Genomic DNA, 53,396 nt, shown 5'->3' on the forward strand with positions numbered 1-53,396 from the left:
TTCGGCAGAACGGACCAGCAGCCGCGGGTTGTCCAGCCGCACCGTGCTCGCACCGACCATGATGGCGTCACAGCTCGCCCGTACGTCGTCCACCCGGTCGAAGTCGGCGTCGTTGGAGAGCAGCAGCCGCTTTCCGCCCGCGTTGTCCAGATAGCCGTCGATGGACATGCCGCAGCTGAGCAGGATGTACGGCCGCTCACCCACTGGTCGAGCCCCCTCGCGGTTGGGTCCACAGATATACACGGACGGGAAAGAAAACCCGATCACGAACTTACCTGTGGACTCACCACGACGCCGCCGGCCCAGACCGGCCGGGGTGGCACTCCGCACACCCGAAGGCGGGCACACGGCCCGAGCGACCACCAAAGCAAGCGCCGCACGCCCGAAGCCGCGCACGCACGGCCCGAGCGACCACCAAAGCAAGCGCCGCACGCCCGAAGCCGCGCACGCACAGCCCGAGCGACCACCAAAGCAAGCGCCGCACGCCCGAAGCCGCGCACGCACGGCCCGAGCGACCACCAAAGCAAGCGCCGCACGCCCGAAGCCGCGCACGCACAGCCCAAGCGACCACCAAGGAACGCGCCCCAGGGCCACGGCCCGGCCGGCCCACACGGCCCGAGCGACCACCGCACCACGAAGGCGCACCGCGCCACCAAGGCGCCACGCCACGAAGGCCGCGCCACGCCACGAAGGCCGCGCCACGAAGGCGTGGTCGGGGCGTCCAGCACGGTTCCCAGTGCCGTGCGGGGCGCCCCGACCACCAAGGGAAGCTCCGCGGGGCCGCGACCCGGCCGGTGGTGGGCTGCGCCAGGGAGGCGGTGCCGCCGGAGGGCGCTACAGGCCCCGGCCCGGCACCAGGCGACCGCTCACCACGAGCGGGTTGTGTAAAGATCCCCCACGGTCTTCCCACGACCCCAACGGCTTTCCCGCCGTGCCAACGAATGTACCGGCGTTCCTATCCGCCCGCCCGACAGATATCTGACAGGGATTCACGTTGCTCGTGGGCAACCACCCCCGTCGATCCTGAGGACGCCGCCAAATTAGGCGACATGCATGGGTCACGCCAGACCGGGTACGCGAAGGCATGCGCGCACTCATCGTCAACTGCACCCTCAAGCCCAGCCCGGCGGCCTCCAACACCGAGGCCCTCGCCCGCGTGGTCGCCGAGGAGATGGAGAAACGCGAGGTGGAGGTCGACTGGGTGCGTGCCGTGGACCGCAACATCCTGCCCGGTGTCAGCGCGGACATGGGCGCCGGCGACCAGTGGCCCGACATCCACGACCAGCTCCTGCGCTCGCAGATCCTCATCATCGCGACCCCTACCTGGCTGGGCCATCCGTCGTCCGTGGCGCAGCGCGTGCTGGAGCGGATGGACGCCATGCTGTCCGAGACCGACGACGAAGGGCGGCCGGTCGCGTACAACCGGGTGGCCGGCGTGGTCAACACCGGCAACGAGGACGGCGCCCACCATGTGATCAGCGAGATCTGCGGCGGCCTTGTGGACATCGGCTACACGGTTCCCGGCCAGGCGTGGACGTACTGGCACCTGGGCCCTGGCGCCGGACCCGACTACCTCGACGACGAGCGTGGCCACGACTGGGCGGGCAAGACCGGGCGGGCGATGGCCGCCAACCTGGTCACCGTCGCGCGCGCCCTCCAGGCCAACCCGATGGGCCCGCCACCGCAGTGAGGTCCACTCAGGACACGGCGCACACGCAGAACTCGTTGCCCTCCGGGTCGGTGAGCACCACGTAGTCGTCGTCCGGGTCGTCGTGGTGGCGCACGAACGTGGCACCGAGCTCACGCAGCCGCCGCACCTCGCCCGCCTGGTCGTCCGTGTACAGGTCGAAGTGCATCTGGTCGCGCGCGCTCACCCGCGTCAGCGCCACCTGGAGCGAGACGTTGACGGCGGTGCCGCGCAGCACGCGAAAGCGGTCACCCGGCGCCGGGTCCAGGTGCAGCGCCGCCGCCCAGAACGCGGTCATCCGCTCCAGGTCCGCACAGTTGATCACAACGCTCCCGAGCCTGATCATGCCGCTCATCCTCCCACCTGGCGGCCGGCGGGCGACGTGTGAAGAGCGGCGGGCCGGGTAGCCCGACAGGCATGGATACCACGCTGGAGCCGGCGTCCCCCCTCACCGACACCGAGCTCGCGCGGCTCGACGCGTACTGGCGGGCGGCCAACTACCTCACGGTCGGCCAGATCTACCTCATGGACAACCCGTTGCTGCGCGAGCCGCTGCGCCGCGAGCACGTCAAGCCCCGCCTGCTCGGCCACTGGGGCACCAGCCCCGGCCTCAACCTGCTCTACGCCCACCTGGACCGGGCCATCGTCGGGCGCGACCTGAACGCCATCTACGTCACCGGGCCCGGCCACGGCGGCCCGGCCATCGTCGCGAACACCTGGCTGGAGGGCACGTACAGCGAGCTGTACCCCTCGGTGTCCCGGGACGAGGCGGGCATGGCGCGGCTGTTCCGCCAGTTCTCGTTTCCCGGCGGTATCCCCAGCCACGTCGCGGCCGAGGTGCCCGGCTCGATCCACGAGGGTGGCGAGTTGGGGTACTCGCTGATGCACGCATATGGCGCCGCGTTCGACAACCCGGACCTGCTGGTCGCCTGCGTGATCGGCGACGGCGAGGCGGAGACCGGGCCGCTTCAGGGCAGCTGGCTGTCGAACGTGTTCAACAATCCGGCCCGCGACGGTGCGGTGCTGCCGATCCTCCACCTCAACGGGTACAAGATCGCGAACCCGACGGTGCTCGACCGCATCCCCCGCGACGACCTGCTCACCCTCCTGCGCGGCTACGGCTACCGGCCGTACCTGGTGGAAGGCGACCGGGTCGAGGCCGTCCACCAGGGGTTGGCGGCCGCGTTCGACCGGGCGCTGGACGACATCGCCGGCATCCAGCGGCACGCCCGCACCACCGGCGACACCAGCCGCCCCCGCTGGCCGGTGATCGTCATGCGCACGCCGAAAGGCTGGACCGGCCCCCACGAGGGCACCTTCCACTCGCACCAGGTGCCCCTCACCGGGATCCGCGAGAACGACGAGCAGCTGCGCCTGCTGGAGGAGTGGCTGCGCTCGTACCGGCCGGAGGAGCTCTTCGACGCGACCGGCGCGCCGGTCGGCGAGGTGGCCGCGCTGCCGCCGCGCGGCGACCGGCGGATGAGCGCCAACCCGCACGCCAACGGCGGCTCGGTCCTGCGCGACCTCGTGCTGCCCGACTACCGGACGTACGGCGTCCGGGTGCCCCGGCCGGGCGAGCCGCCCTCGGAGGCCACCCGCGTGCTCGGCGGCTGGCTCCGCGACGTCATCCGGGCCAACCCCGACCGGTTTCGCCTGTTCGGCCCGGACGAGGTGGCCTCCAACCGGCTGGACGCGGTGTTCGAGGCGACCGACCGGACGTTCCTCGCGGCACGTCAGGAGGGCGACGAGCACCTCGGCGCCGACGGCCAGGTCGTCGAGGTGCTGTCCGAGCACCTGTGCGAGGGCTGGCTGGAGGGCTACCTGCTCACCGGGCGGCACGGCGTCTTCACCAGCTACGAGGCGTTCATCCACGTCGTCGACTCGATGGTCAACCAGCACGCGAAGTGGCTCAAGGTAACCCGCGGCATCCCGTGGCGGCGCCCGATCGCCTCGCTCAACTACCTGCTCTCCTCGCACGTGTGGCGCCAGGACCACAACGGCTTCTCGCACCAGGACCCCGGCTTCATCGACCACGTCGTCAACAAGAAGGCCGAGGTCGTCCGCGTCTACCTGCCACCGGACGCCAACACGCTGCTGTCCACGATGGACCACTGCCTGCGCAGCCGGCACTACGTCAACGTCGTCATCGCCGGCAAGCAGCCCGGCCCGAGCTGGCTGACGATGGAGGAGGCCGACCTGCACTGCCGGCGCGGCCTCGGCATCTGGCACTGGGCCAGCACCGACGAGGGCACCGCGCCGGACGTGGTGCTCGCCTGCGCCGGCGACGTGCCGACGATGGAGACGCTCGCCGCCGCCGACCTGCTCCGCCGCCACCTGCCCGAGCTCAAGGTGCGCGTGGTCAACGTCGTCGACCTGATGCGGCTCCAGCCGGAGAGCGAGCACCCGCACGGGCTGCCGGACACCCAGTTCGACACCATCTTCACCACGGACCGGCCGGTCATCTTCGCCTACCACGGCTACCCGGCGCTGATCCACCGCCTCACCTACCGGCGCACCAACCACAAGAACCTTCATGTGCGCGGATACAAGGAGGAAGGCACCACGACCACGCCGTTCGACATGGTGATGCTCAACGACCTCGACCGGTACCACCTGGTGATCGACGTGATCGACCGCGTGCCGGACCTGCGGACCCGGGCCGCCCACCTGCGTCAGTCCATGGTGGACGCCCGCCAGCGGTGCCGCGACCACACGCGCGAGCACGGCGAGGACGCGCCCGAGATCACCGAATGGCGGTGGGACCAGGAACGCCCGTAACCCACACTTCGCCCGCACGTCAACGAACCGGGAGGTACGGGTTCCATCCGGTGGCGACGATCGCCACCATGATCTACAAATTCCGTACCGGAGTCCTGGCCGCCGCGACGGCGGTCGCGCTGGCCGTCGGGCTCGCGCCCGGCGCACCCGCGCTCGGCGCGAGCCCCCTGCCCCTCGGCGACGCGGATCTTGTCGAGGCGCGGACGACCCAGACGCTCGCCCGGGGCGTCACGCTCACCCGCATCACCCGCGGCACCGAGCCGGCGCCCGCCGACCAGATCAACACCACCACGCGCGGCCCGTGGGTGGTCAACGTGCTGACCATCGACCCGCGCCGGGCTCGTGGCCACCTCGCCGCCACCTACGGCCCGAACCTGGGCCAGGTCGAACCGACCACCGAGCTGGTCCGCTCCGCCGGCGCGCTCGCCGGGGTGAACGCCTCGTTCTTCACCTTCACCGCGAACCCGCAGTATCCGGGCGACCCGGTCGGTCTCGGGATCTTCGGCGGCAGGCTGCTCAGCGAGCCGACCACCGATCCCGCCGAGGTCAACCTCGTCGTGGACGCGGCCAGCGACAAGGTACTCATGGGGCGGCTGTCCTGGACCGGGACGGTCCGCAACCGGCGGACCGGCGCGACACTCCCGCTGGAGTTCCTCAACCACCCGCCGGTGGTACCGGCCGCCTGCGCGACCCTCGCCGACCAGACGCGGTGCGGCGTGAGCGGTGACGTCGTGGAGTTCACACCGGAGTTCGGCCCGGCCACTCCGGCCGGCGCCGGCGTGGAGGTCGTGCTGGACCGGCACGGGTGTGCGGTACGCACCGCGACCACCCGGGGCACCTCGCTGGCCGCCGGCCAGAAGTCCCTGCAAGCGACCGGGCAGGAGGCCGCCGCGGTGCTGGCCATCACGGCGTCCGGCTGCCTGACCCGGACGGTCACCCTGCGCGACGCCGAGGGCGACCGGGTCGACCTGCGGCCGGGCCTGTTCGGCGTCAACGGCCGGTACCCGCTCACGGCGGACGGTCGCATCGTCGTGCCGGCCGGCACGGGCAGCTTCTTCGCCCGCAACCCGCGCACGATCGCCGGCGTCACCGGCGACGGGCGGATCGTCCTGGCCACCATCGACGGCCGGCAGACCACCAGCGTCGGTACCACGATGGACGAGACGGCGGCCGTGGCCCACGCGCTCGGCCTGCGCGACGCGGTCAACCTCGACGGTGGCGGCTCGACCGCGATGTCGGTGGGTGGCGCGCTCGTCAACAGGCCGAGCGGCGGCACCGAGCGGGCGGTCGGCGACGCGCTCGTCTACATCGACAGCCCGTGGCGCGGCGGTCACCACTAGACACTGTGGGTGCCGGGGCGGGCGGCGCGCGTGCCGCCCGCCCCCGAGCTGTAGCCAGACTGACAGCAATACGGGCAGGTGAGGGGCGCGCGGCCCTGCTAGTGTCCGGCCGTGACTCAGCCCCCTCCGTACGGATCTCCGCAGTCCTACCCCACGTCAGGCGCACCGCAGCAGCCCTATCCCACGTCCGGAGCGCCGCAGCAGCCCGACCCGTGGGGCCAGCAGCAGCCGGCCTCCTGGGGCCAGCAGCCGCAGCAGCCCGGCGTCTACGGGCAGCCGCAGTCCGGCGTGTACGGCCAGGCCCAGCAGCAGCCCGGCGTCTACGGCCAGCCCCAGCCGGGTGTCTACGGCCAGCCGCAACAGGACCAGTGGAGCCAGCAGCCGCAGGCTGACCAGTGGGGCCAGCAGCCGCCGCGACAGGACCAGTGGGGCCAGCAGCCACAGGCCGACCAGTGGGGCCAGCAGCCACCGCCCGGCCAGTGGGGGCAGCAGCAGCCGCCACCACCGCCGCGCCAGGGCGGCACCAACGGGTTCGCGATCGCGTCGCTCGTCTTCGGCCTGCTCGGCGGCATCCTGCTCAGCGTCATCTTCGGCTTCGTGGCGCTGTCCCAGATCAAGAAGCGCGGCCAGGGCGGCCGGGGCCTGGCCATCGCCGGCCTCTCGCTGTCCGGCGTCTGGGTGCTCGGCATCGTGGCCCTGGTGATCGTCGGCATCGTCGCCGGCGGCACCGGCAACACGAACGACCCGACCACGTCCCTGGCCGACAGCGGCGACGTCAACGTGCAGCGGCTCACACCCGGCCAGTGCCTCAACGGCCTCAAGGAGGGCAGCGCGATCCGCGACCTGCCGGCGGTGCCCTGCACCCAGCCGCACGAGGGCGAGGTGTTCGCGACCTTCGACCTGGCCGACGGCGACTTCCCGGGCGACACCGAGGTGGGCAAGCTCGCCGAGGACGGCTGCGTCGACCGGCTGAAGACCTACTCGGCCAAGGCCGCCGACGACCCCAACGTCGAGATCTACTTCCTGCACCCGACGCAGACCTCGTGGCGGCTCGGCGACCAGGGCGTCGCCTGCGTCGCGATGTCCAGCACCGGCAAGGTGACCGGCTCCATCAAGGACTGACCGGTGGGCGGCCGGCCGCCCACCGTCAGCGCCGCTTCAGGGCGAAGACACCCCAACCGAGGAACCGCCGCTGGTACCTGACGTAGGCCAGCGGCGCCCGGTCCAGCTCGGCGCGCATCTCGCCGGCGAGCGCGTGGCCGGGATTCGCGTCCAGCCACTCCCGGACGTTGAGCCACTGCGCGGCCACGTAACGGTCCCAGCTGTCCTCGTCGGCGAGCACCATCTCGACCAGGTCCCAGCCCAGCTCGCCGAAGCCCGCGACCAGGCCGGGCAGGTCGGCGAACTCGTCCTTGCCGGTGGCGTGGCAACCCTCCACCGTGGCCTGGTCGGGCGGCTCCTCGCGCCAGAACGGTTCGCCGATCAGCACCAGGCCGCCCGGACGCAGGCTGCGTTCCAGCAACGCGATCGTGCCGGCGACGCCGCCGCCGATCCAGGTGGCGCCCACGCACGCGGCCACGTCGACCGGCGCGGGCGCGACGTGGCCGGCGGCGTCCCCGTGCACGAACGTGACCCGGTCCGCGACGCCCAGCTCGGCCGCCCGGTCGCGCGCCGAGGCGAGGAACGCCGTGCTGATGTCCACGCCGGTGCCGGTGACGCCGTGGTCGCGTGCCCAGGTGCAGAGCATCTCGCCGCTGCCGCAGGCGAGGTCGAGCACGCTCGCACCGGCCCGCAGCCGGAGCGCCCGGCCGAGCACGGCCAGCTTCTCCTCCGTGAACGGGTCGTGGATGCGGTGGTGGCGCTCGCGGATGACGAACGGTTGCGGCAGGTCTTCGGTCACGGACCGGCAACCTAGCGGGTGTGCCGCGGCGCGTCGACCTCATTCCCGCGGCCGAGCACGGACAGCATGTACTCCAGGGCACCCCGGTCGTCCAGCTCGGCCGCGCCGCCGGGGTCGGGCAGGCCCGGCACCGGGTCGAGCTGGGCCCGCCACACCGGCGTGTCGAGCAGGCCACTCCCCCGCAGGTACGCCAGCACGGGCTCGGCCTCCGCCGGGCGCCCGGAACGCGCCAGCATCGACACGAACTCGACCGACGCCACGCAGGCGCCCTGCATGTTGTCGCTGTCGAGCAGCTCCTCGACGTGCGCGCGCAGCGCCCGGAACGCGCGCGGCCGGTCGCCGCGCCGGAACGCCACCCGCGCCTCCACGGTGCGGTTGGGCGAATGGGTGCGCGGCGGCACCTCGACGTCGACCGCCGCGTCGAAGAGCCGCTCCGCCTCCTCGTGCCGGCCCTGCCCGGCGGCGGAGTAGCCGAGCAGCATGAGCGCCCAGTTGTACAGCGTGGGCGGCCCCTGCACCCGGTAGCGCTCGGCCAGCCCGCGCATGACCGCGTCGTGCTCGGCGAAGCGGCCGCGGAACAGCAGCGCGGCGCCGATGTCCACCTCGACGTGCTCGGCCAGGTCGTGGTCGCCGTGCGCGCGCAGGTCGGCGAGGGCGTCCGGCGCGCAGGCGGCCAGCGCCTCCCAGTCGCCGTACACGCAGGCCCGCGCCCACCCCGCCGCCGGGTGGTCCGGCTCGCCGTGCTCGGCCAACAGCCGCTCGTAGGCCGCTGAGTCGTGGCTCAGCTTGTACCGCTGGGCCGCCACGGCGAGCGCGAAGGGCGCGCGGTCGGGCAGGAGGCGCTCAGCCCAGTCGCCGACCTCGGCCCGGCTGCGCGACGACACCTCCGTGGCCACCGTCCGGACCAGCGCGTAGGCCAGGTCGCGGTCGCCGCTCGCACAGGCCCACTCGAACGCCGCCCGCTGGTGGGGCCAGTGCTCGTCGAGCCGGGCCACACCCTCCACTTCGGACGGACCGGCGAGCAGCCGGCCGATCGCGGCGGCGCGGTCGCGGCACCAGCGGGCGTGCGCGGCGGCCGCCCGGTCGCTCTCCCCCGCTGCGGCCAGCCGCTCGGCCGCGAACTGCCGCACCGTCTCCAGTAGACGGAAGCGCCGCCCGAACGGGCCGGGCTCGGCGAGCACCATCGACCGCGCCACGAGATGGCCGAGCGCCGCCTCCGCCCCGGTGCCGCCGACCGCCTCGGCGGCGGCCAGGTCGAACGGGCCGGCGAACACGGCGAGCCGGCACAGCAGCGCGCGTTCCGCCGCGCCGAGCAGGTCGTACGACCACTGGATCGTGGCCCGCATCGTGCGGTGCCGCTCGGCGCCGGTCCGCCGGCCGCCGACGAGCACACCGAGATGGTCGTCGAGGCGGGCGAGGAGGTCGGCCGGGGCCAGGCTCGTGGTGCGGGCGGCGGCGAGCTCGATGGCGAGCGGCACGCCGTCCAGGCGCCGGCAGATCTCCTCGACGTCGCGCCGGCCGGCGACCGGGTCGTAGCCGGGGAAGGCGGCCGCGGCCCGCTCGTCGAACAGCTCCACGGCCGCGCCGGCCGGCTCCAGCGGCGGCACCGCGACGAGCATCTCGTGCCCGTCTCCGACGTCGAGGCCCTCCCGCGACGTGGCCAGCACCCGCACGCCCGGACTGCCCTCGGCGACGGCGCGGGCCAGCCCGGCGGCGCCGTCGACGACATGCTCGCAGTTGTCCAGCACCAGCAACGCGTCCCGGGAGCGCAGAGTAGCCACAATGGACTCGCGCAGGCTCCGCCCGGCGCTCTCCCGCACGCCCAGCGCGCCGGCGACCGCGCGCGGCACGTCACCGGGCGCGGTCACCTCGGTGAGGTCGACGAGCCACGCGCCGTCGGCGGCCACCACCTCGCGGGCGGCGGCCAGCGCGAGCCGGGTCTTGCCGATCCCGCCCGGCCCGACGAGCGTCACCACCGGGTAGGCGGCCAGCGCGGCCCGCACGGCGAGCAGCTCGCGCGCCCGGCCGATCAGCCGGCCGGGCCGCAGCGGGAGGTTGCCCGCGTGCGGCGGCGGCTCCAGACGCTGGTCGAGGATCTCCGCCTCCAGCTTGCGCAGCTCGGGGCCGGGCTCGACGCCGAGGCCGTCGACCAGGTGCCGCCGCGCGGTGCGGTACGCGGCGAGCGCGTCCGCCTGCCGCCCGGCCCGGTACAGCGCGGTCATCAGCAGCGCCCACAGCCGTTCCCGGTACGGGTGGCCGGCGGTCAGCTCGGTCAGCCGTCCGACGGCGGCGCCCGGGTCGGCCTCCACCCGCGCGCCGAGGTCGGCCTCGACCGCGCCGAGCCACCGCTCGACGAGCCCGTCGACGGCGGCCGCCAGCCCAGGCGCGGTGAGGCCGGCGAGCGGGTGACCGGTCCACTCGGCGATGGCACCGGTCACATCGCCGGCGTCGAGGCATCGCTGGAAGCGGGCGGCGTCGACCGCGGTGTCCGGCACGTCGAGCCGGTACGCGGCGCCGGCCCGCGCGATGGTGCCGGGGCCGAGGCTGGCCCGCAGCCGCGTCACGTACGACTGGAGGGTGCGCTCGGCCGTCCGCGGCGGGTCGCTGCCCCACACCAGCTCGACCAGCCGCCAGGTCGGGACGGCCGTGCCGGGGGCGAGGGCGAGCGCGGCGAGCAGCGCGCGGCACTTCGCCGGCCCCACGTCGACCGGCTCACCGAGGTCGGTCGCCGCGGCGACGCCGCCGAGGAGCTGGATGCGTACCCCTGCGCCCACGCTCAACAGTCTCTCAACACCCGCACAACGCCCGCCGCCGACAGTGGGCCGATGAGACTCGTGAGCGCCCGCCTCGCCGGGCTGCTGTACCTCGTGATCATCGTTTTCGGCCTCTTCGCCGAGGTCGCGGTCCGCGGCCGGCTCACCACCGCGGACGACATCCTGCGGTCGGAGGGCCTCTACCGGGCCGGCATCGCCGTCAACCTTGTGTTCCTGCTCGCCGAGACGCTCCTGGTGGTCATCCTGTACCGGCTCTTCGAGCCCGTCGACCGGGACGTCTCGCTGGTCGCCGCCATCTTCCGGTTCGCCGCCGTGGTGGTCCAGGCGGCCAACCTGACCACGATGTTCGCGGCGCTGCTCGCCGCGCGCGGCGGCGACCCGGGCGTCCCCCTGCTGCTCGACCTCTTCCGGTACGGGTACGGGATCGCGCTCGCGTTCTTCGCGGTCTGCTGCGCCGCGACCGGCTACCTGCTGGCACGCACGGCGCTGGGCTACATGTTCGCCGTCGCCGGGGTGGTGTACCTGGCCAACAGCTTCCTGCTCTTCCTCGTCCCCGGCTACGACGCGTCCGTGACGGCGTTGCTGCTGGCGCCGGCGGCGGTCGCCGAGATCTGGTTTACCGTGCTGCTCCTGCGTCGCGGCGACGTCCCGTTCACCGCCGGCGGTACGCTGTCGGTCCATGAGCGTGGGACCGCCGTCGGGCGATGAGGCGCCACCCGGCATCGACACCAGCGTGCCGCACTCCGCCCGGATCTGGAACTACTGGTTGGGCGGCACCGACAACTTCCCGGTCGACCGGGCGGCCGGCGACGAGTACCGGCGGGTCTTTCCGGGCGTGGTGGACGTGGCGCGGGCGTCCCGCGGCTTCCTGGTCCGCTCGGTCCGTTACCTGGCCGGCGAGGCCGGCGTCCGCCAGTTCCTCGACGTCGGCACCGGCCTGCCGACCGCCGACAACACCCACCAGGTCGCCCAGGCCGTGGCGCCCGACTCCCGGGTGGTCTATGTGGACAGCGACCCGCTGGTGCTCGCCCACGCGCGGGCCCTGCTCGCCGGCACGCCGGAGGGCGCCACCGCGTTCCTCGACGCCGACCTGCGCGACCCCGACCGGATCGTGTCCGGGGCCCGGCGGACCCTCGACTTCGGACGGCCGGTGGCCCTGATCCTCAGCGGCGTCCTCGGCCACGTCGCGGACACCGGCGAGGCCCGCGCGATCGTCCGCGGGCTGCTCGCCGCGCTGCCGTCCGGTAGCTACCTGTCGCTCAACGACGGCACCGCCGTGTTCAGCGATCGGATCGGCGCGGCGCAGGAGGAGTACAACGACACCGGCGCCGTGCCGTACACGCTGCGCACCCCCGCCGAGATCGCCTCTTTCTTCGACGGCCTCGAACTCGTCGAGCCGGGCGTGGTCGCCTGCCCGCGGTGGCGGCCGGATCCGGGGGCCGGGGGCGCGGCCGACGTCGACGCGTTCGGCGGCGTGGGGCGCAAGCCGTGAGCCGCCCGTTCCCTTCGCCGACCGTCCCGGCCGGCGGGCGGGCCGAGGTCTTCCTTCGGTACCTCGACTACTTCCGCGAGTCCACAGTGGAGAAGGCTGCGGCGTTGCCGGAGGCCGAGCTCCGCCGCAGCCGCCTGCCCAGCGGCTGGACGCCCATGGAGCTGCTCAAGCACCTGCGGTACGTGGAGCTGCGCTGGATCGAGTGGGGCTTCGAGGGCAAGGACGTGGGCGACCCGTGGGGCGACCGCCGCGACGACCGCTGGCACGTGTCACCCGGCGAGACCCTCGACGACCTGGTCGCCGCGCTGCGCGCGCAGGGTGCCCACACCCGCGCGGTGGTCGAGGGCGCCGACCTGGCGGCCGCCGGGCCACCCGGGCCGCGCTGGCCCGACGCCGAGCCGCCGACACTGGAGCGGGTGCTGTTCCACCTTGTGCAGGAGTACGCCCGCCACCTCGGCCACCTCGACATCGTGGCCGAGATGGCCGGCGGCCCGGTCGGCGAGTGAACGGCCGCTACGCCGCCGTGGACGTGCACTACCCCGCGTCCGGTGGCGCCGGCGCGGCGGCCGTCGTCGCCGCCGACGAGCGATTCGCGTCCATCGTGGACGTACGCCGGCCCGGCCTCGGCGCCCACCTGCACGCCGAGATCCGGGTGCCGGTGGTGGGCGTGGCGAAGACCGAGTTCCGCGGCGCCGGCCACGCGATCCCCGTCCACCGCGGCGGCGCGGCGCGACCGCTGTACGTGACCGCGGCCGGCCTGAGCGCCGAACGGGCCGCCGCGCTGGTCGCCGCGATGGCCGGTCCACATCGGATGCCCGACGCCCTGCGCCGCGTCGACTCCCTCGCCCGCCGTCGATGAGGCGCTCGAGACCTTCGGAGATGTGAGCTACCGCGATGTCCGTCGTGGTCCGGACCGCTGCTCCCGCGGCCTCACCCGTCCGCTTTGGTCGCGGTCACCCTTGCGGGGGTGAGAATTTGTCCACAATGTCGCTGGCCCGGGTCGGTGGCGAGGCGGAAAGCGGTGCTGCGTCGCCTACAGTGACCGCCGCGAGGTGCGCGAACAGCGCGCGGGTTGAGATCTAGGAGAGTTGGGGCGCTATATCAACCCTAAGTCTCCTAGATCTCGAAGTCCCGGCCCCGCGGGTTGGTGACGCTCTGTCAGGGCGGCGGAGGGTAGGGGTCTGCGACCGCCCGCGAAGATCTTCAGGGCTTGTCCCGCGGACCTGGCAGTGGACGGCCAGGGGTTTCGGCTCGGCCCACGAGCCGCCGGCCGGGAGCGGTGCCCGCGGGAGCATACGGTCCGCCGCTGACGCGGAGGCGGGAAAATCTGTTTCGAAGAGCGGCGACCCGCTCGCTAGACCAAGGTGGAGGCCGCCGCGGAGAAGGCGTGGTACGTGGGCGTGCCGGGGGCCCGGTCGAGCACCGCGAACACCACGTGGTCGAAGGCGTCCACCCGGTCGAGGGCCGCGGTGAAGGCGCTGGCCACCAGGGCCGGGTCGTTGCCGAAGACGCCGCAGCCCCACGCGCCTAGGACCAGCCGCCGGTGCCCGTGCGCGGCGGCGACCTCGACCACCCGCAGGGCGCGGGCGCGCAGCACGTCGGGCACGGTGGCGGCGAAGTGCGGCTGGTTGCTCCGCAGCGCCCGAAGGTTTGGCGCGGCCGCGGTGATGAAGGCCGTCCGGTGTGGACGGTCCAGCAGGCGCAGGCTCTCGTCGCGGAAGACCGGCACGCCGGGCGAGTAGATCACTCGGTCGCTGTAGCGCAGGTCGGTGTTGGCGCGGTGGTGGAGGTAGAACGCGGGCACCGCGCTGAGGCAGGAATGCAGCGCGGTGGACCGGACGATGTCCTCCTCCTGCGCCCGGGCACCGGTGAGGAAGCCGCCGCCGGGGTTGCGGGCCGAGGCGAACACCAGCGCGGCCGCGCCGTCGCCGAGCCGCCACGCGGCGGACAGCGTCGACTCGTTGCTGACCTCCACCAGCCCGCTGCCCGCGCGGGCGAAGCCGACCGGCAGACGCTCGCCGGGCAGGTACAGCCGGGTGCGCGCCACGGCCGCCCGGATCGACTCGCGGATGTCGACCCATCCACTGGACGGCGTGCGGTAGCCGCCGACTTGCGAGATTGTGACGGTCTCCGCCGCGACCGCCCGTAACCGTTGGTTGTTCATAGCCGCTCCCGTACGTCCATGAGCGCGAAGCCGAGCAGGTTGAGCCCGCGCCATTTCAGGGGATGCGCCACGTCGGGGTTGTTGGGCCCCATCCCGATGCCCCAGACCGGGTCGTAAGGGCTGGCCTCCACGAGCACCCGGTCGCCAGTCGCGAGGAGGAACTCGCGCAGGCCTTCGTGCTGGCTGAACTTGGCCAGGTTGCCGGTTACCACGATGTCGTACCGCGCGTCGACCCACTTCTGCTGGTGGAAGTCGCGCACCTTGCGGCCGGCCGCCTTCGCCGCGACGGGACTCCGGGCGGCCAGCACCGCGGCGAGGCCCTCGTCGTCGCCGAACAGGCGCGCCTTGGCGGCCATCATCCAGTGCTCGGCGGTCGGGTAGGTGACGCCGTCCACTGTGAACTCGGCCAGCCACCACTGGCTCAGGCAGCTGGGCCCGACCATGCCGCTCGCGGTCGGCCGGTGGCCCCAGAACGGAGCTATCTTCATGGGCTTGCCGTCCAACTCGGCATCGCGCAGGGCGGTGAGGCGTTCCTTCGGTGTCATGACGCTCCCTTCCCGAGCGCGGCGGCGGTCCCCCACTCGCTGCCCGTTCGCCAGAACATACACAGCATCATGACTCACTTTGAGTCTCTACACAACTCATCATGAGTACAATGCTGTGTGTGACCGTCGACAACCACCTCACCGACGAGGACCGCGGCTTTCTCGCCACCTACGACCCGCGGGCCTTCCCGCCCGTCGCCGTCACCGTCGACCTGGTGATCCTCACCGTGCGCGAGGGCGAGCTGTGCGTGCTGCTGATCCGCCGTGGCGAGCCGCCGCAGCGCGGGCGGTGGGCGCTGCCGGGCGGCTTCGTCGGCCCGGACGAGACGCTCGACGCGGCCGCCGGGCGGGAGCTGGTGGAGGAGACCGGCATCCGGGCCGGCGCGCACCTGGAGCAGCTGGCGACGTTCGGCGACCCGCGGCGCGACCCCCGGATGCGGGTGGTCTCGGTGGCCTACCTGGCGCTGGTGCCCGACCTGCCGACGCCGGTGGCCGGCACCGACGCGAGCGAGGCCCGCTACCAGCCGGTGGCCGAGCTGGCCGGCGCCTCCGGCGCGCTCGCCTTCGACCACGACCGCATCCTCGCCGAGGGGGTCGAGCGGGCCCGGGCCAGGCTGGAGTACACCGGGCTGGCCACCACGTTCCTCGACGAGCCGTTCACGATCGCGGACCTGCGCCGGGTGTACGAAACGGTGTGGGGGGTGCCGCTGCACGCGGCCAACTTCCGGCGCAAGGTGCTCTCGACGCCCGGTTTCGTGGAGCCGACCGGCGAGAAGCTGGCGACCGGACGCGGCTGGGCCGAGCTCTACCGGCGCGGCACCACCGCCCACCTGCACCCGGCGATCCCCCGGCCGTCAGCTAGTTGAGGTGTGTTGGCCTTCCTCCCCTGCCTGAGGGTGTGTTGGCCCTCCTCCTCGCCGCCCCCACGTCCAGCGGCGAGGAGGAGGGCCGGGCCGGCCGGTGGGGGTGTCCCGGTCAGCCCTCCTCGGTGAGCACCGGCAGCAGGCCGGTCACCTCGAGGAGTCGGCGCACCTGCGGCTGCGGATCGGCCACCCTGAAGTGGATGCCCTCGTCGCCGGCCCGCTGGTGGGCGTAGACGAGCGCGCTGAGGCCGGTCGAGTCCAGAAACGTGACGCCGCCGAGGTCGACGGTGAGCGAGGCGGGGCGCAGGTCGAGCGCGCCGGACAGGTACTGCCGGAACTGACCGGCGGAGACGACGTCCACCTCGCCGGCGACCACCAGCCGGACGCCGTCGCCGAGGTGCACCGCGGACACCAGCAGCCCGGACGGTGCGCCGCCGAGGTCGTCGATCATCGTGAGCCCTTCCGCCGATTCGGAGTACCGCGGGAAAGAGCGTCCGGCCGCGGCCGCGCGTTACCCGCGGCAGGTTTTGCGGCGAACCGCGCCGGGCATCACTCACCTCACCGAGAGTGAGGAGTGACCGATCATGTCCGATGCGGGTACCGGCGAACTGGTCCGCCAGGCGGCCGACCAGATCACTCGCCTGGTCCGCGACGAGCTCGCCCTGGCCCGCGCGGAGATGGTGGAGAAGGGCAAGCGGGTGGGCACCGGCGCCGGGCTGCTCGGCGGCGGCGGGGTCGTCGCGCTGTACGGCGTGGCGGCGCTGCTCGCGGCCATCGTGCTCGGCCTCGCCGAGGCGATGCCCGCCTGGCTCTCCGCGCTGATCGTGGCCGCGGCCCTCTTCGCCGTCGCCGGCGTGCTGGCGGTCATCGGCCGCCGCCAGGTCGCTCAGGGTGTGCCGCCGGTGCCGCGGGAAGCGGTCCAGAGCGTACAGGCCGACATCGAAGAGGTACGAGGGAGGGCCCAACGATGACCACCAAGAAGAGCACCGAACCCACACCGGCACCGCCGCCCGGTGACACCGACGCCATCCGCGCCGACATCGCGCACACCCGTGAGGACCTGGGCGACACCGTCGAGGCGCTCGCGGACAAGGCGGACGTCAAGTCCCGCGCCAAGGGGGCGGCCGCCGACGCCAAGGAACGGGTGCGGGACACCGCGCACGCCGCGACCGAGAAAGCCGGCGAGAAGGCCGGCGAGGTGACCGAGACGGTACGGCGCCGCCCCGGCCGGGTCGCCGCCGCGGCCGGCGGGGTCGTGGCCGCCCTGGGCACCGTCGTGGTGTTCCGCCGCCAGCGGGCCAAGGCCCGCGCCCGCCGGCCGTGGTGGCGCCGCGTCCGGTAAGCGTTCGGCGAGCCGGCTGTCCCGGGCTGATTGTGGCCCAGGAGAGCCGGCTTCCGTCTGTTCAGCCGTCGACTCCGCCGGCGGAGTCGTGCCAGGCGGTTTCGCCGTCCGCGACCAGCCCGGCCCGCAGACCATCGGCGAGCCGCGGCTCGTCCTCGACGACCAACACCCGCATCGTCCCCATCCTCGCCCACCGCGGCTGAAGGCCCGCTGAAAAGCGCAGGCCCATTGACAAATTCCCATCCGGTACGCGACGGTGCGGTCGCACGCCGGGCCGAACGATTTTGACGGGGGAATCGCCATGCGGGTGTGGAAAAGTCTTGTCCTGCGGGCCGCGCTGGGTGCCGCTGTCGTCGCCGGAGCGGTGGGGATAGCCGCGGCGCCTGCCCAGGCGGCCGGGTGCTCGCCGACGTCCAACCACGCGGGGTACGCCACCTACAACTGCTACATGTACCGCTCGTCGGTGCACCTGTGGAACCGCTGGACCACCTCGAGCACCTACTCGGTCGCCGACAACACGACCGGCGTGCTGTACCAGGGCACGAGCTGGTTCGTGTGCCAGCGCACGTTCCCGGCGGGGGTCCACTACGGCAGCGCGGCCAACAACTGGTGGGCGTACACGCTGAGCGACAACGGGGTGTGGGGCTGGGTCAACGCGGTCTACATCTCCGGCGGCGTCAACTGGGGCCCGATTCCCGGGCTGGCGGGGTGCGCGGCCGGTTTCGGCGGCAGCACGTCGTACCCGGGTGACTTCGCCGCGTGCAGCAGTGTCGTGGCCTGGCCCGACGGCGCCTCACATGTCGACCTCACCGCCGCCGTCACGCGCTTCGGTGGCGTCTGCTGAAACCGCCGACAGCGAAAGCCACCGGCACCAGGCCCCGTCGCGGACCGGCGAAGCGGCCACGGAGGGCCAACCGCAAAGGCCCGACGGGCACCGCACCCTTCACCGACCGGCGAAGCGGCCGCGGACGGGCAGCGAAAGGGCCCGGCGCCACCGGCGCCGGGCCCTTCGCGATCCGCTGGTTCAGGCGGTCGGCTTCTCGTCGTCCGGGACGGCGAGCACGACGCGCCGCCGGCGGGACATGAGCAGCATCGCGCCGCCGCCGGCCACGACGACCAGGCCGACGCCGCCGATCAGGCCGGCCTGCACGCCGGTGACGGGCAGCTCGCCGCCGCCACCGCCGCCGCCGGCCTTCGCCAGGTGCACGGAGAACTCGTCGGTGTTGTCGCTCTCGTCGATGTCCTTGGCCGACACGCCCTTGACACCCTCGGGCAGGGCGGCGCTCGCCAGGCGGGCCACCTCGGGCGTCTCGACGGTCTTGATGCCCTCGGCGCTCACCACGCCACCGTCGAGCACCGCCGGGGCGGGCGCGTCGTCGGCGACCTTGAGGACGTGGACGTCGATCTGGATCGCCGAGTACGGCGCGCCCTCACCGGTGTCCTCGTCGGCCGGGATCAGCCCGACGTCGAAGGTGCAGACGGCGCTGCGGTTGTCCGCCGCGTACTCGCAGTCCTTCCGCTTCTCCACGAACGTGACGTGCTCGGGGAGGTTGAGCTTGACCTTGAGGCCCTGCACCGCCTCGTCGCCGAAGTTGATCACGTAGTAGAAGAGCTCGGTCTCCTCGCCCGGCGCCACGGTGCCGGTCAGGCCCTCTTCGTTCAGCGGCACGTCCGGCGCGACCGTGGTGAGGTCCGGGCCGGTGCTCTCGCTGACGGTCACCGTCGCGGTGGCGCTGTCGTTGGTGGAGACCGCGTCGTCGGCGCCGTGCGACACCGTCGCGGTCAGCTTGCCCGGGGTGCCGTCGCCCTTGCGCACCAGGGCGAACACCAGGTCGAGGTTTTCGCCCGGCTTGACCGGGATCACGCCACAAGCGATCTTGGAGCCGGTCTGCTCGCACGCGTCGGCGTCCGGCAGCGGCACCTCGACGACACTCGTGTCGAGCCCGCTCAGGTCGAAGGTGATGACGACCTCGTCCGCGGTCTCGGCACCCTTGTTGGTGACGGTCGCGGTGGCCACCTTGCCCGACGTGGTCGCGGCCAGCGTGGTGCCACTCAGGGTGAGCGCGAGGTCGGTCGGGCCCGCTGCGAGCGCCGGCGCGGCGAAGGCGCCCGTGGCCACGAGGCCGACGGCCGCGGCGCCGGCGAAGGCCAGGGCGCGGGTACGAACGTTCATCAAATGACTCCCGTGGGAGAGGTGTTAAGGAAAACGAAAGGTGAGACGCGGGGACGCTAGCGGTACCGATGGTGCGTACGCCACCCCGAACCCTCAACCTCAACGTGAGCTGCACTCGGGCCGTGCGGAGGGAATGTCTGGTTTGGCCGGCGATATCCGCCCGACACACCCCCTGGCCAGGCACAAAGATCATCCTGCGGTACCAGAAGAGTCGGCCGTTCGGCGGACCGATGCCGCGAAGAACGCGCACCCTGAGTAGCCGCGCCGTGCCGTAGGCGAATCGCAATGTACTGGCTGTTGACCGGCGTCGATGGGGTCGGAACGATCGTTCACACGTCCACCTTGGAGGTGCCGCTGTGCCCCGAACCCCGCGTGTCCTCGCCGCCCTCCTCTCCCTCGCCGTCGCGCTGCCGGCGACCCCGGCCGCCGCCGCTCCGCACGGTCCGCCGGCGCCCGGCGAGCGCGCCACCCGCGAGCCGGGCAACGGGCCCGAGCGCCACGAGGTCGCCGCCACCGACCCCCTCGTGGCGGCGGCGGCCGACGCCCGCGCACAGGGGCACAACCAGCCCACGAAGACGGCCGGCTACCCGCGGCAGACAAGGCTCCGGGTGTACCCGGTGGATCCCACCGACCGGGCCGTCAAGCTCGGCCTCGTGCCGTACCACGGGATCGCCCCCCTGCTCAACGACCTCCAGGCCCGCAGCGACCGGGTCTCGGTCGAGGTGGTGGGTCAGTCCACATTGGGCCGTGACCTCTACCTCGTCACAGTGACCGCACCGGAGCACGCGAGCCAGACGCGGCGGCAGGACCGGTGGCGGCGGCTCATCGAGGACGACCCGCGGGCGGCGGCGCGCGACCGGGGGCTGCGGGCCGGATACAAGACGCCGGTGTGGTTCAACGGAAACATCCACGGCGACGAGTGGGAGGGCACCGACGGCGCGCTCCGCGTGATCGGCCAGCTCGCGACCGCCACGGACCCCGCGACGCGGCGGCTGCTGGAGCGTACCCGGCTGTACTTCACGGTCACCAACAACCCCGACGGGCGGGTGGCCGGCACCCGGGTCAACGGCGCCGGCTTCGACGTCAACCGCGACCACGTCACGTCCAGCCAGCCGGAGTCGCGGGCGGTGCGCGACGTGGTGATCGCGACCCAGCCGGTGCTGATGCTCGACGAGCACGGCTACACCGGCACGACGCTCATCGAGCCGAGCACCGCGCCGCACGGGCAGAACTACGACTACGACCTCTACATCCGGCACGCCTACCCGAACGCGCTCGGCATGGAGGCCGCGATCGCCGCGCTCGGTCACCCGGAGACGGCGCGGGCGGACATCCCGTTCCGCGACTACGCCCCCGGCGACTGGGACGACTGGCCGCCCATCTTCACCCCGATGTACGCCATCTACCACGGCGCGGTCGGCCACACCGTCGAGGTGCCGCTCCAGGTCAACCGGGGCGCGTACGACGGCCTGCCGGTCGAGGAGCTGCGCCGCCGCTCAGCCGTCAACACCGACGTGGCGGCGGCGACGATCCGGGCCGCCATCGGGTACGCGGACACCCACCGCGCGGCGCTTGTCGCCGACCAGATCGAGCTCTTCCGCCGCGGCTGGGCGGGCGAGCCGCAGCGGCACATCCCGGACGGGTACGTGCCGGGCTTCGGGCCGGAAGACCGGTACACGACCGAGTTCCCGCGCGCGTACGTGATCCCGGCCGGGTCCGGCCAGCGCTCGCCGGCCGCCGCCGCCCGCCTCGTCGACCTGCTCGTCGCGCACGACGTGCGGGTGCGGCGGGCGAAGGCACCGTTCGCGCTGGCCGGCACGTGGCATCCGGCTGGGTCCTATGTGGTCGACATGCGCCAGCCCAAGCGCGGCCTCGCCAACGCGATCCTCGAGGCCGGGCGCGACATCTCCGCGCTGGTGCCGCAGATGTACGACATCTCCGGCTGGAGCCACGGCCTGCTCTGGGGTGCCACCGTCCACACCAGCCGGTGGGCGGCGCCGCGCGTGCCGACCTCGCCGGTCGCCGTGGCCGGTCCGACCGGTGGCGTGCTCGCCCCGCCCGGACGCGACCTGGCGCTCACCGTCACCGACGGCAAGGACGTCCAGGCCGTCAACGCGCTGCTCGACGCGGGCGTCCGGCTCCGCCGCCAGGACGACGGCACGATCCTGGTACCGGCCGCCGCGCGGCGTACCGCGGCCGGCCTCGCCGACCGGCTGGGTGTGCGCTTCACCGCCGCCCGGCCGCACGCCGGTGGCCGGGTGCTGACCAAGCCGGTGCTGGCGGTCGCGGTATCCGCCGACGAGCTGTTCGTGCTCCGCCAGTTGGGCTTCGACGTGCGGCCGGTATCCACGGCGGCACTCAACGCCGGCTACGACTTGTCCGAGGTGGACACTCTCGTCGTCTCCTCCGGACTGTCCTATCAGGCCCTCAACGCCGCGGCGAAGTCCCAAGTGGACGCGCTGCTCGCCCGGGGCGGCGTCGTCACCCGCGGGGCGACCGGCGCTAGGTTCAACTCCGACGCCGGTGTGCTCCCGGCGCGCGCGGTCGCCGGCCGCACGGACGCCAACGGCGTGGTCTCCGTCCGCAATGGACCCGGCCCGGTCGGCGCGGGAGCGCTGCCGCACTCGTTCGTGTACGCGCCGCTGTGGTTCACCGACCTGGGCGCGGGTGTGACCGTCGACCAGCGGTACGCCGCGACGCCGCTCGTCGCCGGCCACTGGATCGCCGACCCCGACGACGGCACCGGTGGCCCTGCGGAGGCGGCCGGGCAGGCGGCGGTGGTGTCCGGTGTCGGGCCGCGCGGCACGGCGGCGGTCCTCTTCGGCACCGAGCCGCTCTTCCGGGCCCACCCGAAGGGCCTCTTCGCGCAGGTGGGCCGGGCGATCTACTGGACCGCGACGGCCTCAGCGGACACCGGAGCGGCGGTACGCGCCGGGTGACACCCCGAACTCGCGCTTGAACGCGGCGGCGAAGGCCACATCGGAGGTGTAGCCCACCTGGGCCGCCACCGCCGCCACCGTGACCCGCTGGTCGCCGAGCAGGGCGCGGGCCCGGCGCAGCCGCAGCGCCTGTAGGTAGCGCATGGCCGGCTCACCCACCCGGCCGGTGAACCGCGCCGCGAACGCGGCCCGGGACAGCCCCGCCGTGCGAGCCAGACCGGCGAGGGTCCACGGGTGGGCGGGGTCGGCGTGCAGGGCGGCGAGGGCGGCGGCCACGTACGGGTCGGCGAGTCCGGCGAGCCAGCCCGGCCGGTCGACGGCCGCGCTGTGGTGGCGCAGCGCCCGCACCAGCATGGCGTCGGAGAGCCGGGCCATCACCAGGTCGCTGCCCGGGCCGCCGTCGGCCGCCTCGGCGGTCAGCGCCTCGATCAGCGGGGCCAGCCACGCGGCGGGGCGGCCTCCGGCTCCGGGCAGCCGGATCGTGCGGGGCAGCCCGGACAGCGCGGGGTGGTCGGCCTCCCCGACGAGGAACGCGCCGCACACCACCTCGGTGTCCACTGTGGGCCCACCGGCGCGCAGCCGGTTTCCGGCGGTACGCATGGCGAGCGCGAAGCCGGAGGTCGCGGAGGCGGAGGCGGCGCCGGGCGAGCGGATCTCGTGGGCGTCGCCGCGGGGCAGGATCACCAGGTCGCCCGGCTCCACGCGCTCGGTCGTGCCGTCGTCGAACACCAGGTCGCAGGCGCCGCGCGTGACGAGGTGCACGCCGCGCAGGTCGGGGTGGTCGAAACGGACGCGGAACGGCGCGCCGAGCTCCAGCCACCGGTACGCGGCGCTTTCGAACCGTGCCTCCCGCAGTACGCTGCTCAGCAGGTCGTGCGAGACGGACACTGTGGTTTGCCGGACGCTCACCCATAGAGTGTCTCGCTTGGCCGCCCTAGCGTCGACCTCGTGAGAGACAGACGAACCGCCGTCGTGACCGGCGGCACGGGTGGGATAGGCGCCGCGGTCGCGGCGGAGCTGGCCCGGCGGGAGCACCGGGTGCTCATCGTCGGGCGGGACGCGGAGCGGGGTCGGGCGGTGCTGGGCGGCCTGGTGGGGACCGGTCACACGTTCATCCGGGCGGACCTCGCCCTGATGAGCGACACTGCCAGGGTCGCCCATGAGGTGACCGGTCACACCGACCGGTTGGACGCGCTGGTGCTGTGCGCCGGCGTACTGTCCACTGTGGCCGAGTGGACCGCCGAGGGCCTGGAGCGCACCCTGGCGCTCAACTACCTGTCCCGCTACCTGCTGGCCCGCCGGCTGCTACCGCCGCTCACCGGGTCGCCGTCGGGACGGGTGGTGCTGGTCGCCAACGCCGGCCGCTACCGCGACACCCTCGACCTCGCCGACCTCCAGCTGCGGCACGGCGGGCGCGGCCTGCGGGTGTCCGGGCGCAGCCAGTTCGCCAACGACCTCCTCGCCGTGGAGCTCGCCGAGCGGGTAGAGGCGACCCGGATCGCCGTGACGTGCGTCTACCCCGGGCTCGTCGCGACCGATGTGTTCGCCAACGCGCACGGCCCGTCCCGCCCGCTGCGGGCCGTGGCCGCCGCGCTGCAACGCCGGTTCGGCGCGCCGCCGGCGAAGGCAGCGACGGTCCCCGCCCGCCTGGCCGCCGACCCCGACGCGGCCGGCTTCGGTGGCGCCTTCGTCGGACCGGGGATGCGACGTATCCGCATCCCCGACCGGGCCCGGCGCGCCGATCGGCGGGCCGCGCTCTGGGCCGCCAGCGAGGCGCTCGTCGCCGCCTGGCTGACCGACGCCGACCGCCGGCTCCGTTGACGGCGGATTCCTTCGCGAGCACCCCGCCCGGCTTGACGCTCACGCCCTCGCCACCGCGGTCAGCTCGGCCGCGACCGCCGGACCACGAAGACCACGGTCGCCAGCGCGAGCACCGCCGAGGAGGCCGCGCCTACCGCCGCCGGACCAGCGGCGGACGGGGTGAGGCCGGGAGCAGCGGCCACGCGTCCGTCTACAGTGTCTGGACGAGCTGGACGGGATGGCCGTCCGGGTCGGTGACCCAGGCGATCAGCAGCCGGCCCAGCCACTCGTGCGGGCCCGTGAGGCCGGGCGTCCCGCCGTCGGTGAGGGTCGTGTAGGCCGCCGCCACGTCGTCGGTCCACAGGACGACCGCCGCGCGCTGGCCGTGCGCGACCGGGTCGAGGCCGTGGTCGTCCCGTGTGGACGCGACCGAGGCGAGGCCGATCCGGTATCCGTCGAGGGCGAGGTCGATGTGGATCGGCTCGCCCTCGCGTGGCGTCCGGAACGTCTCGGTGAACCCCAGGCCCTCGTAGAAGGCGGCGGCGCGGGGCAGGTCCCCGCTGAACAGGATGACCTGCGGGCTGCGGAATCGTGCCACCCGGCGACGTTACCAGCCGGCCTCACCGGCGCGGTGCCCTCGCCGGCCGGCGAGCACAATGCTCGGCGGGCGATGAGTTTTCGCGGGCCGGCCCGTCTGAGCCGGTGGACGCAAACGCCGATCGGGAGGACCGTCATGAGGTTTCGCGCGGAGCTGGAGGCCACCGGCGCCACGACCGCCGGTTTCGAGGTGCCGGAGGAACTGGTCGAGTCGCTCGGCGGCGGAAGGCATCCCAAGGTGGCCGTGACGGTCAACGGGTACCGCTTCCGCACGTCCATCGCCCGCATGGGCGGCCGCTTCCTGCTCGGCGTCAGTGGCGAGCGCCGCGCGGCCGCCGGGGTACGGGCCGGCGAGGTACTCGACGTGGACGTGGAGCTCGACACCGCGCCGCGCGAGGCGGAGGTGCCGGACGACCTGGCCGCGGCTTTGGCCGGTGACACGGCGGCCAAGGCGTTCTGGGACACGCTCACGCACAGCAAGCAGATGTGGCACGTCACGCAGGTCACGTCGGCGAAGAAGGCCGACACCCGGGCCGCCCGGGTGGCGAAGTCGGTCGCCATGCTCCGCGAGGGCCGGGCCCGCTAGCGCGGTGGCCCACGACGTTGGCCGGCTTCGCCGGCCCGGGTGAGCGGCGGCCGAAGGCCGCCACCGCACTGGCGCGCTGGCCGTCGACCCAGCCAGGTCGGCCCCGCTCAGAAGCGGTCGAGGCGGCAGCCCGCCAGCAGCGGCTCGACGGTGCCGTCGACCAGCTCCCGCGCGACAAGGCGGCCGACGGCCGGGGCGAGCGTGACCGCGGAATGCAGCACCGCCACGTAGAGGCCGGGCACCTCGGCGACCGGGCCGACGATCGGCTCGCCGTCGGCCGGCATGGGGCGTAGGCCGACCCGGGTGCCGAGCAGCTCGACGTCCGCGGTGCCGCGGAAGGTGGAACGGACGGCGGCGAGAGTCCTTTCGGGCGAGTCCGCGGCGGCGAGCAGCCGGTCCGGGGCGACCTGCCGGAGATCGAAGTCCGGTGTGTTGACCACGGTGCGGACCAGACCGGCCGGGGCGCGAAGCCGGAAGAGCGTCGCCGGCGACGGGTCGACCGGGATGTGCACGCCGAGCGGGGCGCCCAGCGCGGCCGTGGCCACCCCGGCCGCGAGCACCACCGTCGCGCCGGAGAGAGGCCCGGCGGCCGTCTCGACCCCGACGACCCGACCCGCCGCGTCCCGGCGGACCGCGGTGACCGGGGTGTCCGGATGGACCCGGGCGCCATGGGCGCGGGCACCCGCGACGAGCCGCTCGGTCACGCCCACCGGGTCGGCGGCGCCGTCGCCGGGTGCCCAGACCGCCCACGGCAGGGGCTGCCGCAGGGCGGGCTCGAGCGCCGCCGCGGCGGCCGCGTCCACGATCTCCTGCCCGGGCCCGGGCTCCGGCGCGCGGTCCGCCGCACCCCAGGACAGCGAGCCGGACCAGGTGACCGGGAGTCCGGGGAGTTCGGCCTCGAGCCGGCGGTACTCCCGGGTCGCGGTCGCCCGCGCCGCGGCGGCCGGACCGGTGCGGACGCCGGACGCTCCGATCCAGGCGAACGAGCCCGCCGTGACGCCGGCACCCGGCCGCCCGGCGTCGACCAGGGTCACGGCGGCACCGGCCCGGGCGGCGTGGTAGGCCACCGAGGCGCCGACGATGCCCGCGCCCACCACGAGGACCGTTTCGCCAGAGGTTGCGTCACCGCCGGACCGGGAGTGGGACATGGTGCGATCATTCCCGAGCATCCGGACGGGACGCGTCGCCTACGCTGAGCGCGAAATCGGCGCTCGGCGGTTCAGCCCCGCACGTATGGTGAGCGGATGTCGGACGTGGCGTACATCGGACCGGGCGGGCACCGCGACCAGCCGTTGTTGCGCACGCTCGTGGGTGACGTGCTGCGGCGCCGGCGGATCGCGCAGCGGCGCACGCTCGCCGACGTGGCCCGCGCGGCCCGCGTGTCCCTGCCCTATCTGTCCGAAGTGGAGCGGGGTCGCAAGGAGGCCAGCTCCGAGGTGCTGGCGGCGGTCTGCGAGGCGCTCGGGTTCGACCTCGCCGACTTCCTGACCGAGGTGCGGCTCCATCTCGTCACGCGGGTCGCGCCCATGCCGCGCCCGCAGCCGCAGGCACCGGTGCGGCGCCCCGGCGACGTGGTGCTGCTGGCCGCCTGACGCTGGCTGGCCCGCGTGACCCCGACGGTCAAAGGACTTCAGACGCCGGTCGGGTAGGTCTCGGGTTCGAAGACCGGCGAAGCCGGCACCGGCATCGGGGCCACCGCGCGGCTTTCGTCGAACCAGCAGAACGCGTCGTAGCGGTCGCCGAGGACGGTGGGCACGTAGTTGTTCCACCGGTCGCGTTCCGGGTGGTAGACCACGCCGATCGCGCGGTGGTCGAGAGCGTCGGTGAGCAGGTCGGGGCGGTCGTCGCGGGAGAAGACGAAGACCGCGCGGGCCGGCGCCGCCGCGTGCAGCACGCCTTCCAGCGCGGCCTCGCGGGCCGGCGGCACGACCATCTCCTCCATCGGCGCGCCCCACCCGTCGCCGGCGACGACCGTGCCGTGGTGGCTGCCGAAGCCGACCAGGACGACGCCGTCCGCGCCGTGGCGTTCGCGGGCCAGCTGGCCGATGTTCACCTCGCCGCGGCCGCCCATGTCGGTGGCGCGGGCGTCGCCGACGTGCGAGTTGTGCGCCCACACCACGGCCTTCGACTCCGGGCCGTAGTGGTCGAGCAGGCGGGCGAGGGTGGCGTCCATGTGGCGGTCGCGCACGTTCCAGGAGTCGCGGCCGCCGCGGACCATGGCGCGGTAGTAGCGTTCGGCGCCGGCGACCACCTCGGCGTTCTGCCACGCGCCGAAGCGTTCCGCGGCCGCCGAGGCCGATGCCGAAGGGCCACCGCCCTCCTGTGCCCGCGACCGCAGCCGCACGAGCAGGTCGACCACCTCGTTCTCGCACCCGGCCGCGACGAAGCGGGTGGCCAGCGCGTACAGCTGGGCGTCCTCCGCGTACGGCTCGAAGCACTGGTACGCGGCGAGCGCGGCGGGCACCTGCCCGGGATCGTGCTCGCGCAGGTAGACGAGGATCTCGCGGAGCGACTCCCACAGCGAGTACACGTCGAGGCCATGGAAGCCGGCGCGCACCTCTGGGTCGGCCTGCGCGTTGTGCCAGCGCAGCCACTGGCAGAAGTCGGCGACCTCGTCGTTGGCCCACATCCAGGTCGGCCACCGCTCGAACGTGGCGAGCGCCGCCCGCGGGTCCTCCGGCGCGCCCGCTTCGAGGCGGACGCTGCGGTTGACGCGGTCGCAGTCGGGCCAGTCGCCCTCCACCGCGACGAACGAGAACGCGGCTTCCTCGATCAGTCGCTGGGTGAGCTGGGCGCGCCAGTGGTAGTACTCGTGCGTGCCGTGGCTGGCCTCGCCCAGCATCACGACGCGGGCCGTGCCGACCCGGTCGAGCAGTACGTCGAGGTCGTCGGGGCCGCCGAGCGGCGCGGCCAGCGCGGCGACCTCGTCCCCGTACCGTGACATCGTTACCCTCCCGGCGGGTTCGGTTGTGCCGTCCCCGTCGGTTACCCGGTGCGGGATGGCTCAACCGAGCCGGGCGGACTGCTCCACGGTGGTGATGACGCCGAGCGCGTGGGCGGGCGTGAGGCCGAGGGTGCTGGCGAGCCAGCCGAGCGCCTCCCGCTCGGCGGGGTTGAGCGCGCCGTCGGCGACGCCGATCCGGGCCGCCTCCGCGAGGTAGCGTTCGCGCGCGTCCAGGGTCAGGTGCGCGGCCAGGGCGCGCAGCGGCTCGACGACCGCCTCGGCGGGCCGGCTGACGTCGGCCTGGAGGTGCGCCACGTCGTACCCCTCGGCGCCGGCCGAACGCACGGCGGCGAGCGCGGCGCCGACGGCGGCCTCGGAGGTGCCGCCGGCGCGCAGGATGACCGCGGCGGCGGCCCGCATCCCGGCCGGGAGCGCGCTGGCGAGCTGGGCGCTGGTGGGCGCGGCCAGCACGGCGGGGTCGAAGCGGACCCGGCAGGTCTGGCACCGCACGACCTCGCCGACCTTGTCGAGCGGGATCACCGGCACGAAGAACAGGGTGAAGAAGCGCCGGGCGGTGCGGTGCTCGTAGTCGCGGTCGCCACCGCAGTTGGGGCAGGCGAAGCGGCCCTTGCCGATCAGACCCATGAAGTAGAAGACGGACAAGCCGAAGATGATCACGCGCGGGAGGATACCAATGCGGCGCCACCTCGGCGGGGTCCACAATCTGCTCATGACCTCCACCGGCTCCTCGCGCCTGTCGCTGTGGTCCACCGATTCGGTGCTGTCGATCGGCTCACACGGTTCGATGCTGTCGATCGGCAGTGTCGGCTCGATCGCCTCCGTTGGCAGCATCGGCTCCGCCGGGTCGATCCTGTCCGTCGGCTCCGCGCTCTCGACCGGATCGGCCCTGTCCTGGCGGTCGCGCTGGTCGCTGCTGTCCGACCAGTCCTTCGGGACCGCGATGGCCTCGCGCGGCGGCGCCCGCGCGGTCGTCGGGCCGCCCGCGGTGTTGGCGGCGGTCGCGGTCGCCGCCTACGCCGGCTACCTGCTGACGCGCCGCCGCCAACCGGCCGCGGGCCGATCAGGTCATCGGTAGTCGGCACCCGTCGTTCCGCGGGTCGCGGCCGCGCGCGGCCGAGCCGGCGACTCCGCCGGAACCTCCAGCCGCAGCGCGACTCCCAGGGTGAGCCAGACCAGGCCGATGCCGGTGATCGCGGGCGTGTTCGGCATGCCGAAGACCGCGAAGGCGGGCAGCTCCACGGCGAACGGGTACAGGCCGCAGGCCAGTGGCGCGAAGCGGCGCCAGCCGTGCCAGCGGCCGGTGCGCAGGACCTCGACGCCGGTCAGGGTCATGCCCAGGCCGATCAGCGGGTCGCCGGCGCCGAACATAGCCTTGGCGACCGTGAAGTCCACCCCGACCGTCAGCTCCGCCGCCGCGATCAGCGCCCAGCCCAGGCCGGCGAGCGGCAGGCCGATCCGGGGCAGCCGGCCGGAGCCGGCGGCACCGGACGCGGCGAGCGCGAGTACTCCGGTGAGGACCAGCAGGTGCGAGGTGGTTGTCGCGATCGTGAACGCCAGGCCGGGGTGCTCCGGGTCCACGGGATTGACGAACTGGGCGACGCCCACGGCCAGGTGCAGCAACGCGCCGGCGATCAGGGTGGACGTGGCCGCGCGGCCGAGCCTCGTGATGTCCATGGCTTCTCTCCACTCAGTCGGTGATTGAGCCGACCGTAGGAACAGCAGGGGTTCGCCCGGAACGTGGCGGGGACACAGTGCCGACCCCGTGGCCAGCCTCGGGGTGGGACCGCGGAGCACCTCCTGGACCGGCGCGACGGCTCCGGGGCACGATCCATGGGTGGCGAGTCGGGTTCGGCGGACGGTGGCCGCCTTCGGCCTGTTCGGGCTGGCGGCGGTGTGCGCGGTCGCGGCCCTGGTGGGCGCGGTCGTCGCCGGCTACGACCTCGACGAGGCGATCCGGGTGTTCGTGCTCCCGCAGGCCGTCATCGGCGTGTCGTTCGCGGTCAGCGGTGTGCTCATCGCGTGGCAGCGTCCGGGCAACCCGGTGGGGTGGCTGGTGCTGTCCGCCGGGTGCGTGCAGACGGCCACCGCCGCCGCGGTGCCCTGGGTCGACATCGGCGTCCGCGACGGCTGGCCGGAGGTGGTGCTGCGCGGCCTCGCGACCGTCTACGCGTACGCCTGGCCGTGGGGGATCTCCCTGTGCGTCCCGCTGGCGCTGCTGCTGTTCCCGGACGGCACGTTGCCCGGCCGGCGATGGCGGCCGGTGGTCTGGCTGGTCGTGGCCGGCAGCGTGTTCTTCGTCGCCGCGCTCGGCGGTGAGGGTGCCCAGCTGAAGGCGCCGCTGGCGCGGGCCTGGTTCGTGGTGCCCGGATATGACGACCTCGACACGCTGTGGCTTGTGGCCAAGATCGCGAACGTGCTCGTCAACGCGGTGGTGCTGGCCAGCCTGGTGGTCCGGTACCGGGCCGGCGACGCGGTGCTGCGCCGGCAGGTTCGCTGGCTGCTGCTGGCGGCCCTGCTGTCCGCGGCCGCGCTGGTACCGCAGCCGTTGTTCGGCGTCGGGCCGGTGCTGTTGTTCCTGGCGCTGGCGTTCATCCCGGTGGCGATCATGTTCGCGGTGCTGCGGTACCGCCTCTTCGACATCGACCTCGTCGTGCGCCGCTCCCTCGTCTACGGCGTGCTGTCCCTCGGCATCACCGCGACCTACGCGGCCCTCGCCGCCGCGCCCGGCCTCACGTTGGGCAGCCGGATCCCGGTCGAGCTCGCCGTGGCGCTGACCATCGTCGCCGCGGTGGCGTTCCAGCCGGTCCGGCGCCGCCTGGACGCCCTGGCGGACCGCTGGGTGTTCGGACCCCGGGTAAACCGCTATCAGCTGCTCACCGCGTTCGGCGCCGGCCTGGAACAGACCCTCGACCTGCGCGAGCTGCTACCGGAGCTGGCCGCCACCGTGCGGCGCGGGCTCGCCGCGAGCTGGGTACGGGTGTCGCTGCCCGGCACCGCCGCGCTCGCGGGCGAGCCCGACGGCCGCACCGCGCTGGAGGTGCCGCTGGAGCGCAACGGCGAGAGCGTCGGGCGCATCGAGTGCGGCGCCAAGGACGGCGGCTACGACCCGGACGACGTGCAGCTGCTGACCACACTCGCAGGGCAGGCCGCCACCGCGATCGCCAACGTGCGGCTGACCGCCGAGCTCGCGCGGCGGCTGGAGGAGCTGTCCCGGTCGCGGGCCCGCATCGTGGCCGCGCAGGACAGCGAACGCCGCCGCATCGAGCGGGACCTGCACGACGGGGCCCAGCAGCATGTCGTCGCGCTGATCACGAAGCTGCGCCTGGTCCGCAACCAGCTGGCCCGTGGCGAACGCTCCGCCGACAAAGCACTCGACGAGCTACAGGCCGACGCCCGGGAGCTACTCGCCGACCTGCGCGACCTGGCACACGGCATCCACCCGCCGGTGCTGTCCGACCGCGGTCTCGTGGCCGCCGTCGAAGCCCGCGCCGACCGGCTCCCCCTCGACATCGTCGTACACGCCGAACCCGCCCTGTACGACCGCCGGTTCGGTGCCGCCGTCGAGGCGGCCGCCTACTTCACCGTCTGCGAGGCCTTGACCAACGTCGTGAAACACGCCCGCACCGACGCGGCACGGATCGCGCTGACCGTCACCGACGGCCACCTGGCGATCGTCGTACACGACGACGGCGTCGGCTTTCCCGGCACGGTCACCGCCGGCCGCGGCCTGACCAACCTGCGCGACCGCATCGAGACGCTCGACGGCACGATGCACATCGAGGGCCGGGCCGGCGCCGGCACCCGCCTGCGCGCCGAGATCCCCATCGGAGGTACCCCATGAGCGACCCGCTGCGCGTCGTCATCGCCGAGGACAACTACCTGGTCCGCGAAGGCACCCGCAGGCTGCTCGAGGACTCCGGCGAGATCGACGTCCTCGCCGCGGTGGGTGACGCCGACCAGCTGCGCCACGCGGTACGCCGTCTCACCCCCGACGCCGTCCTCACGGACATCCGCATGCCGCCCGGCCACCACATGGAGGGAATCGAGGCCGCGCACGCCATCCGCGCCGAGCACCCCGGCATCGGCGTGGCCGTGCTGTCACAGCACACCGACGAGAGCTACGCGTTCGCCCTGCTCCGCGACGGCACCACCGGGCTGGCGTACCTGCTCAAGGACCGCCTCGGCGATCTGGAAGAGCTGATCCGCGCACTCCGGGAGGTGGCCCGCGGCGGCTCGGTCATCGACCCCCAGGTGGTGGACGCCCTGGTCGCCCGCCGCACGCGCACCACGACGTCGGCACTGGCCGCCCTGACCCCGCGCGAGCTCGACGTCCTGCGCGAGATGGCCCAGGGCAAGACCAACGCCGGCATCGAACAGGCGCTGCACCTGTCAAGCTCGACGATCGAGAAACACGTCAACTCGATCTTCGGCAAGCTCGGCCTGGCGGACGAGCCGGTGCACCGCCGCGTGGCGGCCGTGCTGACCTTCCTCCGCCAGACACACGCCGCCTGACCGTGGTGTCGCGGGCGCTCAGTCGAGGCAGAACTCGTTGCCCTCGATGTCCTGCATCACGAGGCACGACTCGTTGACGCCGTCGGCTTTCAGCAGTCGCACGCGTACCGCGCCGAGCGGGAGCAGCCGTGCGCACTCGGCCTCGAGCGCGGCCAGGCGCTCTTCGCCCACCAGCCCGGTGCCGACCCGCACGTCGAGGTGCACCCGGTTCTTGACGACCTTGCCTTCGGGAACCCGCTGGAAGAACAGTCGCGGCCCGACGCCCGACGGATCGACGCACGCGAACGCCGAGCCCTGCTTCTCAGCCGGCAACGCGCGATCGAAGTCGTCCCAGGTGGCGAAACCGTCCGGCGGCGGCGGCACGACGTACCCCAACACCTCACACCAGAAACGGGCGACACGCTCGGGTGCCGCGCAATCGAAAGTGACCTGGAACTGCCTGACCGACGCCATCGGACCACCATAGAGCCGAGGTCTTTCGCCGTCGCCGCGGGCCCGCCCCGGCTCGATCGCGGGAGCGCCTCCGTGCGCGTGGACGGCTCAGGCCGGCGACGCCCGGCATCGCGTCGTCGCGAAGGTCAGCGAGGGGTGACGAAAGAATCGCCCACGACATAGCCGTCCAACCCTCGAGCCTCGCCATAGGCGATCAGGTCAGAGGTCCGGTTGATGAAGCCCTTGCCGGAGAAGTTCAAGGAGGTGTTACACAGCACGCTGTATCCGGTGAGCTCGCGGAAAGCGACAAGGAGCGAGCAGATCGCGGGGTTGTCCTCGAAGGTGACGGTTTGCACGCGCGCTGTGCCGTCGACGTGGGTAACGGCCGGTAGAGCGTCCGACTTGACCGTACTGAAGTACAGCATGTAGGGATCAGGCGAGGCACCGCTGAACCACATGCCCGCGTCCTCTTCCAGAACGATCGGCGCGATGGGGCGGTAGTCTTCCCGTTGCTTGATCGCATTTAGCCGGCGGGTGGTCTCGTTGCTGAACGGAGCGGCCAGGATAGACCTGTTTCCCAGCGCTCGCGGGCCGATCTCCCATCGCCCGCGGGCCCACCCGATGATGCCTCCGTCCAGCAGGAATCGTGCGACTTCGGCTGGGTCGAAGGGCTTTGTCAGGTACCTGGAACTGTCGAATGGGATATCGTCGACGAATTCGGAGCCGCCGTACACACTCCACGTGATGGAAGCAGAACCCGCATAGAAGTGTTGAGCGTCGATCGCCGTCCCCAGCGCCGATCCACTGTCGTTCGGGCAGGGAGGTACGAAAACATCGGCGAATAGACCGGATTCCCGCCAGCGTCGGTTCCATTCGCAGTTTAGTGCGCAGCCGCCGGACACCAGGAGCGGAAGCCCTTCGGTCAGGTTCTCGCGAGCGTAGTCGTAGAAGCGTTCGAAGATGGCGTCGGAGAGTCCAGCGGCGGCATTTCGGTAGACCGGGCTATGTAGTCCGACGTCGTGAAGGGGCGACTCTCGAAGCGCGGCCTTCAGTCGGCCGGTGATCACCTCGGTTTGCGCGAGGATGAAATCCACGACGGCCTGTTCGCCGGGATCATTTTGGCGATCATCGGCAAAACCGGCCAACGCCATTTGCTTTCCGGCATCCTCGAGGCGCATGAACTCTTGGCTCGCGGGAAACTTCGGGTCGGCGAGTGCGAATAGGAAACCGTACTTGTTTCCGGGGTAGGTCAGGACCTCGCGGAGATGACTGACCCGTCCCTCTTCGTCGATCCGGTAGAAGGAACCGATGTTTCCTTCCCAAACGAGGCAGTAGCAAGGCTGCCCGGCCTCGACGGACGACATGCCGTACGCGGCCATGATGTGCGACCGCTCGTGCGTCGACGAGAAGACCCGCACCGGCTTGCCGAAGAACCGTCCCGCCTCGTCCGAGACCGAGGCCGGCCCGACGCCGTAGTATCCGGTGCGCGAACTGGGATCCATCGCCTGATACCCTTTGATCCATCCGCCGAGCGCGATGACATCCGGCTCTCTGGGCAGCTTGGACGCGGCAAGGGCGAAGACTTCGGCGGTAAGGCTGGAATAGCGGAGGCGGGAGTCTTTCTCAGCCTCCAGTGAAAATAGTAGGGCGCCATTGTCGATTGCGGCGATGGTCCCGTCGTGTCCTTCTTTGAAGGAGAGAATAAGCATCGCGCGCGTCCTCCGTATTGGCGAAAATCGGGGTCGGCATCGTGGGATGTGGCGATAGGTCTATGGGATTCAGGAAGAAGGCTCGTGTGCCTCCACGGAACCGAGGCTGAGGACCATGGTGTCGGCATACTCGAAGGACTCCACCGTCTGGAACCTTTCGGATGCGTACAGTTGGGCGGCGACATTGGCACGCTCCACGCTGAGCGAGACTCTTTTGATCCCGGACTGCCGAGCCCTCTCCAAAAGCGCCCGCAATATGGCACGGCCGATGCCTTTTCGTCGATGTTCGCCGGCGACTCCCATCCCCAACTCGGGCACATCGTCACCGACATAGCCGTAACCCGGTCGATCTGCGGTGAAGTAGCGCAGCCACGCCGCACCCAACCGGGCACCGCGCTCGTCGACGGCTAGCACTCCCAGGTCCGTCGGCCGCATCCACCCCTCCACATATCTGGCAAAATCGGGGTTGGCCAACACCTGGTCCTTTGGCATATTGCGGTCCGACTGCCAGTTTACCGACTCGACCAGCATGTCGGCCATAAAATCGAAGTCCTCAGCAACCGCTGAACGTATAGTGAACGACACGAACCTGTTTTCCTGCCTCGCTCAGTCCGATGTACCTGGCTGTCACAAATCGCTCGTAGGCCGGCGCGACCCGTCGATATGAGGCCGATTTCAGGCCCGCGCCCACCGTATTACCACGAACTGATCGACGCCGTAACCGTCGACGGAACTGTCGACGACGAGGTCGGCGTGGTGTGCCGGATGCTGTGTGGCGATGTACTCGTCCTCGGCCGGCATCCACTCGTCCACCCACATCGACCGGGCCTCTTCGCCATCTCGCTCCAAGCCGCGACCCAATCGGGTGCGCGGATCGGCTTGGCAGAAGATCGTGTAGGTGTAACGATCCCGAAGCGTCTCCTCCAGGCAGTAGACGCCTTCGATGATGATCGGGCGGCCGGCGGGCACCTCGATCCACTCTGCCAACTCGTCCTCGTTCCAGTCGTAACGCTGATAGCGCACCGCCGCCCCGGTGCTCGCCGGCCGTATCACCTGCTCCGTCAACCGTGGCCAATCGAAGTGCGACGCGATCTCGCCGACGCGGCTGCCCTGATCCTTACTCGGCAGGTAAAAGTCGTCGACGTGGACGATTACCGCCCCGGGTATTGCCACCGCGAATGCCGCCGCCAGAGTGCTCTTGCCCGAGGCGCCCGGCCCGTCGATTCCGACCAGGATCCGGGGCCGCCCTTGCCCCCGACGGCGCACATCTTCGGCAAGCGCATTGATATCAAGTACCGCAGAATTCACCATGACGCCTCATCATGCCGTCGTCGCTGAATCAGCCGTGTTGGGCGGCCGGTGGACGTCTCCGAACGTGCTCGACCGCCCTTCGGCATGACGCAGTAGCCAGTCGTTGGTCCGTCGACCGTCGTCTTCCATGACGGCCCGCGGATGGTAGAGGTGTGGGAGGTCGAAAGTAAATTGAGCCACCTCTGTATGCGCCTCGACCCTGTCGAAGAACTCGTTGTCCTCGTCACCCCAGCCCTGATATCGCTCGTCGAATCCCCCGACAGCATAGAACAGGTCGGTCTCCACGAAGATGCAGCCGCCGCGATGTGTCATCAAACGGTAACCATTGCATTCGTCTTCGTCAGTGCGAGCATCATCGTCCAGCAACCGCCGCCGGATTGCCAGCTCGCTCGACTGTTCGTCCAGGTGGAGAAGGCTCGACAGGGGAAGCAGCCCGCGACAGCCGGTTACCGACATGAAGTCGCAGGCGGATTCCAACAATGTGCGGGGAAGCAAGACGTCGGCGTCGAGGAAACACAGGTATCGCTCGGCGCGGCCGGTCGCGACGGCACCGACGTTGTGGGCCCACGCTCGTTGGTACTGCCCGCCGTGCGACGCGAACACGTAGCGGTCGACCATGGGCTCGATCACGGCTCGGTGTCGAGGATGACTGTCCTGCTCGACCGCGACGAGGTGGTACGCGGACCGTTCCAGTGTCTGGTCGTTGAGGGCGGCCAGTGCGGCGATCGTGTTTCGCAACCGGAGCCCCCCGGCGACGTCGCGGAAGTCGATCACGACAGTGAGCTGCCACGCGGAGCGCGGTGGCTGCCGCCGCGACTTCGCCGCACGGAGAATCTCGTCCTGGGTGACCGGAGCCACCTGTCGATGTGGGTCGTATCGGCCCCCGTACCACTGGTCGATGCGATTTCGTCGGTCGAAGGTGGTCAACGGCCCCCGTAGCGCGGTAGCGGCCGGTGGTCGCACCATCAGGAGGTTGCGCACCGCGTCGTTGACCGTGCGACGGCAGCGACGATCCAGCGGCGCCGCGGCCAGGGCGGCGAGCGCGGGTTCGAGTGGGGTCGGTAGGAATGCCCCTTTGGCGGTTTCGACGATCGCGGAGAGGATGGCTTGGGCGAGTCGTTCGGTCCGCCGCCACATCGGCGCGCAGATCCCCGGCGCCGCCGGATCCCACAGCGTGCTGAGCGCTCGCACCGCGACCTCGGCCAGTCGCGCGGCCTCGTTGACGTCGATGGGCGCGGGTCGGCTGTCCCCTTGCCGGGGCTCGACCACGTCGATCGCGAGCAGCCGGTCGACGACGTCGACGCCCGGCCACGTGGCGCGCGCGGCGTACCGGTCGAGCAGAGTGACACGGCCGAGCCCAGCGGCCTTGGCCGCCAGGGCCATCTGCATGGACGTGCCGACGAACCAGCATCCCGACACCGAGCCACCGAGCAGATCGAGGGCCCGCCCGATCATGCTGGTCGGGTCGGTGTGTTCGTCTTCCCGCACGACCGCGTCGATCGCCGGCAACCCATCGAGAAGTTCGAGTTGCCGGACCACCGCGCCGACCCGGACGCCCGCGGATCGCAGGCGGGCGACCACCGCGTGTGCGTCCGCGTCCAGGTCGGCTCGGCGATCGCCGCGGGACAACGCTCGTGCACACGCCTGTGCCGCGCTGGCCGGCAATCCGAGCAACGCACACCACGCCGTCGCGGGAGACCCGGGTGGCGGGACAAAGTCTTCGGCCGCGAGCAATGCCTTGCACACGTCCTTGTCGTCAAGGCCCGCGACAGGCAAACCTTCGGCCGTCAGGCCTGCCAGGAGCTCGTCACCGTCGATACGCCAAAAGGTGTGGCGGGCCTCGAACAGGACCGCGCCGAGGGACGAATCCTTGCCAGCCGTCACAGTCCGTCCTCCTTCCCGCGCGAGCCGTCCTCGCCGGGCAGCACCGGCCCCGCGGTAAGCCAGCCGCGGCGGTCCGCCTGACCCTGCCGGCACGCCGCGTAGTATCGCTCTTGCAACTCGCGCGTCACCGGGCCCGGTTTCCGATCACCGATCTCGAGACCGTCGACGTCGACGACCGGTGTTATCTCGCACAAGGTGCCGGTGAGAAATACTTCATCCGCCACGTACAGCTCACTGCGCTCGACCTCCCGCTCGTCGACGCGCAGACCCAGCTCCGCGGTCAGCAACTCGATGGCGCTGCGCCGCGTAATACTCTCCAAAATGGAGGAGCCGACGTGCGGCGTGACGATCCTTCCGTCGCGCACGAGGAACACCGATGCTCCCCCCGTCTCGGCCACTTTGCCCTGCCGGTTGAGCAGGATCGCTTCGTCATAGCCATTCGACGTGGCCTCCATACGGGCGAACCGGAGGTTGTAGTAGCTCGCCGCCGCCTTGACCCGGGGCGGTGCGGAGGCGTCGTCGGCGCGCTGCCAGGAGGAGATCTGGCACCGGAGGCCACTCGTGATCGACTTCTCGCGCGGGGAGGGGAAGATCGCGACGAAGAAGCCGCAGTCGTCCGGGGATCCGCCCACGGAGTAGCGACCCTCCTCCAGGAACAGGGTGGGTCGGATGTAGACGTCCTCGCGGTACGGCATCGCGCTGAGCAAGTCGTGCAAGGCCCCGAGACACTCCTCGAACGTGACGATCCGCGGGATTCGCGCGACGCGCGCCGAGTCGGCCAACCGTCGCATGTGGTCGGGCATGTGTAGGAAGTAGTGGCGCGACTCCTGCTCGTTCCAGTAGCCCCGCATGCCTTCGAAAACGCTCGCCGCTCGAACGACGGCCTCCGTCCAGACGTGGACCGTCGCCTCTTCCCACGGTCGCACGGCATCCTTGAACCATATGTACGGTGGTTTCTCCAGCACGGTCACGAGCCGCTCCTTACCGCGTCGTCGAGGAACTGCTGGACGGTGACCCGGGCGTACTTGTGGTCCACCAGCTTGGTCATCACCGCCGGTGAGACGGTGATGCCGTGCGCACCGGCCCGCATGCAACGGATGACGTCACCGGGGCCGCGGACACTCGCGGCGATAAGCCTGGTCGGCATCTTCCAGTCATCGACCCAGCTACGGGCGGCGGCGACGACCTCGGCGCCGTGGCCGCTCTCGTCGTCGATGCGGCCGACCAGCACGCTGATGTGTTGTGCGCCGGCCTTCGCGGCCAGCATGACCTGCGGCAGCGACAGGCACGCGGTGCAGTTTACGGACACGCCCGTGCGGACCAGCTCGGAGATTTCCCGCAGCAACGGTTTGCCCTCCGGGGTGAGCACGGGGACCTTGACCACAAGGTTGGCGGCGATCCGCGACAGCTCGATCGCCTCCGCGACCAGGACGGGACCGGCAGCAGCCGAGACCTCGGCGTGGAGGGCGCCAGGCGCGATCATTGCCGCTAGTTTGGTGATGGCGTCGATGGCGTTTCCGGCGACGTCCCGGCGGACCACGGACGGGTTCGTGGTGACTCCGTCGAGCACGCCTTGCCCCCACCAGTAGCGGATTTGTGCCTCGTCGGCACTATCCAGCATCAGCAGCATCTACCACTCCCGTCAGAATCCGCTCCACACAGGTAAGGACGTCAGGCGCTACCAAGTCCGGCGAGGTCCCGGCGCGGACCGGGCACACATCGCATCGCACGGAGCCGATCCAGGCGGTTCTGCATCCGGCGGCGCTGCCCGCGCGCAGGTCGACATGGGTATCTCCGATAAACCAACAGTCCGCCGGCCGGACTCCGAAATCGTGGCACGCGCGCAACAGCAGGCCAGGCCGCGGTTTGCGGTTCGGACATTCGTCATGACGTAGGCGCGGGTCCAACGACTGGGGATGGTGCAAGCAGTAGTAGTAGCGGTCCAGCCGCGCTCCGCTGTCGCGGAGGTGCGTGGCGATCTCCGCGGTAACCGCATGGAGCTGACCGCGGCTCAGCTTGCCTTTGGCCACTCCCGGCTGGTTGGACACGACAGCACACGGTATGTCGCGTTGGTTCACCCGGCGGACCGCTTCGGCCGCGCCGGCTGTCAGCCGCACCTGGGCCCGATTGGATGGTGAATCGACAAGTCCGAGGTCGGGCTCACGCCACAGCTCGTTGAGAACGCCGTCCCGGTCGAACAGGATCATGGCTGGCTTGGTCACGGCCGGAGTGACTCCCAACGCGGCACCACCTGTTGAAGGAGCGGATGGGTGGCGAGCATGTGCCAGACCACGGCTTGGAAGATCTCCGTGTGTGTGGTGCGCAAACCTGCGTCCTCGATCGGTATCCGCACGCAGAGGTCGGCCAACCTGGCGGTCTCACCGCCATCCGGGCCGACGATGCCGACGGTGAAGGCGCCCGCGGCGCGACCCAGCTTTACCGCCTCGATGAGGTTTTCGCTCACCGGTGGGTCTTCGCTGCCCCCGCCGACCGACAGGACGAGAAGCACATCCTGTGCCCCGATGCGGCTGACAAGCAACCAGCGTGTGAATGCCTGCCGCCACCCGTAGTCGTTGGCCGCGGCGGTCAGCGAGGCAGGGCTGTCGGCCGGTGTGTACGCCTCGATGTTCGCCAGGCCGCGTAGATCACACGCCGCGTGCGACGCGTTGGCCGCGCTACCGCCGAGGCCGACGATGAACACCCGGCCGGCGACCCGACGGGTTTCCGCCAGCCGGCCCGCGAGGCGGTCCACCGCTTCATGATCAAAACGCTGGGCGGTCGCCACGAGTTCGTTGAGGAACCGCTCGCTGAAACCCCCGGTATTCGCGATCTGCGGGATGGACGTCATGAAGACACCTTCCTCGTAGCTACCACGACAGGGCCGACGGTCGAACGACCGTCGTGCCCTGCGACTCGAAATGGAACGGGACGTGGCGCAAACCATGATTCGCGAGCGCGTTCGCGAGTGCGGGCGCCGAATCAGGATCGGCATACACCAGAAGGAAGCCACCGCCACCGGCGCCAACGATCTTGCCAGCCTTGGCACCGTTTCGGCGGGCCACGTCCAGGTACTCGTCCCACCGACCGTCCTTGTCCCGCACGCGCTTGAGCTCCCAGTGCTCGGACATCAGCACCGGGATGTCGTCCAGCCGTCCGGACTCCAAGGCGACACGGGTCCGGGCACCCAACTCACGGATCTGATGGAGGGCCTCTATCCGCGCCCGCAGACCGGCCTGCGTGGGTGGTGCGTGAAGCGACCCGGCGCTGTCGCGCCGTTGGCCGGTGTAGAACAGGTGCAACCTCCGGTCGAGGGCCTCGAGCACGTCCGGTGCGATGTCCAGCTCGGGCGCCCGCACCTCACCCCTCGAGCTGATGATCAGCCGTCGCATCCCGCCCAGCGCGCAGGCGTAGTGGTCCTGCCGTCCGACCGGTCGCCCGAGCCGCTCGTTTTCCAGCTGGAAGGCGTGCTCGGCCAGTTCCATCCGGCTTGGTTGCCGCCCGGCCAGTTCGTACAGCGCCGCCAATGTGCTCACCGTGAAGGCACCCGAGCTGCCCAGACCGGTGCCGGAGGGCACCGGACCGAGCGACACGATCTCGGTCGGCTCCAGGATCCCGACCGCTTTCAGCGCCTCGGACACGTGCGGGTGTCCCAGACCGTCCGGCGACCGGGCCACGTCCGTCCGCTCGTAGCTGTAGCGGAACAGCCCGTCGACGCGCCCGCGGCGGGCGACGACGGTTACCGGTAGCGAGACGGCCGCCGTGATCATGTCACCGCCGAACCGCTCCGCGTAGAAAGGTAGGTCGGTCCCGCCCCCGCCGAGGGTGAGCCGCAGCGGGGTACTGGCCACTACGAGGCCCTTGTCGCCTGTCATGGCTTGACGCCGCGGGACGTGAGGATGCGGGCGGCCGCGATCCGGACCGCCTCGGCGGCGCTGTGCCCAGGGGCCCAACCCGTCGACAGCGCTCGCTCGATGTCGAGTTCGACCACGGGTTGGTCGCCCGCCCAGGAAAGCGGTGCGTCCGTCGGGACGATACGCGGCGCCGGCAGCTCCATGGCGGCGGCGACAGCGGCCGCCACGCCCGCGACGTCGAGGCTGCCGCCGGCGGCGAGGTTGACGACGTCGACCAGATCGTCGCGGGCCGGCCGGTCCCTTATCCACCTCATGCCGGCGACCACGTCGTCGACGAGCACATAGCTCTTTCGCTGCCGGCCATCGCCAAGCACGTGGAGCTCGTCTGGGTTGTCGGAGAGTTTGGTGACGAAGTCACGGATGATCCCGCGCCCCATGCCTCCGCCGACCACGTTGCCGAGCCGGAAGATCCGGCCACGCAGTCCGAACGTATGCGCGTAGGCCGAGATGAGCCCCTCACACGCGAGCTTTCCGGCGGCGTACAGCGAACACGGCAACAGCGGGCCGTCGCTCTCGCGCGCCACCGGCGCCCCGTTGTCGCCGTACACGCCACTCGTCGACGGAAACACGATCAGCGGCGTCGCATGGTCGCGCATGGAGTCGAGAACACGTTGGGTGAGAAGGATCGACTCACGGATGTCGACCGATGTGTCCCTGGCGCCCAGCGGTATGTCGGCGTTCGCCGCGAAGTGCCAGACCTCCTGGACGCCGGGCATGACCTCGGGCAGCGTGCGGGCCAGATCACCGGTCACGTAGCGCAGCCGCGGCGAGTCCAACAGATCCGTCAATCGCCATGGGTCGGGCGCGAGATCGCTGGCGACGACATCGTGTCCGTCCGCGTGCAAGGCCCGAGTGACATGTGCGCCCACGAAACCGGCGGCGCCGGTCACCAGTACCGTCACCGGACTTCCTCCCCCGTGGTGGACCGCGTCTGGGTGAGGTCGAAGGTCACGGCCAGCGCCGCAAGGGTCGGCGCGTCGCTGAGCAACCCGGACCGTATGTGGGCGGACAGGTCGCGCCGGGAAACGAGGCGCGTCCGCAGGCCGGCCTCACTCGCGTCGGGCGTCGCCTGTTTCCGGTGCGCCGGCACGACCTGTACCAGAGAGAAGCCGTGACTCGCCCAGTCGCCCGCCTCGTGAAACCGTCCGGGTAGCAGCCGCGCCTCGGCGCCGATCCATCCGGTTTCCTCGCGAAGCTCGCGCAGCGCCGCGTCGACGACGTCTTCGTCGCGACCTTGCGCCCCTTGTGGGAACTCCAGGCTCCAGCGCCCGATGGCGTACCGATACTGCTCGGTCATCAGCAGGCGCCCGTCGGGAAACTCGCACACGACGACGACGAAGTCAGCGCGGGAGACCACGGCGAAATTCGAGACCGACCCGTCATCGAGCTGGATCGAGTCCTCGCGCACGGACATCCAGTCGCTCCTGAAGACGGTCCTGCTGTCCAGCCGGCGTTTGGTCGGCCTCCGGTACGGCGTGTCCCGGGGGCTCGGCGGACCCGGCGAACGCGACGCCGGCGGGGTGAGCCGCGGCAGCGTGCCGGTGCTGACCAGTCGGATGAACTCGGCATAGCCTTCCGGCGAGCCGATCTCGTAGAACCTGTGGTCAACCGGCACCGCGCCAAGGTCCCGACTGTCGATCATCGATTGAAACAGGACGTCGAGATCCACCGGGAACAGGTGAGGGATCCGCACGATGACGGAACGCCGCATGATCGCGATGCCGTAGTCGATGTATGCGAAGACCCCAGGACCTGCCTGCTTGTCGTACACCGTCACGCGGTCCCCGGCGACCGCGACGTTACTCGGCACCAACCAGTCCCGGTTGTGCAGCACCGCCATGCTGGCTTCCGTCCCGATGGCCCGATGCCGCCGTACCAGCTCGCGCAGATCGACAGGGGTGTAGGTGTCGCCCAGCAGGAGAATGAACTCCTCCTCGACCATCGCGGCGGCGGCACGAAGGCAACCGGCGGTCCCGAGTGGCTCCACTTCCACAGTGGACGTGACACACAGGTCGGGTGGGCGGTGTCGCTCGACCGCGTCGAGGACCGCGTCGGCGCCCACGCCCAGGCACATGTGTAACCGCCGGACGCCCTGCGTCGCCAGCAGTGCCAGCACGTAGGCCAGGAACGGACGACCCTGCACGCCGGCGAGGATCTTGGGGGTCCCGGGCGGGAGTTTCGCGGAGAGCCTCGTGCCCATGCCGCCGGCGACCATCACGACCTGCGGCACGACATCGACGGTGGGTTGGCGATCGCGTTCGGCGGCAGCGCCCTCGACGGCGGCACGATACGTCGGATCACTGACCTGCATAAAATTCCACCATCCGCATGGACGTCGGACGCGTTGACCAAACCTTGGCGACGATCCTCCCCGAAGCGGAAGAGAACATGCCGCGGCGGAGTCGAATAAGTTTGGCGACGGCGACACGGAGGTGAGCGACGCACCCCCGTGCCCTTACATTTACAGCCATCTCTGACTATAAGTGTCTCGTTCGGTCGTTGCAAGACTTGACAAGAAGCTTGGTTCGAGTCTTGCCGCTCGACGTCGACAACCCGATGCAGGCGATCGCGGTCATCTTGTCGGTTTCCAGTTGCCCATATTCTCCTCGTATATCTCTACAAGCGTGGCCGGCACGTCGTACGTCGGGGACCAGGACGGATAGTGTGACCTCCATTTGGCCATGCTGCTGACCCACCATATATGGTCACCGATTCGATTTTGCTCATGGTAGGTTACCCGCATCTCGTTTCCGGAGATCTTCTCTGCCAGCGCGATCGCCTCCAGATTGGAAACGTTGGCGTGCCGGCCGCCGCCCAGGTTGTAGACCTCGCCGCTGCGTGGACGGCGGAAGAATGCCTCGAAAGCCGCCACCACGTCGTGCGCGTGTATCGCGTCGCGAACCTGTTTTCCGTGGTAGCCGTACAGGTTGTACGTCCGCCGCTCCATGGCGCAACGCATCACATACGCGAGGAATCCGTGCAGTTCCGTTGCGGCGTGTGCCGGCCCGGTCAGGGTCCCGGCCCGAAAGCAGGCGGTTTTGAGACCGAAGTAGCGACCGTATTCCTGCACCATGATGTCGGCGGCGAGCTTGGAGGCACCGAAGATCGAGTGTAGGCAGCCGTCGATCGGCATGTCCTCGGTGACGCCTTCGTAGTACGGGTTACTCGGTTCGAGTTCCCATCTGGTGTCCAGCTCGACGAACGGCAGCGAGTTGGGCCGGTCGCCATAGACCTTGTTGGTGGAGCAATGAATGAACGGAGCGTCGGCACACTGCTCACGGACGTTCTGCAACAGATTGAGCGTACCCGTGGCGTTGATATCGAAATCGGTGAACGGGTCGCTTGCCGCCCAGTCGTGCGACGGCTGTGCCGCGGCGTGAACTACCAACACAATGTCGCGCCGGTATCGGCCGAATAGGCGAGAAATACCTTCCCGATCTCGGATGTCCATATGCTCGTGGTGATACGCGGCACCCAGGTCCTGCATGAGGCGCCTGACGTTGTTCGCGGTAGACGCCTCACCGCCGTAGAACCGAGCGCGCATGTCGTTGTCTATGCCCAACACGTCGAGGCCGATCCCCGCGAAATGACGTGCCGCCTCAGAGCCGATCAATCCGCCCGACCCCGTTACGAGTACGACGCTCATGATTCTCCAGGGACCGCGTGCCAGTGCCTGCGGGACGTTATTGTCATGATTTCCGCCTCGAGAGGATCAGGGAGCCTGGGCTTCGACAGCGAAATTGGCCTCGGGCACCTCGTCAGGAAACCTGATCGGGTGGACATCCGGCACGCAGCCCATGAAATAGCGCGTCTTGTCGGCGGGCAGCGCCTCGATGCCGTCGAAGCCGGCCGCCGACAACATCCGGATCACCATGTCGGGCGTGAGCAGGCTACGATGCTGGCCCCATTGGTGCGACATCCGGTTGATGTAGCGGGCCCACCGGAAGCCGTCGTCGTTCCACCGGTGTACGACCGAATCCGCCACCACCATCGGATCGCTCTCGGCTGCGGGGCCGAGCTGGAGCAGCCGCGCCACCTGCCTGGCGTCCGGCGACACGACGCGGATGACTCCGCCCGCGCGGAGCACGCGACGGCACTCGGCGAGCATGCCCGGCACGTCGTCGAGATAGAGGTGTTCGAAAAAATGCTCGGCCAGCACCGCCGCCACGGTGCCGGTCGCGGCGGGTATCCCCAGCAGGAGATCGGCTCGCCGTACCCGCGGGCCGCGGCGCCGAAGGTCGAGGCCGTACCAGCCGTCAGGCACTGTGCTACCCGAGCCCAAAGCTAGTCTCAGATCGTCGACGCGCCCCAGCAACCTTCGGGTCCTCGCGTTGCTCACCCACAGTGCGGCGTGCCGGAGGGGACGGGGAATCTCCGCGATCGACGCGCCGATCGCGGTCCGCCACCGGTATGGCGGTAGCCGCCATTCTCGTTCACCCGGCTCCTGCCAGCTCGGTTCACGCCCCATTCGAGTCTCGGTCCCTTCCCGGGTGACCGATGTGCGCCTCGATGTGTGACGCGACCTCGGTCAGCGAGGCGGCGGTCGGCCCGTGCCAGCTGACCGGGCGAAGCGCGTACCGATCGAAAAGGATGGCGGACCTCACGCCCGCCGCCAGACTGGCGGCCACGTCGCTGTGTGGGTCGTCGCCGACGAAGACACACGACTCGAGCGGAACACCCAGCCGTGCGGCCGCCCGCGCGAAGATCTTTCGATCCGGCTTGGCCACGCCTTCGAGTCGCGAGTCGAGGACCGTGTCGAAGAAGGACGCGATCCCGTGCCGGGCCAGGTCCCGATGGAGTTGTCCGTCGCCGTTGCTCACCGCACCCACGAGCAAACCCGCCCGCCGTATCGCGGTCAACGTCGGCACGGCGTGTTCGTCGAGAACGGACCACAGTGGATCGTCGTCGGTGTCCATCCGCTCCAGGACTCGCCAGATGGCCGGGCCGTCGTCGGGGGGCAGACCAGCGTGGCGCGCCCAGGACCGTGCCTTGTCGTCACCCGCCCAGAACGCCGACGGGTGGGGCTCCTTGGCGCCGGTCCAGACCGTCTCCGCCAATGCCTTCAGCGCGACGCCCGGCGGCAGCGGGTACCCGCGGCCGCGGAGCGTCGCTTGCCGGAAATGGCGTTCCTGGGGATGGATGATGACGCAGCCGATATCGAACAGAACAGCCCGTAGCCTCACGCGCCTCCACCCGGCCTTCCCACCGTGCCGGCGAGTGCCTCCTCGTATACCCCGATTACCTCGTTCGCCGTCCTGCCTATGTCGAAGTCCGAGACGTCCTTGGCCGCTCGGGTCACCAGCCGCCGCGCCAGCTGGTCGTCGGTCAGCAGCTCGGAGATCCTTTGTCCCAGTGCGGCGGGCTCGCCCGGCCTTACCAGGAGCGCGTTGCGGTCATGTACGAGAAAGCTGTCGAAGCCGGAAACCGTGGTGGCGACAAGTGGCCGCTCGGCCGCCATCGCTTCCAGCGCGGACAGCCCAAGCCCTTCGGCGTAGCTCGGCTGGACGACGAGGTGACAAGCCGCGTAGACGTCGGCCATGTCGCGGTGGGCTATCTCCTCGACGATCCGCACGGCCTCGGCCAGACCTAGTTCCGCGATCCGTTCCCGGATCCGTTGTGAATACTCGACCGAGCCGGAGTGTGCCGAGCCGGCCAGGACCACCAACGGGCGGGCCGGACCCATTATCGCCACGGCGGCGATGAGGTCGAGCTGGCCCTTGCGCGGGGTGAACCGGCTGGGGCACAAGACGACCGGACCGTCGGTCGACGACAGGCCGAGTATCGCCCTGCCGCGCTCGGCCGAGCCTTGGCGAAGCCATTGCACGTCGACGCCGGTGACCACGCGGCGAACGCGCTCTGCCGGGTAGCCGTGCCGCAACGCGGCGCGGGCATAGAAGTCGGAGGAAACCGTGACCAGCGTGAGCGGAAGCGAGTAGACGAACGTGGACCGGGCCTCGCCGAACCCGCCCGACTCGGTCGCCATCTCGTTGAACGTGCCGATCACCGGCACAGGCGGTTGGGCGATGGACGCCGACACGGCCGCGTCGTGCGAGAACACGTGCACAAGATCCGGCCGGCGCTGCCGGATGTGCTGCCAAAGAACGTGCGCCCGCGCGAACGTGTCGAACTCCCAGGCGATGGAATCAGCCGGGACGTCGCGGCCGACCGCGACGAAACGGCCACCCGCGCCGGTGACGGCGGCCCGTACCGCCGCGTCGGCCGCGCCGCAGACGACATCTACCTCGATGCCACGGGCGAGCAGCACGCCGATGACGGACTCGGCGATCACCTCGGCTCCACCGACGGCGGGAGGCAGTGCCGGGGCGACAACACAGACCCTCATGAGTCTTCCCTTCAGCACGACGTCCTAGCGCCGGAACAGACTGAGGTGGCCGTTCGTCTGGCGCCTACGCATGCCATGGCGGCCGAACGCCGAGATCACCGGCCCCGCGTCGATGTACTTGCGGTGGATCTCCACGACGACCGTGTCCACGATGTCCAACCAGCCTGTGTCGCCCTGCATGATCTGCTGTTCAGCACCCTCTACGTCTATCTTCATCAGATCGATCGACCTCAGTCCGTGTCGGCGGATGAAGGAGCTGACGGTGATGGACTCGACCTCGACCGGCGGCAAGACCAGGGCGCTCTCGAAGCGCGCGGCCCGGCCGGTCCGAGCGTCCACTACCGACTTGACCGTCGAACTCGACGCCCACCAGCGATTTGGATAGAACGGGATTCGACCGTCTCGATCCGATATGGCCAGCTGCTCTACAACCGCTTCGATCCCGTTCGCCGCGAAGTTCCTTGCGGCTACGGCGTTGTTTTCCGCCGCCGGGTCGACGCAGTAGAACCGTGCGTCCGTCGCCCAGCAGGACAGATAAACGCTCGCCAAGCCGATGTTCGAGCCGAAATCGACGACCGTTTCGGCCCGACCCAGCCATTCTCCGGTCACGTCCTGTAGCGCATTTTCGAGGAAGATCTCGCGGTACACGTGCCAGTCGCTGGCGTTTCGACGAATGGCCAGTCGGAGGTCTCGCCCGTTGACGCCTGTTCCTACGGTGGTAGCACGGCTTGACGCGAACGGCAGACCGAGAAAGGCACCGTGATACAGAAGGAGGTGGGCGGCGATACGCGGAAACTGTCGACGCGACGACACGGCCCTGACCCGGGCGAGATCCACCACGCATTCCCTCAACTCGCGACCAAGCAGCCACGGCAGGGTGCGGCTCGCGTCATCCCCGTCACGTCGCAGGCGGGGCCTGAATGGCATGACAACCCTCTTGTCAGACAGCCCGGCTGCGAACGAAATCGGCGCCGGACGGGCTGGCCTCGTCTGACCGCGGCCAGATCCGCGCCCTATTTCCTTCGATGACGACTCGGTCTTCTGCGAAGGCCTGGAGAATTCCCGGAAGTAGGCGGTCCTCCACTTCCGCCACCTTCGGATCGACCGTCGCCACCGTGTCGTCCACGTCGACCGGAATCGCACATTGAGCGATGATCGGACCGCCGGCTCCGGACAATGCCCGGCGCAGATGGAAGCTGACGCCGATAAGCTTGACGCCGTCCCGCAAGGGGGCGCCGATCGTGTCGGGCTCCTCGGCATAGGCGGGCAGCAGTGACGGATAGATGCTCAGTACACGATTCGGGAAGCGGTCCACAAGCGTGGCATCGACGACGTCCATGTAGCCCGCGGTGAACACGAAGTTGGCCCCGGCCGCGAGGAAAAACTCCGCTATTGCGGCGTCCCGCACCGAACGCGTGCCATACTTGTCGATCTCGAAGAGGCCCACGTGCGCGATGCCCGCGTCTCGAGCCACCTGCAACGCCGGGCACGGCATGTTGGCGGCAACGGCGACGACTGATCCCGGCGAGGGCTCGACTCCACATGCCCGCAGCGCCATCCGTAGCGCGACGCCTCGGCCCGAGACCATCATTCCGATCTTCAGCGCACCCATCCGCTACATCTCCCTACTAGCCGGAGTCACCGCTCCGGCGTCACGACGTCACCCGGCTACAGCTCGGCAAGAAGCTCGGCCACCGCACGCCCGTCCCATTCGACGCAGACTGTCCGCTCGGGCGTCACATCGAAGAGGCTCGCGCCACCGTTAGCCATCCACCGGCGGTGCCCGAACGCCGGGACAAGGTTTTCCGACATGTAAGTCAGCGCCAGTTGCAACAGCGTCTGATGGCTCACGACGACAACAGTGGCGTCGGCGGGCTGACTCTCCAAAATGCGTGTGACCACCATGCGGAACCGTTCGAGCGCATGCTGGCCCGACTCGCCTCCGGGCCCCAACTCGAAATCCAGATCACCGTGGATGAACCATCGCTCGAGCGCGAGGCTGAATCGCGCGAAACTGGCCTCGTCGGAACGCCCCTCCAGGTCCCCGACGTCACATTCACGCAACCGGTTGTCCTGGACGACGGGTATGCCGAGTCTTTCGGCGATGATTTCCGCACTTTGTGCCGCTCGCAACAAGGGACTTGAATAAATCGACGTCGGATTGCTCCCGCTCAGCAGCTCCGCAGCCCGTCGTATCTGTCCTACACCTTGCTGTGTAAGCTGACCGCCGGGCGATCCCGAGGTGATCACCATGCCAGCGTTGTGGTCTGTTTCCCCATGGCGAATGAAGACGATGCGCAACGAGTCGTGCCCCTCCGTGCCAACTCCGTTAGCCACCGATGATCACCCGGACCGCAACAGTCGGTTTCAATCAGGCGATCAGCCACCTCAGCTTGACCCAAGCGGTCGATGAAGTCAAGGGGAAACACCGCGAACAACATTGATGATCTACCATGGTCGGGTCACCTAGGCAAAGAAGTTGACCAATGCCAGGCCGAAGGAGCAAGCCATGGCGCGAGAAGCCGGACGGTCGCATCGCCGGTGGTGGATAGGTGTGCGTTTGGGGGTATTGACCAACGCAGCCTTCTATGCCACGATGGTCTTGACCCTGCCGCTGGCACTCGCCGACAAAGGTTTTGAGAAAAGCACGATAGCTTTCTTTTTCGCCATCGGCTCCGCCACCGCGGGAGTGCTCAATCTCAGCGTTGGGCCTCTTCTGCGCAAACGAGGCATCCCGTGGTGGAGTTTGGCCCTCGCCATTGCGTGCGGAATTGTCGGACTGCTAGGTGTCGGTTGGGCGACGGACCCGCTGGCGGCCTTGATATTCAGCCCGCTACTCGCCGCCATGACGCTGATCTTCCCGCTGCTCGTCGCGACGGCGAGCACCGCGTCATCGCAAAATGACTCCCGGCTGGCGAGCTCGATGCGCAGCACGTTCGTGATCGGCTATGTCATCGGTCTGTGTCTGGCCGCGCTGGCTCAATCAGCGCCGGAGCTCGGCGTACCGGTCGACGGTCTGGCACTGGCCGTCGTTCTCGCGTTCTGCAACTTGGCCGCGAGCTGGCTCATCCGCTCGCCGCGTCGTTCCGCCACTACCGAGCCAGCGGCACCGGCGGCAGAGTCGGTGTCACGAAGGGTGGCGCTGACCGCCACGATCGCCGTACTCGCTCTCGTCGCGGCGGACACCTTACGCCTCGTCTATCTGCCGCTCTACGTCGTCCATCGTGGACTGTCGCCGGAATGGGTCTCGATCCTCCTGCTCGCTGCCGTCGTCGCCGAACTGCCCATCCTGCCGGTGTTGGGGCGCTTGACAGAGAGGCTCGGCAGTCCCACCACCCTCGCAGTTGTCTGTGCCGTCGGAGTCATGTCGTTCGGCATGCTCGCGATCGGCGGCGGAGTTGTATTCCTGCTCGTTTCCCAGGCGATCTACGGCGCGTTCGCCGCGGGAGTACAAAGCGTCGGGGTCGTGCACCTCGGCAGCGTCCTGCGCGGCGGCCTCGGCGCCGGCGCGGGCCTTTTCACCACCCTCTTGCAGGTCGGTGCCTTGACCGGCCTGGTCGCCCCGCTGATGGTGCCCGGCTACACGGGTTCGATGTTCGTCATCGGCGCGCTGTTCTGCGTGCTCGGCGCACCGCTCGCGTTGACCGGCAGATGGGCGTCCACCCGGAGGGCGGTCGCCCGGTCACAACCATAGGCAGCGGCGGTCGAGCCGCGGCCCCGCCGCGGGCTTCAACCGCGGGCCCGGCGGGCACCCCAGGATCCCCCGCACGCGGTCCGCGGGTGGCGCGGGCGGATGTCGGTGAGCCGTCACGCGGCCGGGGACGAGGTGCTGGCGCGGAGGACGAGCTCGGGTGAGAGGAGGACGTGGTCGGGGGCGCTGGCGGCGGGCCGGGTGATCTGGTCGAGCAGGACGGCGAGGCTGCGGCGGCCGAGCTCGGCGAAGTCCTGGTGGATCGTGGTCAGTGGGGGCAGGAAGTAGCCGGAGTCGGGCATGTCGTCGAAGCCGACGACGCTGACGTCGTGCGGGACGCGGCGGCCGGCCTCCTGGAGGGCGCGGAGCACCCCGAGCGCGATCTGGTCGTTGCCGCAGAAGATGGCGGTCACCTCGGGGTCGCGGGCGAGTGCCTGGCCCTGCTCGTAGCCGGACTGGGCGCTCCACGAGCCGGGCTCGACCGGCGGGACCCGCGCGCCGGCAGCGTAGAGGGTGCCGCGCCAGCCCTCGACGCGTTCGCGGGCCTCCGGCCAGTCGGGCGGGCCCGCCACGTGGTGCACTGTGGAGTGTCCCAGGTCGAGCAGGTGTTGGGTGGCCAGGCGGGCGCCGGCGGCGTTGTCGATGCGCACGGTGGGCACGGCGTCGTCGTCGGCGCCGCCGCCCACGCCGACGCTGGCCAGGCCGGAGGGCACCTGGACGAGGGCGTTGGTGACGGCGGACTTGGGGGCGATCGCGATGATGCCCTCCACTGACTGTTGGCACAGTCGGTCGACGGCTTCGAGCACCGAGGGGCGTTCCAGGGTGCGGATCGAGGCCACGGTGACGAAGTAGCCGGCGGTGCGGGCCGCGTCCTCGATCCCGTAGAGCATCGAGGCCGGGCCGAAGAGCGTGGTCTCGAAGCCGATGACGCCGAGGGTGCCGGAGCGGCGGGTGACGAGGGTGCGGGCGGCGAGGTTGCGCCGGTAGTTGAGCGCCTGCATCGCCTCGAGGACCCGGCGCCGGGTCTCCTGGCGCACGTTGGGGTGCTCGTTGAGCACGCGGGACACGGTCTGGTGCGAGACGCCCGCGAGCCGGGCCACGTCTCGCATGACGGAGCCGCGGGGCTGGGGCGGCACCGTGCCCTCGGCCTTGGCGGCCTGCCCGTCGTCGGCCGCCGATCGCTTCGCTGCCACATCGCCCCCTGAGACCCAGTTGTTACCGATCACAAGTTAGCGCTCAGAGGCCGCGTGCGTTAGTCCTTCCCGGTGGCAACGCATCGGCAACAGATCGGGATCATCTCTTGACGCGTGAGTAGAGAACGGTAACATTCTCGTTCGCGGAGGGTGACACAGGCCACTCCCGCGGCCCACGTCAATCTCCCCTGGCGTGTGGGTCTCGCAGACCTGGATACGGCCAGCAGCACGACGCTCCTCGTTCTCCCGACGAGGCGCGTCACGGTTGTCTATGTTAACGCTCACCTAGCGGAGTGCGCACCAGTTTCGTGGCAGGAGGATGCGATGCTCAGGAGATTGTCCGCGGCGGTGGCCGTCGGCCTGCTGGCCGCCGTCACCGTGACGGCGTGTGGCGGCGATGACGGTGCCGGTTCTGGCAGCGGCTCGGACGATGGGAAGATCGTTCTCGGGTTTTCCCAGGTCGGT

The 53,396-nt window shown here is 70.8% G+C and carries 54 protein-coding genes and 1 pseudogene (1 of these 55 cut by a window edge); 20 read left to right on the forward strand and 35 right to left on the reverse strand.

The window, feature by feature from the left end; all coding sequences use genetic code 11:
- A protein-coding gene (locus ACTMTJ_RS13990; RefSeq protein WP_441216787.1) for a RibD family protein crosses the window boundary here: on the reverse strand, positions 1-204 show its beginning. Its footprint begins 516 nt before the window's first position; the window shows 204 of its 720 coding nt (coding positions 1-204); the start codon lies at positions 202-204; its stop codon lies beyond the left edge, outside the window.
- Between the two features lie 880 nt (positions 205-1,084).
- Between ACTMTJ_RS13990 and ACTMTJ_RS13995 the strand changes: the two genes are divergently transcribed.
- Positions 1,085-1,690 carry a flavodoxin family protein gene (locus tag ACTMTJ_RS13995; protein ID WP_441216788.1) on the forward strand — a complete coding sequence of 202 codons (606 nt, stop codon included), beginning with the start codon at positions 1,085-1,087 and terminating at the stop codon, positions 1,688-1,690.
- A gap of 7 nt (positions 1,691-1,697) precedes the next feature.
- On the opposite strand, the gene ACTMTJ_RS14000 is transcribed toward ACTMTJ_RS13995, so the two are convergent.
- Positions 1,698-2,033 (reverse strand): VOC family protein, encoded by a 336-nt coding sequence (locus ACTMTJ_RS14000; RefSeq protein ID WP_441216789.1) that lies wholly within the window; start codon positions 2,031-2,033, stop codon positions 1,698-1,700.
- A 71-nt stretch (positions 2,034-2,104) separates the two neighbouring features.
- Between ACTMTJ_RS14000 and ACTMTJ_RS14005 the strand changes: the two genes are divergently transcribed.
- The 3 genes from ACTMTJ_RS14005 (at position 2,105) to ACTMTJ_RS14015 (ending at position 6,927) form a co-directional block, all read left to right on the forward strand.
- Positions 2,105-4,465, forward strand: a complete 2,361-nt coding sequence (locus ACTMTJ_RS14005; RefSeq protein ID WP_441216790.1) for a phosphoketolase family protein — start codon at positions 2,105-2,107, stop codon at positions 4,463-4,465.
- Between the two features lie 95 nt (positions 4,466-4,560).
- Complete coding sequence (locus tag ACTMTJ_RS14010; RefSeq protein WP_441216855.1) at positions 4,561-5,805, forward strand: phosphodiester glycosidase family protein; 1,245 nt, start codon at positions 4,561-4,563, stop codon at positions 5,803-5,805.
- Between the two features lie 111 nt (positions 5,806-5,916).
- On the forward strand, positions 5,917-6,927 hold the full coding sequence (locus tag ACTMTJ_RS14015) for a DUF4190 domain-containing protein (protein ID WP_441216791.1): 1,011 nt from the start codon (positions 5,917-5,919) through the stop codon (positions 6,925-6,927).
- 25 nt (positions 6,928-6,952) lie between these two features.
- On the opposite strand, the gene ACTMTJ_RS14020 is transcribed toward ACTMTJ_RS14015, so the two are convergent.
- Both ACTMTJ_RS14020 and ACTMTJ_RS14025 read right to left on the reverse strand, forming a co-directional pair.
- Complete coding sequence (locus ACTMTJ_RS14020; protein WP_441216792.1) at positions 6,953-7,705, reverse strand: SAM-dependent methyltransferase; 753 nt, start codon at positions 7,703-7,705, stop codon at positions 6,953-6,955.
- An 11-nt stretch (positions 7,706-7,716) separates the two neighbouring features.
- On the reverse strand, positions 7,717-10,479 hold the full coding sequence (locus ACTMTJ_RS14025; RefSeq protein ID WP_441216793.1) for a BTAD domain-containing putative transcriptional regulator: 2,763 nt from the start codon (positions 10,477-10,479) through the stop codon (positions 7,717-7,719).
- A gap of 51 nt (positions 10,480-10,530) precedes the next feature.
- Between ACTMTJ_RS14025 and ACTMTJ_RS14030 the strand changes: the two genes are divergently transcribed.
- Genes ACTMTJ_RS14030 through ACTMTJ_RS14045 form a run of 4 tightly spaced genes read left to right on the forward strand, consistent with a single transcriptional unit; the run spans position 10,531 to position 12,830 of the window.
- Positions 10,531-11,187, forward strand: coding sequence for a DUF4386 domain-containing protein (locus ACTMTJ_RS14030; protein WP_441216794.1), 657 nt, complete (start codon positions 10,531-10,533; stop codon positions 11,185-11,187).
- Positions 11,159-11,971, forward strand: a complete 813-nt coding sequence (locus ACTMTJ_RS14035; protein WP_441216795.1) for an SAM-dependent methyltransferase — start codon at positions 11,159-11,161, stop codon at positions 11,969-11,971. The genes ACTMTJ_RS14030 and ACTMTJ_RS14035 overlap by 29 nt, the downstream gene beginning before the upstream one ends.
- Entirely contained in the window at positions 11,968-12,477 is a 510-nt protein-coding gene (locus ACTMTJ_RS14040; RefSeq protein ID WP_441216796.1) for a DinB family protein, read from the forward strand. Before ACTMTJ_RS14035 ends, ACTMTJ_RS14040 begins: the two co-directional genes overlap by 4 nt.
- On the forward strand, positions 12,474-12,830 hold the full coding sequence (locus ACTMTJ_RS14045) for a hypothetical protein (protein ID WP_441216797.1): 357 nt from the start codon (positions 12,474-12,476) through the stop codon (positions 12,828-12,830). The genes ACTMTJ_RS14040 and ACTMTJ_RS14045 overlap by 4 nt, the downstream gene beginning before the upstream one ends.
- Before the next feature lie 495 nt (positions 12,831-13,325).
- Here the strand turns inward: ACTMTJ_RS14045 and ACTMTJ_RS14050 are convergent, their stop codons facing one another.
- Both ACTMTJ_RS14050 and ACTMTJ_RS14055 read right to left on the reverse strand, forming a co-directional pair.
- Entirely contained in the window at positions 13,326-14,135 is an 810-nt protein-coding gene (locus tag ACTMTJ_RS14050) for a TIGR02452 family protein (RefSeq protein WP_441216798.1), read from the reverse strand.
- Positions 14,132-14,680: an NADAR family protein gene (locus ACTMTJ_RS14055; protein WP_441216799.1), complete on the reverse strand. Its 549-nt coding sequence runs from the start codon at positions 14,678-14,680 to the stop codon at positions 14,132-14,134. The genes ACTMTJ_RS14050 and ACTMTJ_RS14055 overlap by 4 nt, the downstream gene beginning before the upstream one ends.
- A 101-nt stretch (positions 14,681-14,781) precedes the next feature.
- Here ACTMTJ_RS14055 and ACTMTJ_RS14060 point away from each other — a divergent pair, with 101 nt between their 5' ends.
- Positions 14,782-15,546: an NUDIX hydrolase gene (locus ACTMTJ_RS14060; RefSeq protein ID WP_441216800.1), complete on the forward strand. Its 765-nt coding sequence runs from the start codon at positions 14,782-14,784 to the stop codon at positions 15,544-15,546.
- A 109-nt stretch (positions 15,547-15,655) separates the two neighbouring features.
- Here ACTMTJ_RS14060 and ACTMTJ_RS14065 read toward each other — a convergent pair whose 3' ends face one another.
- On the reverse strand, positions 15,656-15,994 hold the full coding sequence (locus ACTMTJ_RS14065; protein WP_441216801.1) for an STAS domain-containing protein: 339 nt from the start codon (positions 15,992-15,994) through the stop codon (positions 15,656-15,658).
- A gap of 133 nt (positions 15,995-16,127) precedes the next feature.
- Between ACTMTJ_RS14065 and ACTMTJ_RS14070 the strand changes: the two genes are divergently transcribed.
- The 3 genes from ACTMTJ_RS14070 to ACTMTJ_RS14080 all read left to right on the forward strand — a co-directional run bounded on the left by ACTMTJ_RS14070 (position 16,128) and on the right by ACTMTJ_RS14080 (position 17,729).
- Positions 16,128-16,514, forward strand: a complete 387-nt coding sequence (locus ACTMTJ_RS14070; RefSeq protein ID WP_441216802.1) for a phage holin family protein — start codon at positions 16,128-16,130, stop codon at positions 16,512-16,514.
- The gene (locus tag ACTMTJ_RS14075) at positions 16,511-16,885 is read left to right on the forward strand and encodes a DUF3618 domain-containing protein (RefSeq protein ID WP_441216803.1); all 375 of its coding nucleotides are present in this window, start codon (positions 16,511-16,513) and stop codon (positions 16,883-16,885) included. The genes ACTMTJ_RS14070 and ACTMTJ_RS14075 overlap by 4 nt, the downstream gene beginning before the upstream one ends.
- A gap of 301 nt (positions 16,886-17,186) precedes the next feature.
- Positions 17,187-17,729: a hypothetical protein gene (locus tag ACTMTJ_RS14080; protein WP_441216804.1), complete on the forward strand. Its 543-nt coding sequence runs from the start codon at positions 17,187-17,189 to the stop codon at positions 17,727-17,729.
- A gap of 180 nt (positions 17,730-17,909) precedes the next feature.
- Here the strand turns inward: ACTMTJ_RS14080 and ACTMTJ_RS14085 are convergent, their stop codons facing one another.
- Positions 17,910-19,058 carry a hypothetical protein gene (locus ACTMTJ_RS14085; protein ID WP_441216805.1) on the reverse strand — a complete coding sequence of 383 codons (1,149 nt, stop codon included), beginning with the start codon at positions 19,056-19,058 and terminating at the stop codon, positions 17,910-17,912.
- Between the two features lie 356 nt (positions 19,059-19,414).
- Here ACTMTJ_RS14085 and ACTMTJ_RS14090 point away from each other — a divergent pair, with 356 nt between their 5' ends.
- Entirely contained in the window at positions 19,415-21,997 is a 2,583-nt protein-coding gene (locus ACTMTJ_RS14090) for a M14 family zinc carboxypeptidase (RefSeq protein ID WP_441216806.1), read from the forward strand.
- Here the strand turns inward: ACTMTJ_RS14090 and ACTMTJ_RS14095 are convergent.
- Positions 21,962-22,906: a cupin domain-containing protein gene (locus tag ACTMTJ_RS14095; RefSeq protein ID WP_441216807.1), complete on the reverse strand. Its 945-nt coding sequence runs from the start codon at positions 22,904-22,906 to the stop codon at positions 21,962-21,964. The genes ACTMTJ_RS14090 and ACTMTJ_RS14095 overlap by 36 nt on opposite strands.
- 39 nt (positions 22,907-22,945) lie before the next feature.
- Between ACTMTJ_RS14095 and ACTMTJ_RS14100 the strand changes: the two genes are divergently transcribed.
- Entirely contained in the window at positions 22,946-23,818 is an 873-nt protein-coding gene (locus ACTMTJ_RS14100) for an SDR family NAD(P)-dependent oxidoreductase (RefSeq protein WP_441216808.1), read from the forward strand.
- Positions 23,819-23,877: 59 nt separating this feature from the next.
- Here the strand turns inward: ACTMTJ_RS14100 and ACTMTJ_RS14105 are convergent, their stop codons facing one another.
- Together ACTMTJ_RS14105 and ACTMTJ_RS14110 are read right to left on the reverse strand one after the other, a co-directional pair.
- Positions 23,878-24,000 (reverse strand): hypothetical protein, encoded by a 123-nt coding sequence (locus ACTMTJ_RS14105; protein ID WP_441216809.1) that lies wholly within the window; start codon positions 23,998-24,000, stop codon positions 23,878-23,880.
- Positions 24,001-24,008: 8 nt separating this feature from the next.
- Positions 24,009-24,395 (reverse strand): VOC family protein, encoded by a 387-nt coding sequence (locus ACTMTJ_RS14110; RefSeq protein ID WP_441216810.1) that lies wholly within the window; start codon positions 24,393-24,395, stop codon positions 24,009-24,011.
- 135 nt (positions 24,396-24,530) lie between these two features.
- On the opposite strand from ACTMTJ_RS14110, the gene ACTMTJ_RS14115 reads away from it, so the two are divergent.
- Positions 24,531-24,980 carry a YdeI/OmpD-associated family protein gene (locus ACTMTJ_RS14115; RefSeq protein WP_441216811.1) on the forward strand — a complete coding sequence of 150 codons (450 nt, stop codon included), beginning with the start codon at positions 24,531-24,533 and terminating at the stop codon, positions 24,978-24,980.
- A gap of 107 nt (positions 24,981-25,087) precedes the next feature.
- On the opposite strand, the gene ACTMTJ_RS14120 is transcribed toward ACTMTJ_RS14115, so the two are convergent.
- On the reverse strand, positions 25,088-26,128 hold the full coding sequence (locus ACTMTJ_RS14120; RefSeq protein WP_441216812.1) for an NAD(P)/FAD-dependent oxidoreductase: 1,041 nt from the start codon (positions 26,126-26,128) through the stop codon (positions 25,088-25,090).
- Positions 26,129-26,224: 96 nt separating this feature from the next.
- On the opposite strand from ACTMTJ_RS14120, the pseudogene ACTMTJ_RS14125 reads away from it, so the two are divergent.
- Positions 26,225-26,509, forward strand: a pseudogene (locus tag ACTMTJ_RS14125) (helix-turn-helix domain-containing protein); the annotation flags it as partial.
- A 101-nt stretch (positions 26,510-26,610) separates the two neighbouring features.
- On the opposite strand, the gene ACTMTJ_RS14130 reads toward ACTMTJ_RS14125, so the two are convergent.
- The gene (locus ACTMTJ_RS14130) at positions 26,611-27,924 is read right to left on the reverse strand and encodes an erythromycin esterase family protein (protein ID WP_441216813.1); all 1,314 of its coding nucleotides are present in this window, start codon (positions 27,922-27,924) and stop codon (positions 26,611-26,613) included.
- 60 nt (positions 27,925-27,984) lie between these two features.
- Entirely contained in the window at positions 27,985-28,602 is a 618-nt protein-coding gene (locus ACTMTJ_RS14135; protein WP_441216814.1) for a zinc-ribbon domain-containing protein, read from the reverse strand.
- Between the two features lie 52 nt (positions 28,603-28,654).
- On the opposite strand from ACTMTJ_RS14135, the gene ACTMTJ_RS14140 reads away from it, so the two are divergent.
- Positions 28,655-29,020, forward strand: coding sequence for a hypothetical protein (locus tag ACTMTJ_RS14140; RefSeq protein ID WP_441216815.1), 366 nt, complete (start codon positions 28,655-28,657; stop codon positions 29,018-29,020).
- Here ACTMTJ_RS14140 and ACTMTJ_RS14145 read toward each other — a convergent pair.
- A complete protein-coding gene (locus ACTMTJ_RS14145) occupies positions 29,011-29,619 on the reverse strand; it encodes a hypothetical protein (RefSeq protein ID WP_441216816.1) in 609 nt (202 codons plus the stop codon). The two genes, ACTMTJ_RS14140 and ACTMTJ_RS14145, sit on opposite strands and share 10 nt — an antisense overlap.
- Positions 29,620-29,779: 160 nt before the next feature.
- Between ACTMTJ_RS14145 and ACTMTJ_RS14150 the strand changes: the two genes are divergently transcribed.
- Both ACTMTJ_RS14150 and ACTMTJ_RS14155 read left to right on the forward strand, forming a co-directional pair.
- Positions 29,780-31,786 (forward strand): histidine kinase, encoded by a 2,007-nt coding sequence (locus tag ACTMTJ_RS14150; RefSeq protein WP_441216817.1) that lies wholly within the window; start codon positions 29,780-29,782, stop codon positions 31,784-31,786.
- Positions 31,783-32,457 (forward strand): response regulator transcription factor, encoded by a 675-nt coding sequence (locus ACTMTJ_RS14155; RefSeq protein ID WP_441216818.1) that lies wholly within the window; start codon positions 31,783-31,785, stop codon positions 32,455-32,457. Before ACTMTJ_RS14150 ends, ACTMTJ_RS14155 begins: the two co-directional genes overlap by 4 nt.
- An 18-nt stretch (positions 32,458-32,475) precedes the next feature.
- Here the strand turns inward: ACTMTJ_RS14155 and ACTMTJ_RS14160 are convergent, their stop codons facing one another.
- The 19 genes from ACTMTJ_RS14160 to ACTMTJ_RS14250 form a co-directional block, all read right to left on the reverse strand.
- Complete coding sequence (locus ACTMTJ_RS14160; RefSeq protein ID WP_441216819.1) at positions 32,476-32,910, reverse strand: VOC family protein; 435 nt, start codon at positions 32,908-32,910, stop codon at positions 32,476-32,478.
- 125 nt (positions 32,911-33,035) lie between these two features.
- Positions 33,036-34,598, reverse strand: coding sequence for a carbamoyltransferase C-terminal domain-containing protein (locus ACTMTJ_RS14165; protein ID WP_441216820.1), 1,563 nt, complete (start codon positions 34,596-34,598; stop codon positions 33,036-33,038).
- Positions 34,599-34,667: 69 nt separating this feature from the next.
- Positions 34,668-35,183 carry an N-acetyltransferase family protein gene (locus ACTMTJ_RS14170; protein WP_441216821.1) on the reverse strand — a complete coding sequence of 172 codons (516 nt, stop codon included), beginning with the start codon at positions 35,181-35,183 and terminating at the stop codon, positions 34,668-34,670.
- 90 nt (positions 35,184-35,273) lie between these two features.
- Entirely contained in the window at positions 35,274-35,909 is a 636-nt protein-coding gene (locus tag ACTMTJ_RS14175; protein ID WP_441216822.1) for a uridine kinase family protein, read from the reverse strand.
- A 9-nt stretch (positions 35,910-35,918) separates the two neighbouring features.
- Positions 35,919-37,793, reverse strand: a complete 1,875-nt coding sequence (locus tag ACTMTJ_RS14180) for a galactosyltransferase-related protein (protein ID WP_441216823.1) — start codon at positions 37,791-37,793, stop codon at positions 35,919-35,921.
- Positions 37,790-38,764, reverse strand: coding sequence for a branched-chain amino acid transaminase (locus tag ACTMTJ_RS14185; RefSeq protein ID WP_441216824.1), 975 nt, complete (start codon positions 38,762-38,764; stop codon positions 37,790-37,792). The genes ACTMTJ_RS14180 and ACTMTJ_RS14185 overlap by 4 nt, the downstream gene beginning before the upstream one ends.
- Entirely contained in the window at positions 38,761-39,423 is a 663-nt protein-coding gene (locus tag ACTMTJ_RS14190; RefSeq protein ID WP_441216825.1) for a transaldolase family protein, read from the reverse strand. The genes ACTMTJ_RS14185 and ACTMTJ_RS14190 overlap by 4 nt, the downstream gene beginning before the upstream one ends.
- A complete protein-coding gene (locus ACTMTJ_RS14195; protein ID WP_441216826.1) occupies positions 39,404-40,000 on the reverse strand; it encodes a D-glycero-alpha-D-manno-heptose-1,7-bisphosphate 7-phosphatase in 597 nt (198 codons plus the stop codon). Before ACTMTJ_RS14195 ends, ACTMTJ_RS14190 begins: the two co-directional genes overlap by 20 nt.
- A gap of 11 nt (positions 40,001-40,011) precedes the next feature.
- Complete coding sequence (locus ACTMTJ_RS14200) at positions 40,012-40,641, reverse strand: SIS domain-containing protein (protein WP_441216827.1); 630 nt, start codon at positions 40,639-40,641, stop codon at positions 40,012-40,014.
- Positions 40,642-40,660: 19 nt separating this feature from the next.
- Positions 40,661-41,665 carry a GHMP family kinase ATP-binding protein gene (locus tag ACTMTJ_RS14205; RefSeq protein WP_441216828.1) on the reverse strand — a complete coding sequence of 335 codons (1,005 nt, stop codon included), beginning with the start codon at positions 41,663-41,665 and terminating at the stop codon, positions 40,661-40,663.
- Entirely contained in the window at positions 41,662-42,594 is a 933-nt protein-coding gene (locus ACTMTJ_RS14210; RefSeq protein WP_441216829.1) for an NAD-dependent epimerase/dehydratase family protein, read from the reverse strand. Before ACTMTJ_RS14210 ends, ACTMTJ_RS14205 begins: the two co-directional genes overlap by 4 nt.
- Positions 42,595-42,602: 8 nt before the next feature.
- Complete coding sequence (locus ACTMTJ_RS14215) at positions 42,603-44,015, reverse strand: NUDIX domain-containing protein (protein ID WP_441216830.1); 1,413 nt, start codon at positions 44,013-44,015, stop codon at positions 42,603-42,605.
- 261 nt (positions 44,016-44,276) lie between these two features.
- Positions 44,277-45,350 carry an NAD-dependent epimerase/dehydratase family protein gene (locus ACTMTJ_RS14220; protein WP_441216831.1) on the reverse strand — a complete coding sequence of 358 codons (1,074 nt, stop codon included), beginning with the start codon at positions 45,348-45,350 and terminating at the stop codon, positions 44,277-44,279.
- Positions 45,351-45,416: 66 nt separating this feature from the next.
- Positions 45,417-46,172, reverse strand: a complete 756-nt coding sequence (locus ACTMTJ_RS14225; protein ID WP_441216832.1) for a class I SAM-dependent methyltransferase — start codon at positions 46,170-46,172, stop codon at positions 45,417-45,419.
- Positions 46,162-46,887, reverse strand: coding sequence for an HAD family hydrolase (locus ACTMTJ_RS14230; RefSeq protein WP_441216833.1), 726 nt, complete (start codon positions 46,885-46,887; stop codon positions 46,162-46,164). The genes ACTMTJ_RS14225 and ACTMTJ_RS14230 overlap by 11 nt, the downstream gene beginning before the upstream one ends.
- A complete protein-coding gene (locus ACTMTJ_RS14235) occupies positions 46,884-48,047 on the reverse strand; it encodes a glycosyltransferase family 4 protein (protein WP_441216834.1) in 1,164 nt (387 codons plus the stop codon). Before ACTMTJ_RS14235 ends, ACTMTJ_RS14230 begins: the two co-directional genes overlap by 4 nt.
- Positions 48,048-48,071: 24 nt before the next feature.
- Positions 48,072-48,884, reverse strand: a complete 813-nt coding sequence (locus ACTMTJ_RS14240) for an FkbM family methyltransferase (protein ID WP_441216835.1) — start codon at positions 48,882-48,884, stop codon at positions 48,072-48,074.
- 103 nt (positions 48,885-48,987) lie between these two features.
- Complete coding sequence (gene purN, locus ACTMTJ_RS14245; protein ID WP_441216836.1) at positions 48,988-49,659, reverse strand: phosphoribosylglycinamide formyltransferase; 672 nt, start codon at positions 49,657-49,659, stop codon at positions 48,988-48,990.
- A gap of 56 nt (positions 49,660-49,715) precedes the next feature.
- Entirely contained in the window at positions 49,716-50,348 is a 633-nt protein-coding gene (locus ACTMTJ_RS14250; RefSeq protein ID WP_441216837.1) for a histidine phosphatase family protein, read from the reverse strand.
- A 208-nt stretch (positions 50,349-50,556) separates the two neighbouring features.
- Here ACTMTJ_RS14250 and ACTMTJ_RS14255 point away from each other — a divergent pair, with 208 nt between their 5' ends.
- The gene (locus ACTMTJ_RS14255; protein WP_441216838.1) at positions 50,557-51,741 is read left to right on the forward strand and encodes an MFS transporter; all 1,185 of its coding nucleotides are present in this window, start codon (positions 50,557-50,559) and stop codon (positions 51,739-51,741) included.
- A gap of 113 nt (positions 51,742-51,854) precedes the next feature.
- On the opposite strand, the gene ACTMTJ_RS14260 is transcribed toward ACTMTJ_RS14255, so the two are convergent.
- Positions 51,855-52,847: a LacI family DNA-binding transcriptional regulator gene (locus ACTMTJ_RS14260; RefSeq protein ID WP_441216856.1), complete on the reverse strand. Its 993-nt coding sequence runs from the start codon at positions 52,845-52,847 to the stop codon at positions 51,855-51,857.
- Positions 52,848-53,396: the final 549 nt, after the last annotated feature.

The sequence above is a fragment of the Phytohabitans sp. LJ34 genome, from assembly GCF_052068095.1.
In the GTDB taxonomy this organism is placed as follows: Bacteria; Actinomycetota; Actinomycetes; order Mycobacteriales; family Micromonosporaceae; genus Phytohabitans.

What these genes read in the sequence shown, in the direction of transcription:
- ACTMTJ_RS13995 (WP_441216788.1), top strand. Translation starts at nt 1,085, where the DNA reads ATGCGCGCACTCATCGTCAACTGCACCCTCAAGCCCAGCCCGGCGGCC.
- ACTMTJ_RS14115 (WP_441216811.1), top strand. Translation starts at nt 24,531, where the DNA reads ATGAGGTTTCGCGCGGAGCTGGAGGCCACCGGCGCCACGACCGCCGGT.
- ACTMTJ_RS14200 (WP_441216827.1), bottom strand. Translation starts at nt 40,641, where the DNA reads ATGACGTCCATCCCGCAGATCGCGAATACCGGGGGTTTCAGCGAGCGG.
- purN (WP_441216836.1), bottom strand. Translation starts at nt 49,659, where the DNA reads ATGGGTGCGCTGAAGATCGGAATGATGGTCTCGGGCCGAGGCGTCGCG.
- ACTMTJ_RS14055 (WP_441216799.1), bottom strand. Translation starts at nt 14,680, where the DNA reads ATGACACCGAAGGAACGCCTCACCGCCCTGCGCGATGCCGAGTTGGAC.
- ACTMTJ_RS14060 (WP_441216800.1), top strand. Translation starts at nt 14,782, where the DNA reads ATGAGTACAATGCTGTGTGTGACCGTCGACAACCACCTCACCGACGAG.
- ACTMTJ_RS14145 (WP_441216816.1), bottom strand. Translation starts at nt 29,619, where the DNA reads ATGGACATCACGAGGCTCGGCCGCGCGGCCACGTCCACCCTGATCGCC.
- ACTMTJ_RS14050 (WP_441216798.1), bottom strand. Translation starts at nt 14,135, where the DNA reads ATGAACAACCAACGGTTACGGGCGGTCGCGGCGGAGACCGTCACAATC.
- ACTMTJ_RS14260 (WP_441216856.1), bottom strand. Translation starts at nt 52,847, where the DNA reads ATGCGAGACGTGGCCCGGCTCGCGGGCGTCTCGCACCAGACCGTGTCC.
- ACTMTJ_RS14235 (WP_441216834.1), bottom strand. Translation starts at nt 48,047, where the DNA reads ATGAGGGTCTGTGTTGTCGCCCCGGCACTGCCTCCCGCCGTCGGTGGA.
- ACTMTJ_RS14215 (WP_441216830.1), bottom strand. Translation starts at nt 44,015, where the DNA reads ATGCAGGTCAGTGATCCGACGTATCGTGCCGCCGTCGAGGGCGCTGCC.
- ACTMTJ_RS14225 (WP_441216832.1), bottom strand. Translation starts at nt 46,172, where the DNA reads ATGGGGCGTGAACCGAGCTGGCAGGAGCCGGGTGAACGAGAATGGCGG.
- ACTMTJ_RS14035 (WP_441216795.1), top strand. Translation starts at nt 11,159, where the DNA reads ATGAGCGTGGGACCGCCGTCGGGCGATGAGGCGCCACCCGGCATCGAC.
- ACTMTJ_RS14165 (WP_441216820.1), bottom strand. Translation starts at nt 34,598, where the DNA reads ATGCTTATTCTCTCCTTCAAAGAAGGACACGACGGGACCATCGCCGCA.
- ACTMTJ_RS14070 (WP_441216802.1), top strand. Translation starts at nt 16,128, where the DNA reads ATGTCCGATGCGGGTACCGGCGAACTGGTCCGCCAGGCGGCCGACCAG.
- ACTMTJ_RS14205 (WP_441216828.1), bottom strand. Translation starts at nt 41,665, where the DNA reads ATGACAGGCGACAAGGGCCTCGTAGTGGCCAGTACCCCGCTGCGGCTC.
- ACTMTJ_RS14190 (WP_441216825.1), bottom strand. Translation starts at nt 39,423, where the DNA reads ATGCTGCTGATGCTGGATAGTGCCGACGAGGCACAAATCCGCTACTGG.
- ACTMTJ_RS14000 (WP_441216789.1), bottom strand. Translation starts at nt 2,033, where the DNA reads ATGATCAGGCTCGGGAGCGTTGTGATCAACTGTGCGGACCTGGAGCGG.
- ACTMTJ_RS14085 (WP_441216805.1), bottom strand. Translation starts at nt 19,058, where the DNA reads ATGAACGTTCGTACCCGCGCCCTGGCCTTCGCCGGCGCCGCGGCCGTC.
- ACTMTJ_RS14075 (WP_441216803.1), top strand. Translation starts at nt 16,511, where the DNA reads ATGACCACCAAGAAGAGCACCGAACCCACACCGGCACCGCCGCCCGGT.
- ACTMTJ_RS14155 (WP_441216818.1), top strand. Translation starts at nt 31,783, where the DNA reads ATGAGCGACCCGCTGCGCGTCGTCATCGCCGAGGACAACTACCTGGTC.
- ACTMTJ_RS14175 (WP_441216822.1), bottom strand. Translation starts at nt 35,909, where the DNA reads ATGGTGAATTCTGCGGTACTTGATATCAATGCGCTTGCCGAAGATGTG.
- ACTMTJ_RS14080 (WP_441216804.1), top strand. Translation starts at nt 17,187, where the DNA reads ATGCGGGTGTGGAAAAGTCTTGTCCTGCGGGCCGCGCTGGGTGCCGCT.
- ACTMTJ_RS14255 (WP_441216838.1), top strand. Translation starts at nt 50,557, where the DNA reads ATGGCGCGAGAAGCCGGACGGTCGCATCGCCGGTGGTGGATAGGTGTG.
- ACTMTJ_RS14160 (WP_441216819.1), bottom strand. Translation starts at nt 32,910, where the DNA reads ATGGCGTCGGTCAGGCAGTTCCAGGTCACTTTCGATTGCGCGGCACCC.
- ACTMTJ_RS14030 (WP_441216794.1), top strand. Translation starts at nt 10,531, where the DNA reads ATGAGACTCGTGAGCGCCCGCCTCGCCGGGCTGCTGTACCTCGTGATC.
- ACTMTJ_RS14005 (WP_441216790.1), top strand. Translation starts at nt 2,105, where the DNA reads ATGGATACCACGCTGGAGCCGGCGTCCCCCCTCACCGACACCGAGCTC.
- ACTMTJ_RS14120 (WP_441216812.1), bottom strand. Translation starts at nt 26,128, where the DNA reads ATGTCCCACTCCCGGTCCGGCGGTGACGCAACCTCTGGCGAAACGGTC.
- ACTMTJ_RS14195 (WP_441216826.1), bottom strand. Translation starts at nt 40,000, where the DNA reads ATGATCCTGTTCGACCGGGACGGCGTTCTCAACGAGCTGTGGCGTGAG.
- ACTMTJ_RS14140 (WP_441216815.1), top strand. Translation starts at nt 28,655, where the DNA reads ATGACCTCCACCGGCTCCTCGCGCCTGTCGCTGTGGTCCACCGATTCG.
- ACTMTJ_RS14220 (WP_441216831.1), bottom strand. Translation starts at nt 45,350, where the DNA reads ATGAGCGTCGTACTCGTAACGGGGTCGGGCGGATTGATCGGCTCTGAG.
- ACTMTJ_RS14065 (WP_441216801.1), bottom strand. Translation starts at nt 15,994, where the DNA reads ATGATCGACGACCTCGGCGGCGCACCGTCCGGGCTGCTGGTGTCCGCG.
- ACTMTJ_RS14130 (WP_441216813.1), bottom strand. Translation starts at nt 27,924, where the DNA reads ATGTCACGGTACGGGGACGAGGTCGCCGCGCTGGCCGCGCCGCTCGGC.